The organism is Nonomuraea sp. NPDC023979 (assembly GCF_040639085.1).
GTDB lineage: Bacteria > Actinomycetota > Actinomycetes > Streptosporangiales > Streptosporangiaceae > Nonomuraea > Nonomuraea ceibae.
The window spans coordinates 1-56551 of sequence record NZ_JBEZZG010000044.1 but is presented as its reverse complement, the minus strand read 5'-3'; the positions used below and the strand labels follow the sequence as shown (position 1 = coordinate 56551).

Sequence of the window (56551 nt, the reverse complement as noted above, 5' to 3'; positions counted from 1 at the left end):
GCCGGCGACCAGAGGGCGGCAAGAGGCGGCGCGCATGCTTCCGGCATGAGCACCGTGAAGCTGAGCACCGTGAAGATCCCGGCGGTCGCCCCCCGCCGGCCGGACGAGCGCGAGCCCGACCTCACCTCGATGTACGTCATCCACCGCGCCATGCTCGCCGACCTGCGCCGCCTCGCCGCGGCCTGCGCACGGGGAGGGCGGGACGGCCCGGTACGCGCCTACACGGCGGCGCTCCTGACCGAGGTCGACCACCATCACGCGAACGAGGACGACCTGCTGTGGCCGGTCATCGAGCGCACCGCGGGCCATGCCGTGGACCTGTCCCCGTACACCGACGACCACCAGGCGCTCGGCCCGGTCCTGGACCGGTGCCGGGCGGCGCTGGACCGGGACCTCGCGGCGCTCGGACACGCCCTGACCGAGCTGCTGGAGCTGCTCGACGACCACATCGCGGAGGAGGAGTCGGAGCTGTTCCCGATCATCTTCCGGTTCGTCCCGTACGAGGCGTACGCGTGGGTGGAGAAGCAGGTCGGCAAGCGGGCCACGCCGCGTCAGCTGATGTTCACGGTGCCGTGGCTGCTGCGGTACGCCACGCCGGAGGAGGGCGCGCGGCTGCTCACGGCGGCGAGTCCGCCGCTGCGCCTGCTCGTCCCCGCCCTCAGGCTCCGGTACGCGCACCGCGAGATGCGGACGTTCGGCTGAGTCAGGCGAGCGCCGCGCGGGCCGCCTCGCGCCAGGCGGCGACGCCGGCCCGTTCCGCCACCTCCAGGGCCTGCCGGTAATGGGGCTCGGCAGGGCGTCCCAGGTAGGCGGCGAGGTCGCCGAGCACCTGGGCGGTGGGCCAGACGGCCAGGTAGCCGGTGCCGCCGACCGGCTGCCCGTCGTACGGCAGCAGCTCCTCGTACGCGCAGGCCGCCCGCGCCCGGTCGTCCAGCGCCACCCCGAGCAGGCCGCGCACGGCGGTGAGCAGGTGCCAGAAGTAGTCGCGCCGCAGCGGCCTGGCCGGGACGGGCACCAGCGCCCGCGCCTCGGCGACCCGCCCGGCATGGCAGAGCGCCAGCGCGTACAGCTCGGCCGTCTGGTCCCGCCACGGCTCGTAGGCGGCGAGCGGCTCCAGCCGTGGCAGCAGCGGCGTCAGGTCGCCGCGCAGCAGCCGCATCCCGTACAGGCCGAGCGCGAGCAGCCCGGTCTCGTGCTGCCACATGCCGAGCCGCCCGGCCAGCTCGGCGGCGGCGCGGTAGCGGGCCTCGGCCGCCACGTCGTCACCGGCCAGCACCGCGCGGAGCCCGTCGTAGAAGCCGGTGACGACCAGGGTCAGCGGCAGGTCGTACCGGGTGGCGAGGTCGCGGGCGGCCGAGGCGTGCGCGTCGGCGGCGGCGAAGTCGGCCTCGCCCGTGGCCGCCTGCATGAGCATGAGCCGGGCCAGCGCCTCGACGGTCACGTCCGAGCCGGACAGGGCGAGCAGTTCGGTCCCGATCGCCTTGCGCTCGGCCAGGCCGTCGTAGCGGAACGACTGGTGGAAGCGGCCGTTGAGCGCGAGCACCAGCAGCGGGCGGTCGCCCAGGCGGCGGGCCATCGCGACGGCCTCGCGGGAGGCCAGGTAGCCGCGTTCGGTCGGCTCGCCTTCGAGCTCGAAGCCCAGCGTGGTGAGCAGCCGGCAGCGGGTGCGGCTGTCGCCCGGCGGCAGCGTGGCCAGCGCCGCCTCCACGGCGTCGATGAGCGCGGTGTCGAGGCCGCCGTACTCGCGGTTGCTCCAGAACGTCGGCACGTCGAACGAGACGATCACCCGGGCGAGCAGGGCCGGGTCGCCGAGCGGGAGCGCGTCGCGGACGGCCCGCTCGCGGTGCGCGCGGGCGGCGACGAGCCTGCCGGAGTTGGCCAGCGACGAGACGAGGCCGAGCGTGAGCTCCAGGCGTTCGCGGGGGTCGCCGGTGAAGGCGTCCAGCGCCTGCTGCCACAGCGCGGCCGCCTCCTGGTGCGCGAAGCGGCGTCCGGCCTGCTCGGCGGCCAGCCGGGAGTAGCGCACGGCCTTGGCCGAGTCCGCGCCGCCCGCCGTGTAGTGGTGGGCGAGCGCGGCCACGTCGCCCGGGTCGTGCTCCTCGATGGCCCGCGCCACCCGCTGGTGCATCCTGGCCCGCCTGATCCGGGACAGGTCGTCGTACAGCGTGTCGCGGATGAGCGCGTGCGCGAACCGCAGGCGGCCCGCCCGGGGCTCGGTGAGCAGGCCCGTGACCAGCCCGGCCTCGACGGCGTCGAGCACGCTCTCCTCGTCCGCGCCGCTGACGGCGGCCAGCACGTCCACGTCGCTCTCCCGGCCGATGACCGCGCCGTGCCGCAGGATCGTCGCCGCCTGCGCGGGCAGCCGGGCGACGCGGCGGCGCAGCACCTCCCGCACCCCCGCCGGGATCGCCGCCGGGCCCTCGGCGTCGAGCAGGCGCGCGGTCTCGCGGACGAAGAACGGGTTCCCGCCGGTCCGCTCCGCGATCTCCGCCACCGTGCCGGGCGGGGCCGGGCGGCCCGTGGTGGCGCGGATCAGCTCGGCCACCTCACCGGCGGCCAGGCCGCCGAGCTCGATCCTGGCGGGCCCGTGCGCGGCCAGCGCCGCCAGCGCGTCCGCCAGCGGCTCGCTGGGCTCGGTGTGCCGGTACGAGCCGACCACCAGCACCGGCAGCCCGGCGGTCTCCTCCACCACGTGTACGAGGATCGCCAGGGTCTCGGCGTCGGCCCGGTGCAGGTCGTCCAGGACGAGCAGCAGCGGCTCCCCCACGCCCGACACGAACGCGCTCACCGCCCGGCGCAACCGGAACCTCGCCGTGGCCACGTCGCCCCGCACCGGCGCGTCGAGCAGCAGCGGCGCCAGCGGCGCGGCGTCGGCGGGCGGGAAGCGGGCGGCCAGCTCGCGCAGCAGCTCCGCCCACGCCCACCCGGCGGGCGCCCCCTCGTGCTCCGGGCACCGCCCCCACGCGGCCACCCACCCGGCGCCCGCCAGCCTCGCGCGCACCTGCTCCATGAACGCCGTCTTCCCCGCCCCCGGCTCCCCGCTCACCAACACCACCCCGCCCCGAGCCTCCCCGCCCCCGGGAAACCCGCCAGCAGCCGGAACCCCCGGAGCGGGCGAAACCCCCGGGGCAGCCGAAGCGCCGCCCGAAACGGCCGGCGTGGGCGGCGTGGGCGGCGCGGACGGCGCGGGCGGCGCCGCCGGCGCTCCCGCCGCACTGGGAACCGCCGCCGGAGCGGCCGGAACCTCCGAAGACCCCAGAGCGGCCGGAGCCCCCGGAGCGCCGCCGGGCGCGGGCGGAACCCCCGGGGTCGCCGGAGAACCCGAAGGTCCCGCAACACCGCCGGTCGGCGGGGTCCCTGGGGTGGGCGGGTAACTCGGGTGGGTGGTGAGGGTGAGGACGGTGGTCAGCTCGGCGTGGCGGCCTATGTACGGGCCGGCGGGGGCCGTGGGGGCGGAGGGCCGGGCGGGAGATGGGGCAGGGTCGCTGAGGTGGGGGGCTTGGGCGAGGATGTCCTGTTCGAGGCGCCGCAGTTCGGGCCCGGGGTCGACGCCGAGTTCGTCGGCCAGGACAGCGCGGGCGCGGCGGATCGCGCCGAGGGCGTCGCCCTGGCGGCCGCACCGGTAGAGGGCCCGGGCCAGCAGCGCCCAGGCGCCTTCGCGCAGCGGGTGTTCGCCGGCCAGCCGTTCCAGGTCGGGGATGACGCGGGCCGCCCCGCCGAGCCGCAGGACGGCGCCGGCGTGCCGTTCCCTGGCGGTCAGCCGCAGCTCCTCCAGCCGGGCGGCCTCCGCATCGGCCCAGTGGGAGCCCGCGAACTCCTGGTAGGCGGGCCCGTGCCACAGCGCGAGCGCCTCGGCGAGCGGTTCTGGCCCGGCCTCCGGGTCGCCGACGAGGGCTTCGAACCGCCAGGCGTCGACCGCTTCGGCGGGGAGCCGCAGCGCGTAGCCGGGCGGCTGCGTGACGAGCACCTGGGCCGGGGAGCGGGGCGGGCGGCCGGGTTCGAGGGCCCGGCGCAGGTTGGACACGTACGACTGGACGGCGGCGAGCGCCTTGGGCGGCGCCTCCTCGGCGTAGAGGTCGTCGATGAGCCGTTCGACCGGCACCACCTGGCCGCCCGCCGCGAGCAGGCGGCCGAGCACCGAGCGCTGCCGGGGCCTGCCCAGCGCGACCGGCTCGCCGCCGAGGCGGGCGGCGAGCGGTCCCAGGACCTGGAATGTCAGCACCGGTCCTACTTTTCCAGGTTGCCGGGGAGCCTGGAAGCCGGGCGGGTTCGGGCGCATACTCCCGTTGGGGAGGGCAGACCACAACCCGGCGTCTCCCGCCGGTTCCGCTGGGGCTATCGCGGCACGGGACCTGCCGCGATAGCCCCTACCGTGGTGCGCATGAACCCTCTCCTCACCAGCAGGGCGCTCAACCGGGCCACCCTCGACCGCCAGCTTCTCCTGTCCCGCGCCGAGCTGCCGGTGACGGACGTCGTGGAGCGGGTGGGCGGTTTGCAGGCGCAGACGCCGCACACCTGGTACACCGGCCTGTGGAACCGGATCGAGGGGTTCCGGGCGGCGGAGGCGTCGGCGTTGCTGGAGTCGCGCGCGCTGGTCCGGCTGGCGTTGCAGCGTTCGACGATCCACCTGGTGACGGCCCGCGACTGCCTGGCGATGCGGCCGCTGCTCCAGGTGGTGACCGAGCGGATGACCAGGTCGACGTTCGTCAGGAAGCTCGGCGACGTGGACCTGGCCGAGCTGGCCGCGTACGGGCGGGAGCTGGTGGAGGCGGAGCCGATGACGTTCGCGGCGCTGGGCAGGGCGCTGGCGGAGCGGTGGCCGGGTGAGGATCCGCACGCGCTGAGCCAGGTGGTGCGCTGGCTGGTGCCGCTGGTGCAGGTGCCGCCGCGCGGCCTGTGGGGCAGGAGCGGCCCGATCGCGCACACGAGCGCGGAGTCGTGGCTCGGCTTCGAGGCGCCGGCGATGACGCCCGCCGAGCTGGTCACTCGCTATCTGCGGGCGTTCGGCCCGGCGACGGTGATGGACGCGCAGACGTGGTCGGGCCTGACGCGGCTGGGCGAGGTGGTGGAGTCGATGGATCTCGTACGGTTCCGCGACGAGCGGGGCCGGACCCTGTACGACCTGCCGGACGCCGAACGCCCGTCGCCGGAGACGCCGGCGCCGGTGCGGTTGATGTACGACTTCGACAACCTGTTCCTGTCGCATGCCGACCGGTCCCGGGTCATCACGGAGGCGGGGTTCGCCGCGCTGGGCGATTTCATGGGCACGAACGTGATGCCCCGGGTCATCCTGGTCGACGGCGTCACCGCCGGGGACTGGACGGTGACCAGGGCCGGGAAGGTGTCCACGCTGGGTGTCCACCAGTGGACGCCGATCAAGGACCTGGACGCGGTGGCCGAGGAGGGGTTGCGGCTGCTGGAGTTCCTGGCCCCCGGCGACAAGCATGAAATTTCAGTCTTTGATGGCCCCTCCAAGTCCTGACACCAGCTTCCGCTGCACCCCCACGAAGAAGATCAGCACCGGGATCGTCATCAGCGTCGAGGCCGCCATGATCCCGCCCCAGTCGTTCTCGTCCGGCTTGAAGAAGACGAGCAGCGCGGCGGGCAGGGTCTGGCTGTCCTTGGCCGAGATGATGAACGTCCTGGCGAAGATGAAGTCGTTCCAGGCGGTGATGAAGGAGAACACGCTGGTCGCCACCAGCCCGGGCGCGACCAGCGGGAACAGCACCCGCCACAGGATCGTGGCGCGCCCGGCCCCGTCGATCATCGCCGCCTCCTCCAGCGCCTCCGGCACGGCGGCGACGAACCCGCGCATCATCCAGATCGCGAACGGCAGCGAGAACGCCAGGTGCACCAGCACCAGCGAGCCCAGCGTGTTGAGCAGCCCCAGGTCCCGCACGACGAAGAACAGCGGGATCGTCAGCGCCTCGACGGGCACCATCTGGGCGATCAGGAACATGATCAGCACCGTGGTCCGGAACCGGAAGTGGAACCGGGTCACGGCCACGGCCGCCAGGAACGCCACGAGCGCCGACAGCACGACGACCGAGAGCGCGACGATGGCGCTGTTGACGAAGTAGCGGCCGAACCCCTCCCCGGTGATCACCCGGGTGAAGTGCTCGAGGGTCGGGTTGAGCGTCCACGGCTTGACGTCGAGCGACTGGATCTCCCCGGCGGGCTTGAGCGCCGAGACGACCATCCAGTAGAGCGGGAACGCCGTCAGGAACGCCACGACCAGCGCCACGGTGTTGGCCACGTGTCGCATCTACAGCCTCTCCCCCGTGCGATAGAGCGCGCGGATGTAGAACAGAGTGATCACCAGCAGGATCAGCGTCATGATCACGCCGATCGCCGAGCCGAGCCCGTACTCCGACGACCCGAAGGCGGTCTGGTAGGCGTAGACGTTGAGCACCGAGTTCTGCCCGGCGATGCCGCCGCCGTTCGTCATCACGTAGATCTGGGTGAAGATCTTGAAGTCCCAGATGATCGACTGGATGACCACGATGGTGATGAGGGGCCGCAGCATCGGCACCATCACCCGCCAGAACGCGTGCCACGCCGACGCCCCGTCGAGCGAGGCCGCCTCCAGCACCGAGCCGGGGATGGCCTGGATGCCCGCGTAGAGGGTCAGCATGACCAGCGGGAAGGAGTGCCACACGACGGTGGCGCCGACGACGCCGAACGTCACCCACTTGTCGTAGAACCAGTTGAACCCCTCGATGCCGAGCGTCTGGTTGACCAGCCCGAGGTCGGCGTCGAACAGGAACATCCACACCGTGGACCCGGTCATCGCCGGGGCCGCCCACGCCCCGAGCGCCGCCAGCGACAGCGCCGCCCGGGGGATCGGCGAGACGCGGGTGAGCAGCACGGCGAGCGCCGCGCCCACCGCCAGCGTGGCGACGACGAGCGCCGCGGCGAACCCCACGGTCTGCAGCAGCACCTGCCAGAACCGAGGGTCGCCGAGCACGTCCGCGTAGTTCCCGGCCCCGACGAACGTGGTCGGCTGCCCGCCGCTGACCTGGGCCTGGCGGTAGTCGAACACCGACAGCAGCCCCAGCATGTAGACGGGGTAGCCGAACAGCGGGACGAGCACCGCCGCGGCGGGCAGCAGGTAGAGCCAGGGCCGTGCGCGCCTCACGAGCGGCCGAACGCTGCCTTGACCGCGGTGGCGGCCTCGGTGGTCGCCTCGTCCACGCTGGACTGGCCTGTCGCGACCTTCTGCAGCATCGTCGGGATGACCTTGCCGTTGTCGATCTTCACCCAGGCCGGGTCGATGGGCACGAACTTCGTCCCCGCCGCGACCGTGTCCAGGAACGGCTTGAGGAACGGCTCCTTGCCCGCCACCTCGGTACGGGCCGAGGTCAGCGTCGGCAGGTTGCCCATCGCCTCGTACATCTTGACCTGGTACGCCTTGCCGCCCAGCAGCTTGACGAAGTCGACGGCCAGCGAGCGGTGCTTGGCGTTCTTGAGCACGCCGAGGTTGTTGCCGCCGGCGAACGCGGGCGCGAGCGAGCCCTTGTCGAAGCCGGGCAGCGGCACGACCGCGTACTTGCCGGCGGCGGCGCCCGCGTCGACGGCCGAGCGGTTGAAGTTGCCGAGGATGCCCATCGCGGCCTTGCCGCTGGCGAACAGCTCGACGGTCTTGCCGCCGGTGAGCGAGGCGCACGCCTGCGGCGGGCAGACGTCGTCGGACAGCAGGTCGGTGTACGCCTTGACGCCCTTGCGCGCTTCGGGGCCGTCGAGGCTGGTGATGTCGCCGCCCGCGGCCCACACGAACGGGAGGGCGCCGAAGGTGTACTCACCGCCGACCGCGATGCCGTACAGGTCGGGCTTCTTCTTGCGGATGGTGCGGGCGGCGGCCGTGAGCTCCTCGATGGAGGTGGGCGGCTGGAGGCCGAGCTCGCTGAAGACGTCGGTGCGGTAGTAGAGGGAGCGGATGCCGATGAACCACGGCAGCCCGTACTGCTTGCCGTCGACCGACGCCGACTGGAGCAGCTCGGCGGTCATGTCCTGGCCCTGCAGGTCGGCGGTCAGGTCGGTGAAGCCGCCGGCGGCGGCGTACTCGGCCAGGTCGGTGTTGCCGTACTCGGCCACGTCGGGCGCGCTGGCGGGGTCGTTGAAGGCGCCCTTGAACTTCTCGTGCCGGGCGGGCGTGGTGGGGATGTAGGTGATCTCGACCTGGACGCCGTCATGGGCGGCGGTGAACTCCTTGACCGCCTCCTGGACGACCTTGTCCTTGGGGGCGCGGTTCGGCTCGTCGAACAGCCACACGCGCAGGGTTCCGGTCTTCTCGTCGCCGCCGCCGGTCGCCGGCGCCGTGGACGGCGCGCAGGCCGTCAGCACCACGAGGGCGGCAGCACAGTAAAGAAACCTCACTATTACCTCCTCGCCGTGACAGTAGGAAGGCGGCGGGTAGCTGGGAAGTGACTGTCGGAGTTGTTCTGCATTGCACAACACTGTGTTGCAAAACCGAAACCTGTCGTAGGCTGGCGCGTGTGCCCGAACGCAACCAGTCCGCCTCGCTCAGACGCGCCCTGGTGGTGCTGGAGCACGTGCGTGACCACAGCGGGCTCACGCTGACCCAGCTCGCCGAGGCCGTCGGCCTGCCCAAGAGCACCGTGCTGCGGCTGGCCGCGCCGCTCGTCGACGCCCGCCTGCTGGAGCGCGACAGGAAGACCGGCGCCTACCGGCTCGGCCACGGCTCACTCCGGCTCGGCCAGTCCTATCTGTCGTCGCTCGACCTGCGCGCCGTCGCCGCCGAGGAGTCCCACCGGCTCATGAGCGAGGTGCGCGAGACCGTCCACCTGGTCGTCTACGACCCGCCGCACGTCGTCTACATCGACAAGGTGGAGAACCAGGCCAACGTCCGCATGGCCTCCCGCATCGGCAGCCGCGGCCCGCTCCACTCCACCGCCGTCGGCAAGGCGATCCTGGCCTGGCAGCCCGAGGAGACCGTCGAGGAGGTCGTCGCCGCCGGCCTGCCCGGGGCCACCCCGCACACGATCACCGACCCGGCCCGGCTGCGCGCCGAGCTGGCGAACGTGCGCAGGCGCGGTTACTCCGTCGACGATCGGGAGAACGAACCAGAGGTGCGCTGCGTCGGCGCGCCGATCTTCAACCACCACGACGCCGTCACCGCCGCCATCTCCGTCTCCGGCCTCACCTCGCGGATCACCGCCGCGCGGGTGCGCGAGCTGGGGCCGCTGGTGGCGGGGGCGGCGGCGCGCATCTCGAGAAAGCTGGGCTCCACGCGATGACCGGACTGGTGACCTTCGGCGAGACCATGGCGCTGTTCGCGGCCCGCCGCACGGGGCCGCTGCGCTTCGCCCGGGACTTCGACCTGGGACTGGGCGGGGCCGAGTCCAACGTGGCGATCGGCGTGGCGCGGCTGGGCCATCCCGCCTGCTGGATCGGGCGCGTCGGCGCCGACGAGTTCGGCGACCTGATCCGCTCGACGCTGGCCGGCGAGGGCGTCGACGTGCGCGCCGTCCCCGATCCCGGCGCGCCGACCGGCCTCATGATCAAGGGCAGGCGCACCGCCGACCACATCGACGTCAGCTACTACCGGACCGGGAGCGCCGGGTCCCGCCTCTCCCCCGACGACCTCGACCCGTCGCTCGTCCGGGCCGCCCGGGTGCTGCACGTCTCCGCGATCACCCCCGCCCTGTCCGCGACCGCCCGCGAGGCCGTACGCCATGCCGTCAAGCTGGCGCGGGACGCCGGGGTGACGGTGTCGCTGGACGTCAACTACCGCCGCGCGCTGTGGACCCCGCAGGAGGCAGGCGCCTGGCTGCGCGAGACCGTCGGCGACGTGGACGTGCTGTTCGCCACCGAGGCCGAGGGCCGCCTCGTCACCGGCCCCGACACGGCGGGCGGCCCCGAGGAGCTCGCCTGGGCGCTGGCCGCGCTCGGCCCCGCGCACGTGCTCGTCAAGCTCGGCGCACGCGGGGCGCTGGAGCTGTCCGGCGGCGTGCTGCGCCGGGCCGAGCCGTACCGGGTCACCGAGGTCGACCCGGTCGGCGCCGGCGACGGGTTCGCCGCCGGATGGCTGGCCGGGCTGCTCGACGACGCCCCGCCCGACCGGCGGCTCGACATGGCGTGCGCCGCCGGCGCGTTCGCCGTCACCTCGCAGGGCGACTGGGAGAGCCTGCCCCGCCGCGACGACCTGCGCCTGCTGACCGGGCAGGGCGACGGCGTCAGCAGATAGCCCCTACAGCAGACCGGCCGCCGCCAGGTGCTTGCCGATCCGGCCGGTCTCGTCCTCGTTCAGCGGCACCTGCGGGACCGCCGTGGCCGGGTGGTCGATGATGCCGCGCAGGTGCAGGGCCGCCTTGAACGCGCCCAGCCCCGCCGAGCTGCCGCCCATCCGCGAGCCGCCCACCTGGACGATCTCGAACAGCCTGACCAGGCGCTCCTGCTCCCGCCTGGCCGCCTCCCAGTCGCCCTGCCCGGCCGCGCGGACCAGGTTCACGTAGCCGTGCGGGTCCACGTTGCCCAGGCCCGGCACCACGCCGTCGGCGCCCATCCACAGCGCGCTGTCCACGGTCAGCTCCGACCCGGTGAGCACGCTGAACGGCGGCCGCCTGCCGAGGATCAGCCGCCGCAGCCCGCCGTCGTCGCCGCTGGAGTCCTTCACCCCGGCCAGCGACCCGTCGGCGGCCAGCTCCAGCAGCAGCTCGGCGCTCAGCTTGGTGTGCACCGACACGGGCAGGTCGTAGGCGTACACCGGCAGCCCGCCGCGTGCCGCGAGCGTGCGGAAGTGCGTGGCGATCTCCACCGGATGGGTGCGCGTGTAGAACGGCGCCGTCGCCACCAGCCCGGACGCCCCGGCCGCCGCCGCGACGGCGGCGTGCTCCAGCACCCGGGGCGTGGTCATGTCGATCACCCCGGCCAGCACCGGCACCTGGCCGCCCACGTGCCCGATCACCGTGTCGAGCACCACCCGGCGCTGCGCGTCGGTCAGGTAGGCCACCTCGGAGGACGACCCCAGCACGAACAGCGCGTCCACGCCGCCCTCCAGCAGATGGTCCACCAGCCGCGTCAGCGACCGGGCGTCCACCTCACCCCCAGGGGTCAACGGTGTGCAAACCGGGGGAATCACTCCGGTGAGGGGGGTCATACACGCTCCTGAATCAGTTCGAGGTCGGTGGCGCCGGCCGCCACCGGGTGGTGGCAGTGGTAGAGGTGGTCGGCGTCGGTGACGGCGGGCGGCCAGGCGGCCGCGCACGCGTCGTCGGCCCGCCAGCAGCGGGTCCGGAACGGGCAGCCGCTCGGCGGCCTGGTCGCCGACGGCACCGCGCCGACCAGGGGGATCGGGTTGATCGGTGAGATCAGGCCCGGCGTGGCCGAGAACAGGGCCCGGGTGTACGGGTGCCGCGCGCCGAGCGGGAGCGCCTCGGCGGGCGTCTGCTCGACGATGCGGCCCAGGTACATGGTGACGACGCGGTCGCTCATCCGGCGGACCGTCTGGATGTCGTGCGAGACGAACACCAGGGCCAGCCCCAGCCGCTCCTTCAGGTCGAGCAGCAGGTTGAGGATCTGCGCCCGCACCGACACGTCGAGCGCGCTGGTCGGCTCGTCGGCGACGATCAGCTCCGGCTCCAGGGCGAGCGCGCGGGCGACGGCCACCCGCTGCCGCTGCCCGCCGGAGAGCTGGCTGGGCAGCGCGTCGGCGGCGCCTGAGGGCAGCCCGACGAGCTGCAGCAGCTCGCGCACGCGGGCGTCACGCTGGGCCGGAGTGCCGCGCCGGTGCACGTTGAGCGGGTCGCGCAGCACCTGGCGGACCGGCAGCCGCCGGTTCAGCGCGGTGGACGGGTCCTGGAAGACCATGCCGACGCCGGTGCCGATGAGCGAGCGGCGTTCGGACTCCTTCAGCCCCCACAGGTCGCGGCCCCGGAACGACACCGTCCCGGAGGTCGGCCGTTGCAGCCCGACCAGCACCTTGGCCAGCGTGGACTTGCCGCAGCCGGACTCGCCCACGACGCCGACGGTCTCGCCCGCGCCGACCACGAGGTCCGCGCCGGTGAGGGCGTGGACCCGGTCGCGCGAGAACAGGCCGCCCGAGCGCGCCTTGTGCACGACGTGCACGTCCTTCAGCTCAAGCATGCTGCTCGCTCCCCTGCTGGCTTCCGGTGAGGACCACGGCCGGGTGATGGCAGGCCACCGTGTGCCTGCGGTCGTCGCCCGTCAGCACGGGCGCGTCCGTACGGCACACCTCGGAGGCCATCGGGCACCGGTCGGCGAACCGGCAGCCCGCCGGGAAGTCGGCGGGCGAGGGCACCACGCCGCGGATCTGCGTGAGCCGTTCGGCCCCCGACTCCAGCGACAGCACCGAGCCGAGGAGTCCGCGGGCGTAGTGGTGGGCCGGCGCTCCGACGAGTTCGGCGGTGACGCCGGTCTCCACGATCTGGCCGCCGTACATGACGACCACCCGGTCGGTGACGTCGGCGACCAGCGCCAGGTCGTGGGAGACGAGGATGAGCGCGAACCCGAGCTCCTCGCGCAGCTTCAGCAGCAGCTCGATGACCTGCGCCTGGACGGTCACGTCGAGCGCGGTGGTGGGCTCGTCGGCGACGATCAGCTTGGGCTCGCGCGACAGCGCCATCGCGATCAGCACCCGCTGCCGCTGCCCGCCGGACAGCTCGTGCGGGTAGGACGTCAGCGTGCGGCGCGCGTCCAGGCCGACGAGTTCCAGCAGCTCGGCGGGGGTGCGCCGGCCGCCGCGCCGGCAGACCTGCTTGAGCTGGGCCTTGATGGTCATGGCCGGGTTCAGCGAGGAGAGCGCGTCCTGGTAGATCATCGCCATGTCGTGGCCGAGCAGCTTCCTGCGCGCCTTGCGCGGCATCGTCAGCAGGTGCTGCCCGTCGAAGACGATCTCGCCGCTGACGCGGGCGTTCGCCGGTTGCAGGCCCATGACGGTCAGCGCCGTCAGCGACTTGCCGCAGCCCGACTCGCCGACCAGGCCCAGGACCTCGCCGGGCCGTACGTCGAAGGAGATGCCGTCGACGATGTCCACCCCGGCGTCGAAGCCGATGCGCAGGTCGGTGACCGACAGGATCGGCGGGCCGGCCGGCAGCGGGCGGGCCCGTTCGGCGAGCCGGCGCGCGGCCTCGGCCAGGCCGGGCAGTTCGACGATCTCGCCGGAGCCGGGCCGGGCTTGCTCGAAGGCGTCGTCGTCCTTGCGGACGGCGCTCTTGCGGGCGGCCGGGGCGGCCCAGGCGTCGGAGATGCCTTCGGACAGGATGTTCAGCGCCAGCACGGTGATCAGGATGAGCAGGCCGGGGAAGACCGTGGCCCACCAGCCGCCGAGCAGCACCAGGTTCTTGCCGTCGGCGATGACGCTGCCCCACGACGGGTCGGGTGGGCGCACGCCGGCGCCGATGAACGACAGCGACGCCTCGAACACGATCGCGTCGGCCACCATCACCGTGCAGAAGACCAGTACCGGGGCGGCGCAGTTGATCGCCACGTGCTTGATGATGATGTGCGGGGTGCGCGCGCCGATGATGCGTTCGGCGGCGACGTAGTCCTCGCCGTACTGGGCCAGCACGTTGGCGCGCACGACCCGGGCCACGGACGGCATGTAGAGGAACGCCATGGCCATGACCAGCACCGGGATGCTGCCGCCGAACACCGCCACCAGCACCGCGGCCAGCGCGATGCCGGGGAAGGCCATGATGACGTCGAGCAGCCGCATGATGGTCTCGTCGACGGCCCGGCGGGAGGTGGCCGCGACCGCGCCGATCACGGCCCCGGCGACCAGCGCCAGGCCGGTCGCGCCCAGGCCGATGATCAGCGACCAGCGGGCCCCGTACAGCAGTCTGGACAGGATGTCGCGGTTGGCGCTGTCGAGCCCCATCCAGTGCTCGGCCGACGGGCCGCCGCCGGTGGTGGCCTGGAAGTACGGCGAGTACGGGGCGAGGAGCGGCGCGAACAGCGCCGCCAGCACGACGACGACCACGATGCCGACGGCCAGCCACGACAGCGGCGGCAGCCTCCTGAATCCCACGCCCGGCCTCGACAGGCGTTCCGCCAGTCCTCGTCTCATGCGGCACTCCTGAGCCGGGGGTTGACCAGCAGGTAGAGGACGTCGACCACGAGGTTGACGACCATGAAGCCGACCGCGATGGTCAGCACCACGCCCTGCACCACGGCGGGGTCGCCGTCACGCACCGCGTTGATCATGAGCTGGCCCATGCCGGGCAGCCCGTAGATCGTCTCGATGACGACGGTGCCGCCGATCAGGTAGCCGATGCGCAGGCCGAGCACGGTCAGCGGGTTGATGAGCGCGTTGCGCAGCACGTTGCGGCCGACGACGACGATCGGCGGCAGGCCGCTGCCGATCGCGGTGCGGACGTAGTCGCGGTCCAGCTCCTCCACCATCGAGGTGCGGATGATGCGGATGAGCTGGGCGGCGATCGGCAGCGACAGTGACAGGGCGGGCAGCGTCATCGAGCGCAGCCAGCCGCCGAAGGAGTCGGCCGGGTTGATGTAGCCGCCTGTCGGGAACAGGCCCTCGCCCACCGCCAGCCACTGGATCATGAGCAGCGCCAGCCAGAACGACGGGGCCGCCACGCCGACCAGCGACACCATGCGGATCACCTGGTCCGGCCAGCGGTCGCGGAACAGCGCGCCGGCGACGCCGAACACCAGCGACAGCACGATCCCGACCGCCAGGCCCAGGAACGTGAGCTGGAGCGTCAGCGGCAGCGCCGTGGCGATCGACTCGATCACCGGCTTCTTGGTGAGCACGCTGGTGCCCATGTCCCCTTGCAGCAGGTCGCCGACGAATCGGACGTATCGCAGCGGCAGCGGGTCCAGCAGGCCGTTCTCCAGCTGGAACTGGCGGATCTGCTCGGCGGTCGGGTTCGCGCCCTGGAAGTAGGCGTACTCCGGCTTGCTGTTGGAGAAGCGCATCACGATGAACACGAACGCGACGACGCCGAGCACCAGCGGGACCAGGATCAGCACCCGCCGCGCGAGCATTCTGGCGATCAGGATCATGGCGGCTCAGGTGCGCTTGGCCTGGAGCAGGTTGATGCCGGGGTATGCCTGCGCCCGGACGCCGGAGACCTTCTTGGGGTCCCAGGCGGTCATCAGCTCGGTGTGGACGACGGGGTAGAGGACGGCCTGCTCGGCGATGACGTCCAGATATTTCTGGACCTTGGCGGCCTTGGCTGCCTTGTCCGGCTCCTTGGTGGCCTCGTCCATCATCGCGAACAGGGCCTTGGCGTCCTTGCTGCCGTCGAAGTGGGCGTACTTCATCCACAGCCCGCCCTCGACGAAGTTGTAACGCAGGATCAGGTCGGCGTCCATGCCGAACTGGTTGGGGTTCGAGGCCGCCGCGACCACCTGGTAGTCCTGGAACTGGTCCATCTTGGTGAACAGCGCCGCCGTGTCCTGCGGCTCCAGCGTCGTCTTGACGCCGATCGCCTCCCACGAGGCGGCGATGGTCGGCAGGCAGTCGGCGATCCAGCTCACGTTGACGGCCATGAGGTTGACCGTCAGGTTGCTGACCCCGGCCTCCTTCAGCAGCGCCTTGGCCTTGTCCGGGTCGTAGTCGTAGACGACCGCGGCCCGCTTGTGGTCGGGGTGGCCCTCGTTGAGGAAGGAGCTGGAGGCGGTGCCGTGGCCCTTGAGCGCCACGTCGATCATCTTCTTCTTGTCGATCGCGTAGTGCAGCGCCTGCCGTACGCGCACGTCGTCGAACGGCTTGGTGCCCGTGTTGAACATCAGGAACATGTGGTTCATGCCCGCGCCGCCCTCGACCGTCAGCCCCTGCTGCTTGAGCTGGTCGACGTTGGCGTACGGGATGTTGTCGGCGATCTGCGCCTCCGCCGAGCCGCCGGAGATCTTCGCGACCCGGGCGGCCGCGTCGACGATCGTCAGCCAGTTCATCTGCTTGACCGTCGCGGGACGGGGCCCGTTGTAGCCGTCGAACGCCTCGAACGAGGTGTTGGACTTGGGGTTGTGCGCGGTCATCTTGTACGGGCCCGAGCCGACGGCCTTGCCGCTCTTGGCCTGGTCCCACGCTCCCGGCTGGGAGAAGACGTGCTTCGGCATGATCTTGGCGATGGTGAGCCGGGGCGCCGCGTCCGGGAAGGCGAACTTGAAGACGAGCTCCACCGTGCGGTCGTCGACCTTCTTGACCTCCTCCAGCCAGGAGCGGAAGAAGTTGCCGACGAGCACGTTGGCCTCGGGGTCGAGCACCCGCTCGAAGGTGAACACCACGTCGTCGGCGGTGACCGGCTGCCCGTCGTGCCACTTGGCGCCCTCGCGCAGCGTGAACTTCCACGTGGTGGCGTTCAGGTCGTCGGGCAGCGCCGTGGCCAGCGCCGGGTACGGCTCGCGGGTGATGGGGTCGGTGTCGAGCAGGCCCTCGTAGATGTGGGTGATGCCGGCCATGGCGAAGGCCGAGGCGGTCTGCGTCGGGTCCCAGCTCTGGTCGTTGCCGTAGCCGATGACGGCGGTGATCAGGTCTTTGTTGGATCCCGCGCCGACCGAGCCGGTCGAAGCCGGGCCTCCGCTGCAGGCGGCCAGAGTGGACGCGATGATCGCGGCCGCCCCTGTCGCTCCGCTGTAACGCAAGAAGTCGCGGCGGCTGAACTCAGGGCTCACGGATGCCTCCCGGGGGGTAGCCCAACGTAGAACGTGGGACATCCCATGTCCTATCTTTTGCGTAAGGTGGACGCTAGATGCGAGGCCTGGTTGCGGTCAACAGGAGGTTTCCGGAATGTTACGCACCAGTCCGCAGAGAAGGGATCTTTCATGACCACTGCCCCGCGCTCACGGCTCAGCCGTGCCGTCGAGGCCCAGGAGGGCGTCAAGGAGCTCATCCTCAAGCGCGGGCTCAAGGCGGGCGACCCCCTGCCCACCGAATCCGAGCTGATGGAAGAACTGCGCATCAGCCGCAACTCGGTCAGGGAAGCGCTGAAGGCCCTGCAAGCCGTCGGCATCGTCGACATCCGCCACGGCTTCGGCATGTTCGTCGGCCGCATGTCGCTCGCCGGGTTAGTCGACGAGCTGACCTTCCACAGCCGCATCACGCTCCAGAACGGCCGCAACGCCCTGGCCAACCTCATCGAGATCCGCGAGATCCTCGAAGTCGGCCTGGTCCAGCGGCTCATCGACCTGGGCGACGCCGCCGACCTCACCGCCGTCGCCGACGTCATGGCCCGCATGGAGGCCGAGGCGCTGGTGGACGACATCTCCCCCGAGACCGACCGGCTCTTCCACGACCTGCTCTACCGGCCGCTCGGCAACCCCGTCGTCAGCCAGCTCCTCGGCGCGTTCTGGGATGTCTACCACCAGTTGCGCGACCATCTCGGCGCCCCGGACGAGTCCCCCGCCGACGTCGCCCGCCGCCACCGCGACATCTACGTGGCGGTCCAGGCGGCCGACAAGCCGGCGGCGGTCACGGCCGTCATCGCCCACTTCGACGGCGTCCGCAACCGCCTGGCCCGCCTCACCCTCACCTGACCCTCCGCCCCCGGCCTCCCCTCGGCCGGGGGTGTCGTCACCAGCGGCGGTAGACCTCTTCGGCCCATCCGTACAGGCCGGAGATCTCCACGACCTCGCCGTCGTCGGCCACCACCGTGCCCCGGTAGTGGCCGAACGCCTGGGCCTCCCGGGTGCGCATGTAGAGGGCGCGCTTGATGTCGGCCTCGCGGACGTGCTCGGGGACGAACTCCAGGTCCACCCGGTCACCGGTGATGCGCCACGGCGCGTTCCAGTCGGTGGTGTCGTAGCGCCAGACCAGCTCCTCGCTGATCTTGTGCACCCGGCCGTCGAGGATGAGCGCGTTCTCGACGCTGCCGGTGCCGTCGGTCCACTTGCCGCCGAGCTGCACGGCCACGTCCCGGCCGCCGGGGCGGCCCGAGGCGGCGCCCCAGTTCCACAGGATCTCGCCGGGCCAGCGGCCCCGGCCGAGGTCGAGCGTGGCCAGCGCGTCGCCGGCGCCGAACGCGTACGTCCTGCCGTTGACGCGCACGGTGCCCTCGGCGGGGCGGCCCACGTCCTTGACCGTGTACTGGAAGCGGCGGGTGCTCCACGGCACCACCAGCGACAGGCTCTCGCGGCCCGGCACCCGGTGCACGAGCAGGTCGGCCTCCATCTCGGCGGACTTCAGCCGCAGCCGGGTGCCGTCGGCGGTCTCGTCCACGCTGATCCGCACCGGACCCGCGCCGATGCGGACGCTGCCCTCGCCGCTGCGCGCGGAGAACGACACGCCCCGGGCCGGGACGAGCAGGCCCTTGCTGGTCACCTGCTCGCCGGTGCGGCGGTCCAGGAAGAACGCCGACTCGCCCGCCAGGTAGTCGAGGCTGCTGGCGCTGAACGCGAACACCTGGCCGGGACTGGTCACGCACCAGTAGTCCCAGCGCATGGTGCGGCCCCAGCCTCGGATGTTGGCGCGGTGCAGCGGGGTGCGGCTCCAGCCGACGGCGGCGGGGTTGAGCCGCCCGTCGGGCAGGCACAGGTCGACCCGGCTGATGATCTCGCGCTCGGCGACCGCGCGCGGGCTCGTGTTCATCGTGCTCTCCGTCATCGCCCCAGCCCGATGCTGAGGTACTTGTACTCCAGGTAGTCGGCCACCCCGTGGTGCCCGCCCTCGCGGCCGTAGCCGCTGCTCTTCACGCCGCCGAACGGCGCCTGCGGCGGCGCGAGCGGCCCGCCGTTGACGGTGACCATGCCGAACTGCAACTCCTCGGCCACCCGGACGGTCCTGCTCAGGTCGTTGGTCCACACATAGGCGGTCAGCCCGTACGGGGTCGCGTTCGCGCGTTCGACGACCGTGTCGCAGTCGTCGAACTCCAGCACCGGGGCGACCGGCCCGAACGTCTCCTCGCGGCAGACGAGCATGTCCTCGGTGACGCCGCCGAGCACGGTCGCCGGGTAGAACGTTCCAGCGCCGCCGGGGCGGATCCCGCCGGTCAGCGCCTTCGCGCCGTGGGCCAGGGCGTCCTCGACGTGCCTGGCGACCTTGGCGACGGCCCGTTCGTCGATGAGCGGGCCCAGCTCGGCGGCCTCGGCCTGCCGGACGAGCTCGGCGGTGAAGGCGGCGCTCAGCGAGGAGTGCACGAAGATCCGGTTGGGCGAGGTGCACGCCTGGCCGGCGTTGAGGAACTTGCTGCGGGCCACGGCCCGCGCGGCGGCCACCGGGTCGGCGTCGGGGAAGACGAGCACGGGCGCGTGCCCGCCCAGCTCGACGCTGAGCCGTTTGACGTCGTGGGCGCTCTGCCTGATCAGCTCCCTGCCGACCTCGGTGGAGCCGGTGAACGACACCTTGCGCACGCGCGGGTCGGCCATCACGGCGGCCCCGAACACGGCCGGGCGCGACGTGGTGACCAGGTTGAACACGCCCGGCGGCAGCCCGGCGGCGACGAACGCCTCGGCGACGGCGACGGCCGACAGCGGGGTCAGCTCCGCGGGCTTGAGCACGACCGTGCAGCCCGCGGCGAGCGCCGGGCCGAGCTTGCGGGTGATCATCGAGACGGGGAAGTTCCACGGCGTGATGCCGGCGACCACGCCCACGGGCTCGGGCAGCAGCCAGATCCGGTTGTCGGCGTGCGCGCCCGGCACGGTCTCGCCGTAGAGGCGGCGGGTCTCCTCGGCGGCCCACAGCAGGTGGTCGGCGCCGGACAGCACCTCGCCGGTCGACTCGGCGAGCGGTTTGCCCTGCTCGGCCGTCATGACGGCGCCGATCGCGCCGGCGCGGGCCGCCAGCTCCCGGGCGGCGGCGCGCATGAGGTCGGCCCGCTCGTGCGCGGGCATGGCCCGCCAGCCCGGCAGCGCGGCGCAGGCGGCGTCGATCGCCTGCCCGGTCAGCTCCGGGCCGCAGTCGGCGACCTCGGCCAGCGGCTCGCCGGTGGCGGGCGCGTACACGGTGAACGTGCCGCCGGCCTCCCGCCAGTCGGCCCCGATGAGCGCCCGTCGTGTGTCAGCCATGTGTCTCCTGGATTCCTTCGATCAGCGCCTTCATGGCGGCCATCTCGTGCGCGTGCTGCAGCTCGCTGGCCAGCGAGATGTCGCCGGCCACCAGGGCGTTCCTTATGGCGACGTGCTCGGCGTGCGATTCGGGCAGCCGCCACGGGACCAGGCGGAAGCCGCGCTGGGCGGTCTCCGTCCTGGCCCACAGGCCCTGCAGCATGCGGTGGGTGAGCTTGCTGTTCTCGGTGTCGCACAGCAGCGAGTGGAAGCGCCGGTTGAGCCGGGCGAACGCGGCCACGTCACCGGCGCCGACGGCGATCTCGCACTCGGCGAGCACCGCGTCGACCTCGGCCAGCCGCTCGCCGGCCAGCGGGCGGCCGTCCAGCTCCAGCGCGAGCGCGGTGAGCGCGGCCCGCACGCTGTAGAGCTCGCGCACGTTCTCGACGGTGAACGCGGCGACGACGGCGCCCACGTGCGGGCGTTCGACCAGCCACTCCTCCGAGCAGAGCTGCTTGATGGCCTCGCGCACGGGCGTCTCGCTGATGCCGACCGCCTCGGCCACCACCCGGGTGGTGATCTTCGTGCCGGGAGGCGCCTCACCGGTCATGATCAGGTGCTTGATGTGCTCGGCGGCCAGATCCGCCTTGGTGCGGAACGGGGAACGCGATTCGGCCATGGTGGGGAGCCCTTCAGACCCGCTGGACGGTGAGCGGCTCGATCGCCGCATGATCAAGCTCTACACCGAGTCCGGGTCCTTCCGGAACGGCTACGAGACCGGAGGAATCGGGCAGCAGCGGTTCGGTCAGCATGGCGTGGAACACCTCCGGGACGATCACCGGCGGATCGTAGGGGTACTCCAGCCAGTCGCAGTTCGGCAGCGAGGCGCAGAGCTGCAGGTTGCCGGCCACGCCGAGGCCGGTGGCCCAGGCGTGCGGGATCACCTTGCGCTGCCGGGCGGCGGCCATCGCGCCGAAGTCGCGCAGCGCGCCGATCTCCTCGCTCTCGTTCGCGTCCGGCTGGAAGATGTCGAAGCAGCCGTCCTCCAGCATGCGCACGAGCTGGCCGATGCCGCGGTTGTGCTCGCAGCCCGCGATCGGGATCGGCGAGGCGGCGGTCAGCTCGCACAGCGTGCGGTAGTCGTGCCGGGGCAGCGGCTCCTCCAGCCAGGCGACGCCGAGACCGGCCAGCTCCCTGGCCGTGGTGAGCGCCCGGTCGTAGTCCCAGATCAGCCGGGTGCCGTCGGGGGCGTAACGCCAGCGGGCGGCGGCCTGGTTGGCGTCGACCATGAGGGCCACGCCGGGGCCGACGGCCTCGCGCACGGCGGCGACCTGGGCCACGTCCTCGGCGATGGTCCTGGCGTGGACGCGCAGCTTGATGCCCTGGAACCCTGCGGCGACGGCCTTGAGGCTGTCCTCGACCCGCTGCTCGGGGGTGCGGACCTCGCCGAAGCTCGCGTAGGCGCGGACGGCTCCCGCGTGCCCGCCCCACAGCTTGTACAGCGGCTGCCCGCAGGCCTTGCCGACGGCGTCCCACACGGCGACGCCGACGACCCACGGCCTCGGGAAGACGTACTCGGCCACGTACCGCAGCCGGTTGGCGACGTGCGTGGTGGCGAAGGCGTCCAGGCCCACGAGCTGCGGCCGGATCCAGCCGCGGATCGCCTCCAGCAGCATCGGCCCGGTGCCGTGGCCCATGTCGCCGCCGGACACGCCGACGATGCCCTCGTCGGTCTCGACCTCGACGATGACGGCCGACATGGCCCGGTGCGCGCCCTCCGGCGCCCACGACGGCACGAACGGCCGGGGGTAGGGCAGCTCGATGACGCGAGCGCGCACGTCTGTGATCCTCATCGGCCCATCACCCCTTGGTCGCGCCGTCCGCGAGACCCTTGATCAGGTACTTCTGCACGAGCAGCGCGAACACCACGACGGGCAGCACGGTCAGCACGCCGACCGCGGCCAGCGGCCCCCACATCCCGCCCTTCTCGGTGTCGGCCGCGATGCCGGCGATCGCCACCGGGATGGTGACCGCCCTGTCGTTGGTGAGGATGAGCGCGAACAGCAGCTCCTCCCAGGCCAGGATGATGCAGAAGATCAGCGTCGAGACCAGCCCGGTGATGCTCGTCGGCACGATGACGCGGAAGAACGCGCCGAACCGGGAGCACCCGTCGATCATCGCGGCCTCCTCCAGCTCCTTGGGCAGGCCGCGGAAGAACGCCCGCATCAGCCACACCACGTACGGCACGAGGAAGGTCACGTACGCGAGGATGACGGTGATGTACTGGTCGGTGAGCCCGAGCTTCCGGGCGACCAGGAACAGCGGCACGACCAGCGCGATCGGCGGCACCGCGCGGGAGGCGAGGATGAGCCCGCCGACGACGCCGGCGCCGCGCATCCTCATCCGCGACAGCGCGTAGCCGGCCATCGAGCCGGCGATCATGGAGATGGCCGAGGCGCCCACCGCGATGATGATCGTGTTGACGATCCGGGGCAGGATGCGCGCCTGGTGGAAGTAGCTGACGTAGTTGTCGAGCGTGAACTCGCCGAGCCACCGGGGCGGCACCGTGAAGATGTCCTTGGGCAGCTTGAACGAGATGCTCACCATGTAGAGGACGGGGAACAGGAAGGCCAGCGTCACCAGGATCGCCCCGGCGATGGCCGCGTACCTTCTCACCATCGGTTCTCCAGACGCCGGCTCACGCGGAACAGGACAAAGGTGATGAGCATCGTGACGACGAGCACGATCGTGGCCATCGAGGACGCCGAGCCGAACTCCAGGCTCCTGAACCCCTTCTCGTAGATGTAGAGGTTGACCACGTTCGTCGCGTTCCCTGGCCCGCCCTTGGTGGCGGCCAGCGCGATGTCGAACATCTTGACCGCGCCCAGCCAGCGCACCACGAACGCCGCCGCCATCACCGGCACGAGCAGCGGCAGCGTCACGTGCCGCAGCGTGGCCCACCGGCCGGCGCCGTCGGACTTGGCCGCCTCGTACACGTCGCCGGGCAGCGCCATGATCCCGGCGGAGGCGATCAGCACCACGAACGGCGTCCACCGCCACGTGTCGATGATGATCACGCTGGCCATCGCGAGCACCGGGTCGCCGATCCACTCGACGGGCCCGATGCCGACCAGCCCGAGCGTGTAGTTGACCACGCCCCAGAGCGGGTCGAGCAGCATCCGCCAGACGCCGCCCGCGACGACCGGCGCCACCACCATCGGGATGAGGAACAGCGCCCGCAGCACCCCGCGCCCCCGCCAGGGCACGTTCAGCAGGAACGCGATCGCGAACCCGAGCACCATCTGCAGCGGCAGCGCGATCACCAGGTAGACGGCCGTGACCCGCAGCGACTCCAGGAAGCCGGGGTCGTTCAGCACCGCCTCGTAGTTGCGCCAGCCGACCCAGCCCGTCGGCTGGAAGGTGGCCAGGTCGAAGTCGGACATGCTCACCCAGAGCGTGTAGAAGATCGGGTAGAGCAGCATGCCCGCCAGCAGGACCAGGGCCGGGGTGAGGAAGAGCCAGGCGGTGCCCGGCTCTCCCAGCCTCACGCGTCTCACTGGCCGTAGCCCTTGGTCTTCAGCAGCTCGGTGATCTCCTTCGCGGCCTGGTCGATCGCCTGCTGGGAGGTCGCCTGGCCGGACATGGCCCGGCTGGTCTGCAGCGCCAGGATCTGCTGGACGGCGTCGGACTCGGGCAGCCTGGGCCGCCACATCTGGCCCTTGCTCGCGACCTCGTAGCCGTCCTTGAGCGCCTGGTAGACCGGCCCGGCCCAGTCGGCGGGCGGGGTGCCGTCGAGGGTGGAGTTACGCGCCGGGAAGGTGCCGAACTCCTTGCCGACGAACTGCTCGCCCTGCTTGGAGGTCACCCACTGCAGCCACGTCCAGGCGGCGGCCGGGTGCTCGGACTTCTTGGAGATGCCCGCCGACCAGATGCCGCGGTGCGCGCCGGGCCCGGCGGTGCCCGCGGGCATCGTGGTGATGCCGACCTCCTCGGGGGTCAGCGTGGTGGTCTCCTTGTCGACGGCCGTGCCCTTGAAGACGCTGCCCCACATGAACATGGTGGCCGTCTTGCCCTGCCGGAACGCCTCCAGCGGCTCGTTGAACTGGTAGGTGGAGGCCCCGGGAGGCGCGTACTTGAGCAGGTCGACCTGCGTCTGCAGCGCCTTGACCCCGGCCTCGCCGGCGAAGGCGACCTGCATCTTGTCGTCGAGCAGCTTGCCGCCGTCGGAGTTAAGCACGGTCTGCCACACGGTGGGGGTCAGCGGGTCCTTGGTGAAGTACGTGCCCACGGCCCACGAGTCGGTCTTGCCGTCGCCGTCGGTGTCCTGGACGAGCTTCTGGGCGTCCGCGAAGTACTGCTCCCAGGTGGTCTCGGCGGTCGGCTCGGCGACCCCGGCCTTCTTGTAGAGCGACTTGTTGTAGAACATCAGCAGCAGGTTGGAGCGGACGGGCACCGCGTACTGCTTGCCCTCCCACTCCCCCGCGGCGAGCGGCGTCGCGTGGAAGTCGGCCCAGTCGTACTCGGGGTCGTTCCACTTGGCCAGCTCCTGGCCCTTGAGGTCGTAGAGGGCGCCGGTCTTGGCGAGCTGCGGGATCCACGGGTCGTCGGCGAGCACCGCGTCGTAGGTGGCGGTGGTGCCGGTCAGCTCCAGCATGGTCTTGGCGAGCTGGTCGTTGTACGGGATGCCGTCGATGGTGACCTTGATGTTCGGATACTTCTTGTTGAACTCCGGCACGAGCTTGTCCTGCCACTGCTTGGCGAACGCGTCGTTGGCGATCACGCGGATCGACACGGGCTGCTGCGCGGTGCCGAGCCCGCCGCCGTCTGCCGGGACCTCCTCGGCCGACGAGCCGCAGGCCGCGACGGCCAGACCGAGCACGGCTACGGCCGCGACCAGGCGGGTGCTTTTCAAGACTTCTCCTCCGGGGAAATGGGGGTTTACGCGGTGGGGTCGATCGCGAGCTTGACGACATCCCTGCCGTCGAGGGCGTAGCCGCCGCCGAGGGCTTCGAGCGCCTCGCGGACCCTGCCGAGCGGCAGGCGGTGGCTCACCACCTGCTCGTACGGCCTGCCGCCGCGTTCGAGGATGGTCAGCGCCTCGTGGTAGCGGCGCTGCATGTCGGGGCCGGCGCCGTACACGCCGGCGATCGTGATGTCCCGCTTCAGCAGGTCGCTGTACGGGTTGAAGGGGATGGCGCCGCGGTCGGTGAAGTTGCCGAGTTCGGCGAGCACGCCGCCGTCGGCGACCAGGCCAAGCGCTTCGCGGAACGCCTCGGGCGAGCCCGCGGTGCCGATGACGGCGTCGGCGCCGTCGCGGCCCAGCGCGTCGAAGATCTCCTGGCGGCGCTTCTCGGGGCCGTCGCCGAGCCCGACCACGGCGTCGGCGCCGAGGCGGGCGGCCAGTTCGAGCCGGGCGCCCGGCGCGCCGACGGCGACGATCCGGGCGGCCCCGGCGGTGCGGGCGGCGGCCACGGCCATCAGGCCGATCGCGCCGGCGCCCTGGACGACGACGGTGGAGCCGATCCGGATCGCGGAACGTTCCACGCCGTGCAGCGCCACGGACAGGGGCTCCTGCAGCACCGCCACCTCGGGGGGCAGGCCGGTCCGGTAGAACACGGTGCCCGCGTTGGAGGCGTACAGGTGGGTGGCGAAGCCGCCGGTGAGGTGCGGCGGGCGGTCGGCGGGCGAGGCGAAGCCGTAGGAGGGGCGGCGGTCGGGGCAGTTGCCGGGCCGGCGCCGCACCTGGCAGTCGTAGCACCGGCCGCAGCTCAGGGACGGGAAGACGCCGACGCGGTCGCCGACGGACACCGGCCGGCCGGCGTGGTCGGTGGTGACGCCCTCGCCGAGGGCGGCGAGGGTGCCGACGATCTCGTGGCCGAGCAGCGCGGGGAAGCGCACGCTGGCCAGCCGGCCCCGGTAGATGTGCGCGTCGGTGCCGCACATGCCGCAGAGCTCGACCTTGAGGACGAACTCCCCGGTGCCGGGGCGGGGCAGCGGGTAGTCGCGTACGTCCACCGGTCCCGCGACGTCGGTGACGATCGCCGCGCGTGCCGTCGCGTCCATCCACCGCCTCCACATTCTGCTTTCTATAGAATGCAGCAGACGTTAGTTTGTGGTGTTTTGGCCGGTCAAGGCTTGTTATCGGAATGTTTTCTGGCCCACTACGCTGGAGGACATGGCGGAGATCGCAGTCCCCGACGGGGCGTGGACGTTCGACGGAGAGACGGTCCGGATCGTCCCGGGCAGCGGCCGCGAGGTGCACGAGCTGCGCAAGGCGCTCGGCGAGATCGTCGTCCCGCTGGAGGCCGTCGCCGGGGCGACATTCGAGCCGTCACGCAAGGGCGGCCACCTGCGGCTGCGGCTGCGCCGGGGCGCCGACCCGCTGACCGACGTGGTCGCCGGCTCGCTGACCGCCCCCGCCGACCCTTACCGCCTGGCCGTCCCCAAGGGCCGCACCGGCGCCGCCGAATACTACGCCGACGAGATCCGCGACGCGCTCGCCGCGTGGCAGACGCCCAGCGGGCCGACGGACGACTACCTGCTGCCCGGCCCCGACGTGCCGATCAGCGCGTCCGCCGGTGACGGCACCGTCGCCTTCGACGGCGAGCGCGTGCGCATCGAGTGGACCGCCTTCGCCAGCACCGCCAAGGACGAGGCCGGCCCGCAGGAGTTCCCGCTGACCGACCTGGTGGCCGTGGAGTGGAAGCCGCAGTCCGGCCTCGGCTACGGCACCCTTCGCTTCCGCGCCAAGGGCGACGGGCCCGACAAGCAGCCGCAGAAGGACCCGCGCTGCATCTCGTGGGGCGTGCAGCGCTTCGGCGGCACGACCGCGCTGGTCGCCGCCGCCGTGCACGCCCGCATCCCGCGCGGCGTCGCCGAGCTGCCCCCCGCCCCGGCCCCGGCGGGCGAGGTGGACGTGGTCCTGCGCCACCTCGCCGAGCTCGGCGAGCTGCACCGCTCCGGCGTGCTCAACGACGAGGAGTTCGCCTCGGCTAAGCAGGCCCTGCTGCGCCGCCTGGAGTGAACCGCTCGTCCGGCACGCAGTGCGTCATCTTCAGCCCGGTCACGTCACGCGGCCCGTTCCTGCCCAGCTTGGCCAGCCGGTCCCGGTCCTCGTCGGTCAGCTCCTGCTTGGGCAGCGGCTCCAGCCCGGCCACGTCGTCCGGCGTGATGCCCAGGCCCTCGCCCACGCGCAGCCCCAGGTCGTCCTCCACCAGCAGGAAGTGCCACACCATGCGCTCCTGGATGCGCCGGTCGCACTGCTTGAGCTGGGTGACGAAGTTGTGCACCAGGTCGTCGCGCTCCCACTCCTCCATCAGCAGATAACGCTGCCCGGCCTGCACGTAGTCGTTCGTGCGCGGGATGCGCCTGCGGGTGAGACGGCCGGTGATGACCGGGCCCTCGATGTCCTCCGTCGGGTACTCGGCCTCGCGCAGCCCGCCCACCAGCGACGGCTCGTAGTTGATGTGCGGCGACTCGCCGCCGGTGTCGACGAAGTACGTCATCTGCCCGTCACGCTGGTTGGTGCGGATGCTCGCGTTCTTCGCCTGGTTGACCGGGAGCTGCAGGTAGTTGGGGCCCACCCGGTAGCGCTGGGTGTCGCTGTAGGAGAACGTCCGCCCGACCAGCATCTTGTCGTCGGAGAAGTCCAGCCCGTCGACCAGCACGCCGGTGCCGAACGAGATCTGCTCGTTCTCGGCGAAGTTGTTGTCCACGTTGCGGTTGAGCACCATCCGGCCCACCGGCCGTGCCGGGAACTCGTTCTCCGGCCACACCTTGGTGTCGTCCAGCGGGTCGAAGTCCAGCTCGGGGTGCTCGTCGTCGCTCATCACCTGCACGAGCAGCTCCCACTCCGGGTGGTCGCCGCGCTCGATCGCCTCGTGCAGGTCCTTGGTCGCGTGCCCCAGCTCGGTCGCCTGGATGATCGCCGCATCGGCGGCCGTCATGCTGCGCACGCCCTGCTTGGGCATCCAGTGATACTTGACCAGGAACGACTCGCCCTGCTTGTTGGTCCATTTGTACGTGTTCACGCCGAAGCCCTGCATGTGCCGGTAGTCGGCCGGGATGCCGCGCGGGCTGAACAGGTTGACCAGCATGTGCATGCACTCGGGCGTCTGCGACATGAAGTCGAAGATCCGGTTCGGCTCCTGGCGGAACGTCACCGGGTCCGGCTTGAGCGCGTGGATCACATCGGGAAACTTGATCGCGTCCCGGATGAAGAACACCGCCAGGTTGTTGCCCACCAGGTCCCAGTTGCCGTCCTCGGTGTAGAACTTGACGGCGAACCCGCGCGGGTCGCGGGCCGTCTCCGCCGAGTCACGGCCGCCGATCACCGTGGAGAAGCGCACCGCGAGATCCGTGCGCTTGCCCGGCTCCTGGAACAGCTTGGCCCTGGTGTAGCGGCTGACCGGCTCGTCGCCGATCTTCCCGTACGCCTCGAAGAACCCGTAGGCGGTGGTCCCGCGCGCGTGCACCACCCGCTCCGGGATGCGCTCGCGGTCGAAGTGGCTGATCTTCTCCAGGAACTGGTAGTTCTCCAGCGTTGCGGGCCCTCGCGCGCCCACCGTCCGCTGGTTCTGGTTGTCGTAGACAGGATGGCCCTGCCGGTTCGTCAGCACTTCGCGACGGTCACCAACGTCACTCATGTCACCGTTTCCTCTCCTCGGATGACCCCTTTCCCGCCCTGCCCTCAAGCCGCCGTGCGACACCGGCAAAGACTTCGCCCCTCCGGTCAGCCGGCCTTGCCCGCCAGGTCGAACACCTGCAGCGTCGCCCCCGCGCCGTCGACGCGCCAGAAGCGGGCGCCGCTCGGACCGCCCTGCCAGACGCGGATCACCTCGGCCCGGCCGTCGCGGTCGTGGTCGCCCACCGACCACGTCCTGATCGAGCCGCGCTCCCAGTCCTTGAGCCGCTTGCCCGCCGGGCCGCGCTCGGGGCCCCGATGGCTGAACGACAGGCCGGGGCGGCGCACGCCCTCCGGGGAGCCGGTGAGGATCTCGGCCCCGCCGACGACCCGCGCGTGCATGCCGATGACCTCGCCGGAGACCAGGTCGTCGGCGCCGTCGCCGGTCAGGTCGCCGGCGTGCAGGCTGCCCCGGACGCCGCCGAGCACCTGCGGCTCGCGGTCCGCGCCGCCGTAGAAGACGCGGGCGATGCTCTCGACCGACGGGTCCTCCGTCTCCATGCCGGGCTCGTTGTTGCGTGCTCCGCTGTCGCCGATCGCCACGTCGCGGCGGCCGTCGCCGTCGAAGTCGCCGAACACCGCCGAGCTGCCCGTGGCCACCTCGCGGAAGTCCTCGCCGGTCAGCAGCCAGGCGTGGGCCTGCTCGCCGTCGTCGGGCCCGTACACGACCAGGTCCGGCCCGTACGGATCGGTGACCATCCTGCCGGGCCACTCGCCCTCGGGGAGCGGGCGGCCGCTCCGGCGGGCGGGCTCGCCGGACCTGGTGAACGGGCCGTGCAGGCGGACGAGCCTGCCGCCGCTGCCGTCGGGACGCGACGTGGTCGCCAGCAGGTCGGCGGCGGCGTCGCCGTCGAGGTCGGCCACGCCGGAGTGACTTCCGTACGGCAGGACGGCGGCCGGGCCCCGGCCGCCCCAGAAGATCATCAGGGACCGGTCGGGGATGACGACGTCCGCGCAGCCGTCGCCGTCGAGGTCGGCGAACTGCGGGGGCACCTCGCCGGACATGGCGCCGTCACCGGCGACGTACGCGGTGGCCGGGTCGAGGCCGCGCGCCGACCCGTGCACCACCACGAGCTGGGCCCGCTCCCGCCAGTCGGCGCCCGTCCGGACGAACGCCAGATCGGCGTAGCCGTCACCGTTCACGTCACCGGGTTCGGCCTTGCCGGAGCACCGGGGCCGCGACGGGGGCGCGGCGGCCGGGGTCACCGAGACTGGCACAGGCTCCGGCGCGGGCTCCGGCGTGGGCGGGGGTGTCGGCGCGGCGGGGCCCGGCCCTGCGGCGGCGCACCCGGCGAGCATCGACGACACGAGTAAGACTCCGAGCTTTCTCGCCATGGCCGCCCACTATGCCGCATCCGGCCGAGCAGCGTCCTGACACGAATTGTAAGTGTACGATTACTCTTTGTGTCCGATGTCGTTACTCCGTGAAGGGGAGAACCATGCGTTCGCACTCCGCTCTGGCCGCCGCCGCCGGCGCCCTCATGCTGGTCCTGGCGGTTCCCGGCTCCGCCTGGGCCGCCACGGGCCAGTTCCGCTACTCGTACCAGACCGCCGACGGCTACGACGCCGTCGGCTTCATCAACAACCCGCCGAGCCGGACGTGCATCGACATCCAGGGCGCCGGCTCCGACGGCACGTCAGCCGCCTACGCGCCCAAGAACCTGACCGACGCGACGGCCACCGTCTTCCTGGAGCGCGGCTGCGCGGGCGACGTCTACTACAGCCTGCGCCCCGGCGCGGGCGCCTCGGACCGCCTCCTGGTGCGCTCCGTCGTCTTCTCCTGACCCCGGCACGAAAGAACCCGGCTCGGCGACCCGAGCCGGGGTTCCGCTCGACAGACAAGGCCGCCTTCTCGCGCACCAAGATATTTCACGTCGTAAAAGATGTTCGACGGAAAGAACAGGCATGGGGTGCCACCGGCCGGCCGGGCACACGGTGGAGTGGTCATCGACTCGCCTCGTAGACGATCTCGACGCGCCGGTTGAGCGCCCGGTTCTCGGCGCTGGGCCGGTTGCCGACCATGTTGGGCACCCGCGGCCTGGTCTCGCCGTGGCCGGAGGCCCTCAACGTGACGGACCTCCCGGAGAGCAACCCGGCGAGGACGCCGCGCACGGCTTCGGCGCGACGCTGGGACAGGCGGCGGTTGTAGGCCTTCGAGCCCTGGTCGTCGGTATGCCCGGCGATCTCGATGACGCCGTCGGGCGCGTCGGTCCTGATGCTTTCCGCGATCCTCGCCAGCCGGGTCCTGGCTGCCCCGGTCACCTCCCACTTGTCGAAGGCGAAAAGCACGTCGCTGGTCAGGGTGACGGTGACGGTCCTGTCGTCGCGGGTCTCGCTCTCCGAGGCGTCCAGGGACTCCACGGTGAGCCGGACGTTCTCGACGAGGTGCCTGATGTCCTCAACGGGAAAGACGTCGTCTGCCCGGGTCCCGGCTGAGGCCGGGGTGTACGTGGTGAGCAGCAGCATCGACGCCGTTCCGAGGCTCAGAGCCAGCCGTCGGCGCGCCGCCCGGGCCTCAGTCACCGAAGTGGCCGTGACCGGCTCACGCGATCGGGACATCGCTCATGATTCCGAAGCCCGGGACCTCGACGTGCACCTTGGTGACGTCCGGGGGCGGAGCGGCGAACGTCGCGTAGAAGGGAAGGCTCTCGCCCTCGTCGATGACCACGCTGCCGCTGGTCGTGGAGCACAGACAGGCGAAGTGGCCGGTGCGTCCGGGCCGGTACCGCTTGGCGTTGCCGGCGTCCACCAGGGAGAGTCCGCCCACCGTGTAGTCGGTCGGTCCTTTGCCCAGGTCGTTGCCGATGCGCCAGGAGGGCCCGTCCTCGTTGCTGATCGTGAGGCTGAGCGTGGCCATCTTCCCCTCCCGCTGGAGCTGGGTGATGGTCACGGTCATGTCGCGTCCCTCACGCTCGAACCGCTGAGACGCGATCGGGGCAAGGGCTGACGGAGATACGGCCGGTGTGGTGGTGGTCGTCGTCTCGGGTGACGGCGACGAACTCGGCCGGGCCGCGGAGGTCCCGGTGGAGTTCGCCGCACGAGCGCCGTCCTGGCGCTCTCCACCGCCGCCGGGCCCGCCCACCGCACCGCAGGCCGTCAGGGCTATCACGAGAGCCGGAACCCCTGTCAGAGCTGCGACATGCCTTGTCATCGGGAGACTCCTCATCGCCTTTCACTTCATGCGCGTCCGGGAGATGCCATCGTCGTGGTCCGCCGCGACGCCGGCCATGGGGTTATCCCTAGATGTCGCCGCCTGGATGGCGGCTTTCGCCGACTTTGCGGTGGTAGTTGATGTCATGGGTGCCGATCGGCGTGATCTCTGCGAAGGAGGGTTCATGACATTCAGGACCAGGTACGGCATCGTGGCGCTGGCCGTTCTCGCCAGCGTCGTGTACGTCGCCGGCACCGGCTGGCTGGACGACCCGCACGCCGCGCCGCTCTGGGACCTGGCCGGGGTGGCGGGACCCTTATGGGCGGCATGGGTCTACATCGTCATGGGGCTGATCGTCTGGTCGCAGCGGCACGTGAGCTCGCTGGGGCGGCGGACGGTCGCGATCGGGTTCACCTGGTTCACGGCTGGATTGCGCTCCTTCGACCACCCTGTCCTGGCGGGGATCGGCGACCTGGCGCCCGGGGTGCTGTTCGTGGTCTTCGCCTACGCGGTCTTCGCCTCGTCGCCCGGCTTCCCCTTCACCGCGGCGGGGCTGCTCATCAGCCTCCTCGGCTGGCTGGCCGGCGGAGTGACGGCGATGGAGCTGTTCCTGCCCGTGCCCGGTCTCGGGCTGCTCCTGGCGGCGCTGGTGACCTGGCCGATCGAGGTCATGGTCCGGGTGATCTGCGCGGGCAACACGCGCGTACGCGGGCTGCTCGCGGAGAACGAGCACCTGCACGGCGAGGTGAAGGACGCCAGGGGCAAGGTGGTCGAGGCGATGGACGCCGGGCGCCGCAGCATCGAACGCGACCTGCACGACGGCGCGCAACAGCGCCTGGTGAACGTCGGCATGTCACTCACGCTCGCACGCACACGCCTGGCCGAACCGCCGGAAGCCGGGGCGGCGCTCAACCGGGCGATGATGGAGCTGGAGGCGGCCCTGGAGGAGCTGCGCGAGCTGGCCCGTGGCGTCTACCCGGCGATCCTGGCGGACGCCGGCCTCGGGCCCGCGCTGGAGTCGCTGGCCGAACGCGCGGCCCTGCCCGTCGTTCTGGAGGACCTGCCCGCACGCCGGCTGCCCTCCCGTGTCGAGGAGACCGCCTACTTCCTCACCTCCGAGGCCATCGCCAACGCCGCCAAACACGCCGGGGCCTCGCAGGTCGTCGTACGGCTTCGGGACGAGGGCAGCCGGCTGATCCTGATCGTGAGCGACGACGGCGCCGGGAACGCGGACCCGTCGGGCAGCGGCCTGCGCGGGCTCGCCGACCGGGCCGCCGCCGTCGGCGGCCACGTGCGCGTGCACAGCCCCGCGGGTGCGGGCACCCGTGTGACAGCGAGCCTGCCCGTCCCTGACCCCGCGACACAGGGTTATCCCTCTGTTCACCACCCCGCACGCGAGCGAGCATGATCTCACCGAACCCGCCGGCGGTCGTGGGCAAGCCATCTCCCCTGGGTCCGACGCGTGCGCGTGACCGCCGTCGCCGTTCCACATCTGGAGGTTTCATGAGGATGAAGAGCGTTCTGACCGCGGCCGCCGCGTTCGCGGCCCTGAGCGTGCTCACGCAGGCCGCGGCTGCCGACGCCACCCCGCCGGACCCCGCTCCGGGCGGGCCGCAGCGGCCGTACGAGCCCGACGTCGAAGCCACGGACAACATCGACTCGCTGTCGGTGACGGCGACTCGCGGGGCCGGTCGGAGCGTGACGATCGCCTTCGACCGGCGCAGCCGCGCCGCGACGGGCGACGTCCCGGCCGGGCCACGGCGGTTCGTCTTCCTGTTCGACCGTTCGGTGAGCTTCAACCCCGAGGCGTTCCCCACGTGCGCTCGCGCCGTGATCGAGCGGCAGGGGGTGCGGGCGTGCCCGGCCGGGTCGCGGATCGGAGGCGGCCGTGGCGAGTTCCCGAGCGGCGAGCCGCAGGAGGTACACGCCTTCAACACGCGGATCGGGCGGTCAGCCGGGGTGCTGGTGGTGCTGCCGGCTTCGGGGGTGATCCTGGAGCAGACGCTGGAACGGGTCACGTCCCCGTACCGGAAGGACTACCGATGGGCGCTGGACGAGATCGTGCCGCCCACGGCCGTCCCACCCCAGGACCGCGTGGGCACCACCCGTTTCCAGCTCTCGTTCGGCGCCACCCGCCGGCACCACGGGCGCACCGTCGGCTTCGCCGAGACCACCGCGAGAACGGGCGGCGAGCTCCGCTTCGGCCTGTGGACCGAGTTCGTCACGGGACAGGTCCTCCTGCCCACCGCCAGGACGCCGCTGAAGGCGGGCCAGAACGGCTGATCAGCGCCGTAGATACGCGAGGACCGCGAGGACCCTGCGGTTGTCGTCGTCCGTGAGCGCCAGGTGCAGCCGGTCGAAGATGTTGCGCACGTGCGCCTCGACCGTCTTGACGGTCACGCTCATCGCCTTGGCGATGGCCGCGTTCGTACGCCCCTCTGCCATCAGGCCCAGCACCTGGCGCTCCCGGCCGGTCAGCTCGTCGAGCGGATCTCGCGTCCGCCGGCGCCGCAGCAGCCGGTCGACCACCGACGGATCGAGGACCAGGCCGCCCGCCCCGACGCGCCGGACGCCGCTCTCCAGGTCGTCCAGCCGGTTGACCCGGTGCTTGAGCAGGTAGCCCGCGCCGCCGATGCCGCCGTCCTCCCCGAAGAGCTGACCGGCGTGGTGCGTCTCGACGTACTGCGACAGGACCAGCACGCCCAGCCCGGGATAGGCGTCACGCAGCTCCCGCGCCACGTCGAGACCTTCGGCCGTGTACGTCGGCGGCATGCGGACGTCGACCACGACCACGTCGGGCGGGTCCTGACGGACGAGGCTGATCAGCCACCCCGGGTCACCCGCCTGGCCCGTGACCTGGAACCCGCGTTCGGTGAGGAGCCGGGCGAGCCCTTCGCGGAACAGCAGACAGTCGTCGGCGACCATCACCCGCATCCGTTACCGGCCTTTCGCGCGCTGCTCGATCATGCTCAACCCTACGGCCGGGCCGCGCGCCCCGCGCGGACCGGGCGGGGCGATCAACGGGCGCCCGGGGTGACCAGGCCCGACTCGTAGGCGTGGACGACCAGTTGGGCGCGGTCCCTTGCGCCCAGCCTGGACATCGTCCTGCTGACGCGGGTCTCGCGGTGGCGTGGCTGATGGTCAGGTGGGTGGCGATCTCCTCGTTGGACAGGCCGGTCGCCACCAGCGTCAGGACCTCGCGTTCCCTGTCGGTCAGCCGGTCCAGACCGGGCCCGGCACCGGGCGGCCGACGACAGCGCGGTCCCCCGTCGGCGGTCGGCGGTCGGCGGTCGGCGGTCGGCGGTCGAGCCTCCCGGAGAGGCCGTGGCCGCGCGCGTCTTCCTGGCGGTTCACCAGCGACTTCCACCATCCCGTGCACCTCCACCTGGCCCGCTTCCAGGTGCTGACGCGCAACGGCGGACCGCCCCTGCCGACCGACGCCGGCTGGAAGGACACCGTGGACGTGCGCCCCTACGAGGTCGGCGTCTGACCGGATCGGCTCACGCCACCCAAAGCGTCTCCGGCCGACAGGCTGCGCTACCGGTGGAGGTAGCGCTGGCGGGATGGATCATGCCGCGCTCGCGCTGACAGGCTCGATCCGGTCGGCGGGCTCGGCGGAGCCCGCATGGAGATCAGGGGGATCAGATGCGCGACCTCACCCGGGACATCGACAGTTTGCCTTTCCTCGACGTGTACTCGGCTGACTACGTCTCGGACCCGCTCGGCATGATCGAGGCGCTCGGGCCGGGGGTTCCCGTCGCCCGGAGCCCGCGCGGGGTGGAGTTCCTCAGCTACGACCTGGCGCGGGCGCTGCTGCGTGACGAGCGGTTCACGGTGGGCTTCGCCGAGCTGCTCACCGCCTGCGGGCTGAACCGGGGCAATGTCGCGTACCGCTACAGCGTCGCGAACACGGCGGCGCTCGAAGGCGAGGCCCACCGGCGCCAGCGCCGGCTGCTGGGGCCGCTGCTCGGCCCGGTGGTGATCGAGCGCTCCCGGGGCGTGGCGCGCCTGATCGCGGCCGGGCTGCTCGACAGCCTGGCGGGCGACGAGTTCGACTTCGCCAAGGCCGTCGCGCCCCACGTGCCGGCCGCGTACTTCTGCCACCTCATCGGCGCGCCCGCCGAGGACCACGAGCTGGTCGCGGCCTGCTCGGACATGCTGCTCAAGGCGTTCCGCGCCGATCCCCGCCATCGTGACGAGATCGAACGCGGCGCCCGCACGCTGGTCGGCTACGCCCGCGCCCACATCGAACGCCGGCGCGCCGAGCCGGGCGACGACGTGCTCTCCCAGCTCCTCGTGGCGGAGCGGCGGGGCGAGACGACCACGGAGGAGATCCTCGAAATCCTCTTCACGCTGCTGACAGCCAGCACCGACAACACGAGCGCGGCCCTCTCGCACACCGTCATGGCGCTCGCCGCGCATCCGGACCAGTGGCGCCTGCTGCGCGAGGACCCCACACTCATCCCGAGCGCGGTCCAGGAGAGCCTGCGGGCGCGTCCGAACGTCTGGTCGGACCCGAGGCTCGGCAGCGCGGACCAGGAGTTCGCCGGGCTGGCGATCCCCTCGGGCACGTGGCTGTTCGCCTCGGTGATCGCCGCCAACCACGATCCGTCGGTCTTCACCGACCCGAAGCGGTTCCGGATCAGCCGTACGCATCCGAGACCCGTGCTGAACTTCGGCTCCGGGCGTCACGCGTGCCTGGGACGCCTGATCGCGCTCATCGAGATCGAGGAGACCGTGCGGCTGCTCGTCGAGCGGTTCGCGAAGATCGAGGTCACCGGGCCGGTCGTCCGGGACGGGCAGCCGCACGGCGACTTCGTCCGCGCCCTGCCCGTCCGCCTCACACCGGCCCGCCCCGGCTCGCGCTAGAGACGGCCGCCGCGGTCAGCCGAGGTAGGCGGCGCGGACGCGCGGGTCGGCCAGCAGGTCCGTGCCCGGCCCGGACATGGTGGTCCGGCCGAGGTCGATGACGTAGCCGTGGTCGGCCAGCATGAGAGCGGCCAGGGCGTTCTGCTCGACCATGAGGATCGTCGTCCCCTGGTTCCGGAGCAGGGCGATGGTGTCGAGGATGCGCCGGATCATGATGGGCGACAATCCCATGGTGGGCTCGTCGAACATGAGCAGCGCCGGCCGGGCCATCATGGCGCGGCCGATGGCCAGCATCTGCTGCTCGCCTCCGGAGAAGAGCCCCGCCCGTTGCGTACGGCGTTCCCCCAGGACGGGGAAGAGGTCGTAGACGCGGGCCATGTCCTTCGCGACGTGGCGGTCCCGGCGCAGGTGGCCGCCCAGGCGCAGGTTCTCCTCGACGGTCATGCCGGCGAACAGGCGACGCCCCTCGGGGCAGTGCGCGACGCCGGCGGCGAGGACGGCGTGCGCCGGCAGGTGGTGGATGGGGCGGCCCCGGAGGCGGATCTCGCCGCGGTGCGGGCGGAGCAGGCCCGACACGGCCTTGAGCACGGTGCTCTTGCCCGCGCCGTTGGCGCCGACGAGGCAGACGATCTGCCCCTCCTGGACGGTGAAGCCGACGTCCTTGACGGCCTCGATCGCGCCGTACGCGACCGCGAGTCCGTTCACTTCGAGCATCAGGCCGCTCCTAGGTAGGCGTCGATGACGCGCGGGTCGGCGCGTACGGTCTCCGGCGGCCCGCTGGTCAGCAGGCGTCCGCGCACGAGCACGTGGACGTGGTCGCAGAGGGAGAAGATGAACCTGGTGTCGTGCTCGATCACGACCACGGAGATCCCGCGCCGGCGGATGGCGTCGATCAGGCGGCTGACGGCGGCCGTCTCGGTGGCGTTCATGCCGGCGGTCGGCTCGTCGAGCATGAGCACCGACGGGTCGCCCGCCAGCGCCCTGGCGATCTCCAGACGCCGCTGGTCCCCGTACGCCAGGCTGCGGGCGGGGGCCTGGCCGGCCGGGTCGAGCCCGACGAAGGCCAGTTCGGCGCGGGCGCGTTCGACGGCCTCTCTCTCGCTCCTGCGGAACCCGGGGCCGTGCAGGAGCGCGTTCAGCAGGCTCTGCCTGATCCGGGTGTGCCGGCCGACAAGCACGTTGTCGAGGATGGACATCTCGGAGAACAGGCGGATGTTCTGGAAGGTGCGCGCGATGCCGCCGCGGGCCGCCTCGGCGGCGTCGGCCACGAGCGGCCGCCCGTTCAGCACCACCTGCCCGGACGTGGGTGCGTACAGGCCCGTCAGGCAGTTGAAGAGGGTGGTCTTGCCGGCGCCGTTGGGGCCGATCAGCCCGACCACGCCGCCGTCGGGCACGGTGAGCGAGACGCCGTCCAGCGCGAGGAGGCCGCCGAAGGACATGAACAGGCGCTCTGCGACGAGAGTCATGAGGACACCAACCCCTTGGGCCGGAAACGCATGATGAGGATGAGGGCGAGCCCGAAGAGCATCAGCCGGTAGTCGCTGAACTCGCGCAGCTTCTCCGGCAGCACGAACAGCAGCGAGGCGCCCACGAGCGCGCCGGGCACCGTGCCCATGCCGCCGAGGATCACCGCGGCCAGCAAGGTGACCGATTCGCTGAAGTCGAAGCTCTCGTAGCCGACCGTGCCGAGCTTGTGCGCGAAGACCGCGCCCGCCAGGCCCGCCAGCGTGGCGCCCACCAGGAAGGCCAGGATCTTGGCCCGGCCGGTGCGCACGCCCATCGCCCTGGCGACGTCCTCGTCCTCTCTGATCGCCAGCCAGGCCCGGCCGGTGCGGCTGTGCTTGAGGTTGGCCAGGACCGCCATCGTGCCGGCGACCAGGAGCACGGTCAGCGCGTAGTAGAGGAAGCCGGCGGGCAGTCCGCCGACCGGCTGGTCGAAGCCCTGCCCGAAGAGGGTGATCGGCGGGATCCCCGGGATGGAGTTGGCGCCGCCGGTCAGCCCGCCGATGTCGTTCTGCGCGGCCCGGAAGAAGATCTCGCCGAACGCGAGCGTCACGATCGCCAGGTAGTCGCCCCGCACGCGCAGGGTGGGCGCGCCCACCACGACGCCGAGCAGGCCCGCCACCACCGCGCCCGCGAGCGCCGCGACCGGGAAGGAGACCACGTGGGCCAGGTTCGCGGCGGTGAAGGCGCCGATGCCGAGGAAGGCCACGTAGCCGAGGTCGAGCAGCCCTGCCAGGCCCACGACGATGTTGAGCCCGATCGCGGTGGCCGCGTAGATGCCGATGGTGGAGGCCACCGTCATCCAGTAGCCGGTTCCGGCCTCGGTGAGCGGCAGGAGCATGGCGCAGGCCAGCAGGACGGTGAGGCTGAAGGCCCGGTGCCGTTCGGCCAGGGCCGAGAGCCAGGAGAGCACCCCGTACGCGGACAGGATGCCGAACAGGCCGACGGCGAATCCGAGGAACGACAGGAACTCGGCCCCTCCGTGCGGGTTGGTCGCCCGGCTCTGCCCGCCCGCCGTCAGCATCGCCGACACCGCCCACAGCAGGGCGGCGAAGGCCGCCACCAGGATCGGCCAGGCCAGCGCGCGGGACGGAAGCTTCCACGTGGGGGCGGGTTCCCTCCGGCCCAGCCAGATCAGCAGGGCGCCGCCGGCCAGCGTCACCGGACCGCCGAACGACAGGACGCCGAGCGCGGCCAGGAACGCGGTGTGGACGAGCGCGATGACGGCCGCGCCCGCGCCCGCGGCCCGGCTCGCGCGGGGCAGCATCGCGGCCAGCCCCAGGAGCAGCAGGTGCAGGCGGAAGCCGGTGACCAGGTACGGGGCGTCGAAGAACTGCAGCGTGGCCAGGCCGGGATAGGCGCCGCCGGGGATGACGGCCGACGCCCACGGCGACAGCGCCCCGAGCAGCACCAGCGCGGCGCCCGGCGCGGAACGCCAGGCGGAGCGCGGCTCGCGCCGGGACGGCGCTTCGGTGACCGGGCGGTCCCGGACGAAGGAGGACGTCATGCCCGCACCCTCTCCGGCCGGCCGAGGAAGCCCTGCGGGCGGAACATCAGGACCAGGATCAGCAGTGCGAAGACCCACACGTAGTCGTACTGGGCGCCGCCCCAGGCGTACTGGCCGGCCAGTGACTTCACCAGGCCGATGGAGAGCGCGCCGAGCATGGCCCCGCGGATGCTGCCGATGCCGCCGAGCACGGCCGCGGTGAAGGCGAAGATGCCGTTCTGGAAGCCGATGGCGGTGTCGATCTGCGTGTAGTGGATGCCGTACAGGACGGCGCCCACTCCCGCGAGCGCCGCGCCGAGGACGAACGTCGCCAGGATCACCCGGTCCGGGTCGATCCCCATGAGCCGGGCGGTCTCGGGGTCCTGGGCCGTGGCGCGCATGGCGCGTCCCAGGCGGGAGCGCTCCACGTACAGGTGCAGCGCGGCGGCCAGCAGGGGGGCGACGGCGAGGGCCAGCACGCCGGTCCACAGGACCGTCACCGGCCCGAGCACCAGGTGCCCGTCGGGGAAGGCGCGCGGGAAGGCCAGCGGCGCGGTGGCGCCGGGGTAGAAGACCCGCACCACCTCCTGCAGCAGGATGGACACCCCGAGCGCGGTGATCAGCGGCGCCAGCTTGTGCGCGCCGCGCAGCGGCCGGTACGCCAGCCTCTCCACCGCGACCGCGACCGCCACGGAGACGGCCACCGCCGTCACGCACATGACCGGCAGCGCCGTGTCCCAGGGCGTGTCCGCGGGCAGCAGACGCAGGGAGACGAAGTGCGCGCCGAACGCGCCCACCATGAACACCTCGCCGTGAGCGAAGTTGATCAACTGGACGATGCCGTAGACCATCGTGTAGCCGAGCGCGATCAAGCCGATCAGCGCACCCAGCACCAGACCGTTGACGATCTGCTGCGCCAGAGTGGACACGGCTTACTTCGCCTCGAACTGGTCACTCAGCACGTCCTTCCACGCACCGGACGTGACCTTGTACACGGTGAACATCTTGTTGACGCTGTCGCCGTACTGGTCGAATCCGATCGTGCCGTTGGCGCCCGAGTCGGTCCGGTACTCCTGGACCTGCTTGATCAGCTCGGCGCGCTGTTCGAGCCCGCCGTTCCAGCCGCCGCTCGCGGTCACCTTGCCGGCCGAGGCGACGATGACGTTGGCCGCGTCGAAGGCGAAGGCGCCGAAACCGCCGTACCCGTCGGAGAAGCCCTTCTTCTTGTACGCGTCCACGAACGCCTTGCCGCTGTCCAGCTTGTCGATCGGCGCGCCGACAGAGGTGGCGACGTCGCCGTCCTTGCCGCCGAGCGCGATGAACTGGGGGTCGAACAGGCCGTCGGTGCCCGACACGGGCACGTTCAGCCCCAGGTCCCTGGCCTGCTTGCTGAGCGGGCCGGCCACGTGATACTCCGAACCGACGAAGATCGCCTCCGGGTTCAGCGTCTTGACCTTGGTCAGCACGCTGGAGAAGTCGCTGTCGTTCTCGTTGACCTTCTCGCGGATGACGATCTGCGCGCCGAGGCGTTCGGCCTCCTTGGCGAACTCCGTCGCGCTGCTCTCACCCACGGCCTTGCCGTCGGTGATGATCGCCAGCTTCTTCTTCCCCTCCTTCTGCACCATGTAGCGGGCGTTGAAGGGGCCCTGGAGGTCGTCGGTGCCGACGACGCGGAAGTAGTTGCCGTACTGCCGTTTCGGCGCGGTGGCGAAGTCGGCTCCCCTGGACAGCACCGGGTCGGTGTTGCCCGGCGAGATGAGCAGCAGCTTGGCGGCGGCGATCTTCGGCTGGATCGCCCGCGCCACGCCCGAGTTGTACGAGCCGACGACTCCCACGACGTTGGGGTCGTCGGCGAAACGCTGGGCCGCCGCGGCGCCCTTGTCCGGGTTTGCCTCGTCGTCCTGCGCATCCATCGCGAGCTGGTATCCCTTGACCGCGCACGCCGCGTTGGCCTGGTCGACGGCAAGCTGGACCGAGTTGCGGATGCCGAGCCCGATCGCCGACAGCTTGCCCGACATCGGCGCGATCACGCCCACGACGAGCGTGCCCTTGCTCGTGTCGCACCCCCCGGCGCTCCCGGCCGTCTCGGTCTTGCCCGCCGCGCACGCGCTGGTTCCCGTGGCCGTGACGACGGCCAGCAGCGCGGACAGCACGCCGGTGGTCTTGCTCTTCAACGCAGACTCCCTCGTTCCCCTGCATCCCGACACCCCGTCGGACCGGAGGGACGCTAGAGTCCTCGGCTGTCCACGCGACAGACCCATTCACTGCCCGAAAACTGTCCGGTGAGGGACGGCCCCGGCTCAGCCGAGAGCGGACCAGTCGCGGATGGGCCTCGGCCCTGTCAGCACCGAGTCCTCGTAGGCGACGTCGGTGACGCGGATCTTCATGTACCGGGTGCCCGAGAACACCCAGTAGTCGTTCGCCTCGCCCGGCACCGGCAGCATCTCGTCGATGCCCTGCCTGAACGCCGGGACCTTGTGGAACGTGCCGGGCCAGCCGTCGAGCCGCGCCGGGCCGCGGGTGATCTGGCCGCCGGGGCCCTCGCCGTCCAGCCTGGTCCGGACGTACCTGTCTCCGGAGAACACCCAGTACTGCTCCGGGTCGTCCGGGGTGCGCACCACCGCGTCGATGCCGTCGTCGGCGAGGTCGCCGAACACGTCCGCCCAGTCGCTGAGGGGTCGCGGCCCCGCCACCAGCGTGTCGTCGTACGCCTGGCCGGGGCCCGCCAGGCGGATGCGGACGTACTCGCGGCCGGAGAAGACCCAGTACTCATCGGAGGAGCCCGGGACCCGCAGCGTCGCGTCGATCCGATCCCGGAACGCGGGCAGGTCCTCGAAGGTGTCGTCCCACGTCCGGAGCGGCGTGGCGGCTCGCAGGATCTCGCCTATCGGGTAACCCCGGGTGGAGAGGCGGGCCCGGACGTAGCGGTCGCCGGAGAACAGCCAATAGCCGCTCGGGGCGTTCAGCTCGGGGTCGTCGGGGACGGGCATCACCGCGTGGACGCGCCGCAGGGGCTCGGCGGCCGTGGCGCTGGGGGTGGCGGGCTGGGTGGCTGGCTGACTGGCCGGCGGGGTGGCGGGGCTCGTCGTCGCCGCCGCGGCGGCGGGGGTGTCGTCCGGGGCGCGGTTCGTGAGCGCGACCGCGGCCACGGCGGCCGTGAGCACGACGGCGGCCGTGATCGCCACCAGGCCGGGCAGCCGGCGGCGCGGCACGGCGCGGGATCGGCGCGGGTGGGTCGGCAGGTCGGGCACGGTCGGCGTCGTCGAGGCGAAGGGCCGCAGCATCGCGCTCGCCTCCGCGATGGACGGGCGGTGGGCCGGGTCCTTGCGGAGCAGGGCTTCGAGCAGCGGGGTCAGCGGCCCGGCGGCGGGCGGGAGGTCCGCCGCCTCCTGGGCGATGGCGTGCAGCACCCCGGCTGGCTCCGGCCGGGCGAACGGGGACCGTCCCGACACCAGCACGCACAGGGTGACGCCGAGCGAGAACAGGTCGCTGGGCGGCCCTCCGGGCTGTCCGCGGAGCCGCTCGGGCGCGATGTACTCGAGCGTCCCCACCACCGCGTCGGTCTCGGTGAGCGAGTCGGTCCCGGTCAGCGCCGCGATGCCGAAGTCGCACAGGACCACCCTGCCGTCGCGGCGCAGCAGGACGTTGGCCGGTTTGACGTCCCGGTGCAGCGCGCCGGCGGCGTGCACGGTCTCCAGCGCGGACAGCAGCTGCAGGCCGATGGTCGCGGCGTCGGCCGGGGTCATCGGGCCGGCGGCGGCGAGGTGGTCCTTCAGCGAGGGGCCGTCCACGTACTCCATCACCAGCCACAACCGCTCGTCGTGGATCAGGAGGTCGTGCACGCCGAGGACGTTCGGGTGCGAGATCCGGGCGATGACCTGGGCTTCCCGGTGGGCCCTGGTGAGCTGGGCGGCGCGCGTCTGGCCGGTCGTCCGGAGGTGCATCTCCTTCACCGCCACCGTACGGCCCAGGAGTTGATCGGTCGCCCGCCACACGGTGCCCGTGCCGCCGCTGCCGAGCTGGTCCAGCAGTACGTACCGTTCAGAAAGCACGCGTGGTCCCCCGAGGTCGAAGATCGCCGTATGCCCCCATCTTCGGCCATTCCCGGGCGTCAGGCGGCTCGGATTGCCCAGGCGAATGGCTGCTGACTGCCACAATTCATAATGAATTCCTGCTGAGTCAACTAGTCCGGATATAGCCTGCTATACCGTTGCATGCCCGCCTGCTCCACCTCCGCGGAGCGTCCGGTCCTCAGTCGTGGGAGTGTGGATGACGGTCGACGATCGCGGGGATCGTCGGCGCCCGGGCGGACGCTGGGACGTGCAGGCCCGTGGCCGCGCCACGGTCGACGCGCTCGAACGCCTCGTCGGCGGCATGGGCACGGGGATCGTCGCCATGATCGCGCTGCTGCTGCTGACCGCCACCGCGCTGCTGTGCCTGGTCGGCGTGGGGCTGCTGCTGGTGCCCGCCGCACTGCGCGAGCTGCGGGAGGTCGCCGACCGCGAACGACGGCGGCTCTCGCGCTGGGGCCCGGAACTCACCGGCCCGGGCACGACCCCCTCCCGGCTGCGCGACGCGGCCACCGACCGCACGGTCCGCCGCGAGCTGGGCTGGCTGGTGATCCACGCCGGGTTCGGGGGGCTCCTGGGACTGCTCGCCCTCACGCTGCCACTCCAGGCCCTCAAGGTCGCCGCCCTCTCGCTGTGGTGGTTGCTGCTGTCTCCGGAGCAGCCCGCGGTCGAATCCTGGGGATGGTGGACCATCAGGGACGTGCCCAGCGCTCTCGGCGTCGCCCTGCTGATCCCGGTGTGGATCGTCCTCACCATGATCGCCGCGCCCGGCCTGGCACGCTTACAGGCATGGCCCGGGCGGCGGCTGCTGCGCCACGCCCCGGATTCCGCCACGGATCTGACCTCGCGGGTGGCGGAGCTGACCGCGACGCGCGCCGCGGCCCTCGACGCGCACGCCACCGAGCTGCGGCGGATCGAACGGTCGCTGCACGACGGGACGCAGAACCGGCTCGTCGCCGTCAACGTGCTGCTCGGGGCGGCCCGTCGCGCGCTGGAACGTGATCCGTCCACGGCCGGAGAGCCCCTGGTGCGGGCCCAGGACGCCGTCAGGCAGTCGCTCGACGAGCTCCGTGGGGTCGTGCGGAGCATCCTGCCGCCCGTCCTGATCGACCAGAGCCTCGCCGACGCGCTGACCGGCCTGGCCGCGACCAGCCCCGTGCCGTGCACCGTGGCCGTGGACCTCCCGGCCAAGGCCGCCGCCTCCGTCGAGGCCACCGTGTACTTCCTGGTGGCCGAGGCGCTCACCAACACCGCCAAGCACGGCCGTGCGCGGCACGTCGCCGTCGAGGCCCGCCGCGTGGGCGACCGGCTCCAGGTCCGGATCACCGACGACGGCCGAGGCGGGGCGGACGAGCGGCACGGTTCCGGGCTTCGCGGCATCCGCGGCCGGGTCGAGGCGCACGACGGGACGTTCACCCTGGACAGCCCGCCCGGCGGGCCCACCGTGCTGGCCGTGACCCTGCCCTGCGGGCCGTGATCCCCGCCGTTCCGGAGCCGGTACGGCCTGCTGTACCCGCAGGAGGCAGTGCGCGGGATCGCCCGCGCGCACCGGCGGCCCGTACCTTCGGTCCGTAGCGGTTGATCGAGGGGGAGCAAGGCGTATGCGCCTGGCGAGCGATTATGAACCGGAGCAACTGGGGCGACAGGTACACCTCGCGCGGGAGCAGGCCTTCGTCGGCCGGGGCGCGGAGCTGGCGGCCTTCCACGCGGCCCTGCACGGCAGCCACAGTGTCCTGTACGTGCACGGTCCCGGCGGCATCGGAAAGTCCGCGCTGCTGCGGCGGTTCGTCCAGGACGCCGCCGCCGCGAACCGCCCGGTGGTGCACATCGACGGCCGTGGGCTCGTGGCGTCGCCCGAGGCGTTCGAGGCCGAGGCCGCGCCGGTGCTGCGCGACCCGCGCGCGGTCCTGCTGGTCGACGCCTTCGAGCAGCTTCAGGAGCTGGAGGAGTGGCTGCGGGAGGAGTTCCTGTCGCGGGTGCGGATGGGGGCGCTGGTCGTGCTGGCCGGCCGGCACGCCCCGGACGTGCGCTGGCACGCCGACCCCGGGTGGGCCCGGGCCTTGCGGGTCATGCCGCTGCGTGACCTGCCGCCCGCCGAGGCGCGGGCGCTGCTCGACTCCTGCGGGGTGCCCGAGGAGTCGCGCGAGCGGGTGCTGACCTTCGCGGGCGGCCATCCGCTGGCGCTGCTGCTGGCCGCGGCGTCGGGGGGCGCGGAACCGGAGCACGAGCTCGTGACCGCGCTGCTGGACCAGCTCGTGGGCGAGGTGCCCTCGGCCGCGCACCGGCAGGCGCTGGAGGTCAGCGCGCACGCGTACGTGACGACCGAGGATCTGCTGCGCGCGGTGCTGCCGCACGACGCCGAGGAGCTGTTCCGGTGGCTGCGCCGGTTGCCGTTCATGGAGTCGGGCGCCTCCGGGCTGTACCCGCACGCCCTGGTGCGCGAGATCCTGGAGGCCGACTTCCGCTGGCGGGACCGGCAGGGACACGCCGCCATGCACGAACGCGTCCGGGCCCACCTGGCCGGAAAGGTCCGGACGGCGGCCGATCCCGACGTGCCCGGCGCCGTGGCGGCCCTGCTCCACCTCCACCGCGGCGACCAGCCGGCGAGCGTACGCGACGCGCACTCGACGGCCGAGTTCCGCGAGGAGCCTCTGAACCCGGCGGACGTCGAGGCCCTGGTCGAGATGGCGGCCGAGACGGAAGGGGAGGAGGCCGCGGGCTGCGCCGCCTTCTGGGCCGGGCGCCGCCCGGAGGCGTTCCGCGTCTACCGCCGGGCCGCGACGGGCGAGCCCGTCGCCTGGTTCGCCTGGCTGCGGCTGCCGGGACCGGACCAGGAGGAACTCGCGGCCGACCCGGTCGTGGCCGCGGCGTGGGCGCACGCGCGGGCCACGGCGCCCCTGCGCGCGGGCGAGCACCTGGCCGTCGCCAGGATGTGGCTGCCACGGGGACGGCCGGGCGGCAGGGCGTTGACGGCGATGATGCGCTGGCGGGCCGTCGGGGAGTGCCTGCGGTCGGAGCAGATGGCCTGGTCCTACTGGGCGCTGCCGGAGCACGAGGCGCACGAACACCTGTGGCGCTGCGGCATCGGCAGGATCGACGTCCGGCCTCGCGTCGGGGACGCGGCCTATGACCTGTTCGCCCACGACTGGCGGGCGGTGCCGCCCCAGGCGTGGCTGGAGCGCTTCGGCCGGACGACGGCCCCGGAGGCGGGCGGCGGGGCGGGGCGGCTGGCGGTGCTGTCACGGGCCGAGTTCGGCGAGGCCGTCCGGCAGGCGTTACGCCACTTCTCGCGGCCCGGCGCGCTGGCCGCCTCGCCGCTGACGCGTACCCGGCTGGTCACCGAGCGGGCCGGGCGGGCCGGGCGTGATCCGGCGACGGCCCTGCACGACCTGCTCCGCGAGGCGATCGACGCCCTGCGCGACGACCCGCGCTCGGTCAAGCTGCACCGGGCGCTCGCCGTCACGTACGTGAGCGGCCCGCCCACCCAGCAGCTCGCCGCCACCCGGCTGGGCCTGCCCTTCACCACCTACCGCCGCCATCTGACGGCCGGCGTGGAGCGGATCGGCTCCGACCTCTGGCACGCCGAGCTGTACGGCGTCGCCGGTCCCCGTCACCGGCTGTGAGCCTGACCCTCTCTTATGACAAAAGCCCTGACATGGTGACATGTCGGCTATAACCTGCGTACCTCCGGTGCTGATCAGCGAACGGCCCTGTGCCTGGCCGAGGAGGTACGTTCCCATGACGGTCGCTGAGGGCTGCCGGGCCGCGCGGCTGCCGCGGGCGCGATGGCGGACGCGATGGGCCTGGCGCTGGGACGTGTTCGGCCGGGGCCGTGCCACCCTGGACGCGCTCGAACACCTCGTCGGCGGCATAGGCACGGGAATCCTGGCGCTGGCCGCGCTCCTCACGGTGATCGTCACCGCCCTGGCCTGCCTGGCCGGCGTCGGGCTGCCGCTGATGCCGGCCGCGCTGCGCGGGTTGCGCGCGGTCGCCGACCGGGAGCGGGCCCGGCTCTCGCGCTGGCACCCGGACGAGATCATCGCCCCGCCCCCGCCCCCGGCGGGGCTGCGCGCCGCCCTCGCCGACCCGCCCGTGCGGCGCGAGCTGGCCTGGGCGGTCGTGCACGCGTCCACCGGCATCCTCGTGGGCGTGCTCGCCCTCACCTTCCCGGTCCACGCGGTCCAGGACGCGACCTTCGCGCTGTGGTGGTGGGTGCTGCCTGCGGGGGACGCCACGGCCGCGACCTACGGGATGTGGGAGGTCAGCGACCTGCCCAGCGCCCTCGCCGTCGCCGTGCTGGCCCCGATCGAGATCGCGCTCACCCTGCTCCTCGCGCCCCGCATGTCCCGGCTGCAGGCGTGGTCCGGCCTGCGTCTCCTGCGGCCCGGCCCCGGCGTCGACCTGAGCCTGCGCGTGGCGCAGCTCACCGCGACCCGCGCCGCCGTCCTCGACGCGCACCTCGCCGAACTGCGCCGGATCGAGCGGTCGCTGCACGACGGGACGCAGAGCCGCCTCGTCGCCGTCGACGCGCTGATCGCGGACGCGCTGCGGGGGCTGGAGAGCGACACGGCCGGCGACACAGCCACCGCCATGACCTCGATCGAACGGGCACAGACCACCGCCGAGCAGGCGCTCGCCGAGCTCCGGGGCGTCGTGCGGAGCATCCTGCCGCCCGTCCTGACCGACAAGAGCCTCGCCGACGCGCTCACCGGGCTGGCGGCGGCCTGCCCGGTGCCCTGCGTCGTCGACGCCGGCCCGCCGGTCAGGGCCGCCGCCTCCGTCGAGGCCACCGCCTACTTCGTGGTGGCCGAGGCGCTCGCCAACGTCGCCAGGCACAGCCGGGCCCGGTACGCCGTCGTCAGCGTCCGCCACCGGGACGACCGGCTGTGCCTGCGGGTGGTGGACGACGGACGCGGCGGGGCGGACGAGAGCGGCCCCGGGCTCACCGGCATCCGCCGCCGGGTCGAGGCGCACGACGGGTCGTTCCTGCTGAACAGCCCGGACGGCGGGCCCACCATCCTCAACGTGACCCTGCCAGGACCGCTTCAGCGTTCGTCGCGCGAGCTCGACGCGGCTATGGCGGGCCCACCGCGTACGCCCGGACGACGATCTGGGTGAGGGCGGCGCCGCCGGCCGCCTCGACCCGGACGCGCAGCGACACGTAGCCCGGTGTGCCCGGGTTGCGGACGGCGGCCTGCCAGGACGGACCCGCGCCGGAGGCGCGCACGGGCCGCCAGGTCGCGCCGTCGTCGGCGGACGTCTCCAGGCGGACGCTCACCGGCCGGACCCCGCCCTCCAGCCGCATCGGCAGCCGGGTCAGCGATCCGGCGGGGGCGCGGTTGACCGCGTCGAGCCCGGCCGGGCCGAAGCGCATCGCCATCACCGGCAGCGGCCGTTCTTCCCCGGTGCGCGCGGAGGGCACCGTCCAGACGGCGTCCACGGCGGTGGACAGCGTCGCGGCCGGCCGGCGCGCGGACGCGCTGATCGTGTACGTGGCGGCTCCGGCCGGCAGCTTCGCCCGCATCTCGCAGGACTCCGGGGAGTCGATCCAGCAGCCGGCCAGGTCGGCGGTGGCGAGCACCTGCCCGTCCCTGGCGACGGTCGCCGTGCCCGTCGCCGCCTCGTCGCTCCCGGCCCGTCCGGCGGCGCCGTCGGCGAACAGGGCGGCCGGGCGGAACACCAGTTGGTCGCCGGTGCGCCGGGCGTGGATCCCTGCGAGCGACGGGCCCGTCGCCGCGGCGTTCCACAGCTCTCTGGTGGAGCCTCGGCGTGCGGTCCTCTCCTCGCCCGTGATCAGCGCGGTGCCGATCAGGAGCGCGCCGCTCCAGGAGAGGCCGGGTGTCCGGTACTGGGTCAGCGTGCCGGGCAGGTCCAGGTCCTTGGGGGGCGCCAGGGGCATGCCGCTTGCGCTGCCGAGACGCACCGTCGTCAGCGGAGTCGCCGTGCCCGCCGTGCCCGCCGTGCCCGAGGCCCGGTAGGTCGAGGTCACCTTCGCCAGCTCCCGCCGTTCGGCCGCGTAGCCGGGATCGTCCGGGAGCCCGCCGACGTGACGCCGGGCGAGGTCGTAGAGGGAGCCGGTGGCCTCGTTCACCCACTGGTTCCTGATCAGGAACTTCAGGCCGGGCTCGCGGGCCGGGACGACGAACAGCCGGTCCGGGTACCTCGTGAACGAGAGCCAGGCCGTGGCCCATTTCCCGGACTCCAGCTGGAAGTCGAAGCCGTTGTCCTGGACCGCGCCCGGGTCGTCGATCGAGAACAGGAACTGCTTGCCGGCCCGCGCGTCCAGCGTCACCTCCTGGTCGGTCTCGCCCACGGTGACGACGGTGTGGGCGATGGTGGTGCCCTCGCGCTCGGAGGTGTCCGACAGCAGGCTCCACCGCCCCTTGGGCAGCCTGATCCCGGCGCGGCCGTCGGCGAAGGACAGCTCGTGCTGTACGCCGGTCTCCGGGTCGAAGGCGTGGACCAGCGGGTCGACGGGCGTGCCGGACCTGCCCAGGGCCGTGACGGTCACCAGGTGGGTCTCCGGTTCCACGTACGCGCCGACCGGCGTCCGGATCACCTGGTCGCCCGACCGGGCGGTGACGACGCCCGGGTGGTCGCCGGTCGGCCTGCCGCTCGCGTCGATCGTCAGCGTGACCGTCGCCTGCCCGTGCGCGGGCACCTCGGCGCGGTCCGCGGAGAGGCCGAGCAGCTCGCCCTCGGCGGTCAGGCCGAGCGTGACCGGGGTGTCGCCGGTGTTGGTGTAGGTGATGGTCCTGGTCGCCACCCTCTCGGCCGTGCCGAAGGGGAAGAGCGCGTGCAGGCTGCCCGGTTCGGCCACCACGGGCTGGGCGAGCGCGCGGGCCACGTCGACCAGGCCGGCGCCCTGCCGGTACGGCGTCTCGTCCGCCGCGGGCGCCGCGCTGCCCATGAGGGCCGCCTTCAGCCGAGGGCCGGTCCAGCCGGGGTGGCGCTGGGCGAGGATCGCGGCGGCCCCGGCCACGTGCGGCGCGGCCATCGAGGTGCCGTCCATCGCGACGTGGGCGCCGCCCGCCTGCGCCGCCACGATCCCGACGCCCGGCGCCGTGACGTCCGGCTTGATCGCGTGGTCGCCGAGGCGGGGCCCGGCGCTGGAGAAGGGGGCCAGGCGGCCGTCCCGGTCCACGGCGCCGACCGTCAGGGCGGCGTCGGCGCTGCCGGGGCTGCTCACCGGGTTGCGGCCGGAGTTGCCTGCGGCGACCACGAACAGCGCGCCTGTCCGCTCCGACAGCACGTCCACGGCCTGTTCCACGGGGTCCAGCCCGGGTGTGTCGGGACCGCCCAGGCTCATGTTGACGACCTTGGCCTCGACCTCGACGGCGGCCCACTCCATGGCGGCCAGCAGGGCCGATTCGGTGAACGTGCGGCTGCCCAGCTTGGCCACGGCGATCTCCGCGTCCGGGGCCACGCCCCGGTACTTCTCCCCCGCCCCCGCGATGATCGACGTCACATGGGTGCCGTGGCCAATGTTGTCGCGGATGTCGGGTTCGTCGCTGAAGTTGCGTGACTGCTTGACCGCGTTCTTCAGGTCGGCGTGATCGGGGTCGTACCCGGAGTCGAGCACGGCGACCTTGACGCCCTTGCCGGTGAAGCCCTGGCTCCACGCGGTGGGCGCGCCGATCTGCTCGGCGCTGCGGTCGAGGGTGAAGGCACGGCGGCCGTCCAGCCACAGCTTGGCCGTCCCGGCGGCCAGTGACGGACCGCCCCCGCCCGCGAGGTCCCGCCAGGTCCGGGCGGCGCTCGCCTTGGGCAGTCGCGTCGTGGTCAGGCCGGCGGCCGCGAGGCGCCGGGCCGGCCCGGCGTCCCGCAGCCGGCCTGCCGCCTCGCTCGCCGACTGGACGATGAGCGGGATGTCCTTCCTGGTGGCGTCGCCGTAGCCCCACTGGAGTAACTGGGTGACGTCGAACAGCCGCCGGTCGAGCACGCCCTTGGCGATCAGCGGGCGGGCGTCGGACGGGATCACGTGCAGGTGGCCCCCACGCACCTGCCCGGAGAAGCTGACCTCGCGGTCGTCCGCGGGCGTCACCCGGTATCCCCGGCCTGTCACTGTGACGCGGTCGCCGGTGATGAGCGTGACCTCGTCCGCGGCGGGAGCCGGGGGCTCGGCGCTCGCCCGCGCGGGCGGCGACGGCGTCACGACCGTGGCCGCCACCAGCAGCAGCGTAACCGCCGGCGCCTTCACGAGCCGCTTCCGTCGCCGTCGGAGCAGCCGTGCTTGCGGTCGATCGTCCGCTTGAGCTCCTCGTCCATCGGCTCCTCGCCGACGACGAGGAACGCCTTGCCGTACTCGGACAGCCCGCCGCCGGTCACGTACAGGGAGTCGGGCGCCGTCGTCGTGACCTCCGCGTCCTCGCCGTCCGAGCCGGGCTTCGTGATCGCGAACTCGGTGATCGTCACGCCGAGCGAGGCCAGGGTCCTGCGCACCTCGCCCACGCGGAGGTTGACGAACGGCTTGCAGTGCAGGAGCTCGCCCCGACTGCCCAGCGAGGTGACGACCTGGTACTCCTCCCCGGGACGGCCTTCGCGGCCCAGCTTGAGCTCGGCGGCGCCGGTGAAGTCCTTGGCGATGGTGAGCCCGATCGGGCAGCTCAGCGTGGGGGCGCATCCCTCCGGGCGGTCGATCGTCCTGATCTTGTCCGCGTGCGGGAACGGGCCCTTGCTCCACCCCGGGGTGTCGAGGTGGATCTCGCCCACGTAGGAAGGGGGGACGGGCACGACCTTGAGCGAGACGTTCAGGCCCGCCTCCTTGAGCTGGGCGGTGTAGACCTCGGGCCGGGCGTACAGGTCCTTGACCTCGATCAGGTAGTGGTCGCCGGCGTCCTTGATGTTCAGCGCGGAGGCGGGGGCGGCGCCCAGCACGGCCGTGAGCGACCAGCCCGCGGCGACCGCCGCCGCGAGCGGCAGCGCCAGGATCGGCCGCCGCCACAGCGGGCGCCGGGTGCGCGGTGCGGGCTCGGCGGTGTCCATGATCCGGGTCAGCATCTCCACGGCCGCCGGGGTGAGCCCGGGACCGGGGTCGGGGGCCAGGCTCTTGACGACCTCGTCGGGGGTCATGCGCTCTCCTTGGCAAGGCGTACGGCGCGCGTGCCGTACGCGCTCAGGTCGATGTCGTGGGCGGCCAGCTCGGCGGCCAGGCGCTTGCGCGCGCGGTGCAGGCGCTGGCGGACGGCCACGCGCGAGCAGCTCAGCACCTTGGCGATCTCGCCGGTGTCCAGCCCTTCCCAGCCCACCAGCGACAGCAGCTCCCTGTCGTCCTCCGACAGGCGGGCGAACGCCGCCCCGGCTCCTGCCGGGATCCGGTCGGCCGCGGCGGCGCCGGCGGCGGCGAGCTCTTCGCGAAGGCGCACTGTCAGGGCCGTGTGGCGCAGGGCGCCGCGCCGATGGTTGGCCAGGACGCGCCGCGCGGTGCCGTACAGCCACAGCCTGGCCTCGTCACCGGCCGGCACGTCCGCCAGCCGTCGCCAGGCCGTGGTGAACGTCTCGGCGATCACGTCGGCGCAGTCGTCCGGATGGTCGGTGCGACGGCGGACGTAACCGGAGACGGCCGCGTAGTGCTCCGTGTAGAGCTCTTCGAAGCGCTGCCGGGGCGCCACGGCTTCCTTCTGGTTCAGGAATGTCACATGAGAGTGAATGTCCGGCAATGTACCGGTGTGACAGGGCGGGCTTCGGACAGCAAGAAGCCCCAGCTCAGCGAACTGAACTGGGGCTCTGTCGGGGTGCGCCGCCAGGGACTCGAACCCCGGACCCGCTGATTAAGAGTCGCTAGCCTTGGTGTTAGGTCACGCCTGAATGCCCCTGATCGTGACACTCTGGCAGCTTCTACCGGGATGCTAAATGCCCCAGAATGCCGCCGCGTACTAACGCATGCCACGTGCCGAAGAGCAACCAACGAGCAACCGCGCGGGCTTCAGGAAGATCAACTTCTCCCACAACTCGGCGTGGGTGAACCCGCATCGGATCGTGCACGGTGAGGTCGAGCAGGCGGTCAGCACCGTCCAGACGGCTTCTTGTTGAAACTCCGGCGAGAACTGCCTACGACGGGGACTGTACTGTCTTTTCATGGAACGGATCGGCGAGGGTAGGCCGGTACTTCGGCACCCGGACGAGCCGCTCGGGCTCAGCGATACGTGCATACCGTTTGAGGTATGCAACGCCAGGCCGAGACGGGGAGCGCATTCCAGCAAGCCGACGCCCTGGTCGAGCAAGTGTGTAGATCGTCTGCGTGCTGATGTCCAGGTCATGTGCGTATCGCATTCTCAGTTCGTCCATTGCAAGGTCCCAGAAGGATTTGTAGCGGTTAGCGCCGGGCAGCCATGGCGCGAGATACCAGGCTTCCCACTCGCCTTCAGTGGTACTGACGTGAGGGGTGGACACCAGCATCACCGCCGCGGCGTCGACCGGATGACGCCGGGCGATCTGCCGCGCACCGCGCACGAGCGCGGCGGCCTCGTCGAGGGCCAGTGCGGGGGTGGTGCCGACCTTGCCGACCTCGGGCGTCTCCACGAACGTAGCGGGGCTGTGGCTGATCACCCGGCGGCGCACCGCATACCCGTACAGCGTTTCAGCGTGGAGATGTGTCGTTTGACGGTGGCGGCGGCCAGCGGGCCGCCGCCCCGGCCGAGCACCGCCGCGTGGCCGCTGCCGGTGCCCAGCTGCTCGGCGTAGGCGACCAGGACGTCCTCGCTGACCTGCCACAGCCCGGCGCCGGGCGCGGCAGCGGCCCACCAGCGTACGAACTTGGCCAGGTCGGCCAGCCGGGCGCGGCGGGTCGCGGCGGTTTTGCCCGCGCGCAGCCACGCGGCCACGGTCGGCCAGCTGGCTCGCTGACCAGGAGTCGGCACGTCGTCGGCGCGTGGCAACGTGTCGATGAGGTCAACGTCGGCGCCGGGCACCTCGCCGCCGTCCCTCGGCCGCCGCCGGGGACGCAGCCCGGCGATGTCACCGACCGAGTCCACCAGCGGCGCGGGCGGCGGCAACGGCGGCTCGGCCGCCTGATCGACCCCGCCGGCCACTCCCCCGCCACCGTGACCGCCCGAGCCGGCAAGCGTCGCGCCCGCTCCGGGACGCCACACCGCGGTGGGCACGAGCACGTCGTCGCGGCTCATACGACTCCTTCGGGATCGAGGCGCTCCGAGGGGGCCTCTCCGGCTGGCCCCTGAGAGTTCTCATTCTTCTGTCAGAAGCTGATGCTTCATGGGAGTCGATCCTGGCATCGGGGGCGGAGGAACGGACGGCCAAGCGCGAGGCGAGCGACCCCGGGTGCGTTGGGCATTTCGGGAGCGTCAGGGGCGCGGAGCGGGCAGCGGCTGCTGATCATGGCGTATCCGGGCAAGGGCGACAAGGAGGTCGTCCACCGGAACCGGAGGTGACTTGGTCCTCCCATGTTGCCGCGCTCATGCGCCTGTGCGCCGGCCAGAGGGTTACTCGTAGCGTGCGCGTCGGGCGATGGGGGTGAATCCCAGTCCGCTGAACAGTGCGGCCGACGCGGGGTTGTTGACGTTGATGTCGAGGAGGACATGCGTGTCTCCGGATGCGCGGAGCCTCTCCAGCGCGGCCAGCGCGAGCATCTGGCCGATCCCCTGACCGCGCCGTGCGGGAAGCGTGCCGATCTGGATCAGGAAACCTTGAGCGCAGGTAACAAAGCCGAGAGGATCTCCATCGTGCCGGCGTGCCACCAGCGAGCAGTGGGGGCGGAAGGCATCGTCGACGGTCCAGTCGATCCATTGCTGCTGTGACCAGCCGGGAAATCCGGGCCGGTCGGCGAAAGACCGCTGGTACGCCTGAAAGAAGAGGTGGCGCGTGTCTTCCTCCCAGGGCTGGACGGTGATGCCGGCGGGGATCGCGGCCGGTGGAAGAGCGTGCAGGTCGAGGCGCATCACGTCTTCGGCGAAGCTCTGGCGCAGGCCACGCGAGACGAACAAGGCATCGGCGTCAGGTGTAAGTGACTCCGTCTCCACGCTGACGCGCGCTCCTCGGCCCCGGGCCAACTGGAGCAGCCGATCCAGCAGTTCCGCCCCCAAGCCTCTACCGCGGTGTTCTGGATCGACCCATCCGGTGATGACAGGGTCCTGGCGCACCAGACGCACGCATCCAGCAGCCAGCAACCGGTCCTCACCGAACACGCCGACGCTGATCATGTCCAGGCCATAGCGTCGCCCCAGAAGATCGCCCCAAGCCTCCTGCTCTCCTCCATCACGCGCCGTGCATCGGCCCGCAAGATCAGCTATCTGAGTGAGATGCTCCGGCGAGAGCGCCAACCACGTCATATTCATACTCCAGTCCGGTAAGCGCCTGCCCCAGCGATGGCGTAGACGTCCCGGGTGGGGACGCGCTCGGTGATAGGCAGGTGAGCAGGCGCTCAACTTGAAGATCAGAGCCAGAACCACTCGATCTTCGCCTTGGTCCGCCGCTCCGCCATGAAGGCGAAAAGGCGGCCCGTCCCGCGGCAGCAAGCGTGGCATCGTCTAGCTGAGCGGGGCGGCGACAGCGTACTGCACCGAAGAGAACGGCGGTAGGACACCGGACCGACCGCCGCTCCCCTCGGCGGGGGCCATACGCCCAGCGGTGAGGCCATCCCCAAGGGAGAGCCTGACGCTCAACGACCCTGAAACCCTGCACCGGCTTGTGTCACGCGGGCGAGGTACCGCGTCCTCGGGACTCCGCTGCGCCATTCGGCGTCTGTCATGCGCAGTACGCGCCGTCCGATCCAGCCGTAGGCGGCCAGGTGCAGCAGGGCGCCGGTGGACTGGACGGCGGGCGTCTGGTCCATGGTCAGGAACGGCACGAGGGTGCCGGCCAGTGCGGCGGCCGGGACCCACCAGGGCACGGACTTGACCTTGGCCAGGGTC

General features: G+C 72.2%; 49 protein-coding genes and 1 pseudogene. 14 read left to right on the top strand and 36 right to left on the bottom strand.

The window, feature by feature from the left end; translation table 11 throughout:
* Nucleotides 1-45 precede the first annotated feature (45 nt).
* Complete coding sequence (locus tag AB0G11_RS43905) at nt 46-702, top strand: hemerythrin domain-containing protein (protein WP_357592829.1); 657 nt, start codon at nt 46-48, stop codon at nt 700-702.
* Between the two features lies 1 nt (nt 703).
* On the opposite strand, the gene AB0G11_RS43900 is transcribed toward AB0G11_RS43905, so the two are convergent.
* Entirely contained in the window at nt 704-4222 is a 3519-nt protein-coding gene (locus AB0G11_RS43900; RefSeq protein ID WP_357592827.1) for a BTAD domain-containing putative transcriptional regulator, read from the bottom strand.
* Between the two features lie 159 nt (nt 4223-4381).
* Here AB0G11_RS43900 and AB0G11_RS43895 point away from each other — a divergent pair, with 159 nt between their 5' ends.
* Nucleotides 4382-5482, top strand: a complete 1101-nt coding sequence (locus AB0G11_RS43895) for a winged helix DNA-binding domain-containing protein (protein ID WP_357592825.1) — start codon at nt 4382-4384, stop codon at nt 5480-5482.
* On the opposite strand, the gene AB0G11_RS43890 is transcribed toward AB0G11_RS43895, so the two are convergent.
* Genes AB0G11_RS43890 through AB0G11_RS43880 form a run of 3 tightly spaced genes read right to left on the bottom strand, consistent with a single transcriptional unit; the run spans nt 5453 to nt 8376 of the window.
* The gene (locus AB0G11_RS43890) at nt 5453-6265 is read right to left on the bottom strand and encodes a carbohydrate ABC transporter permease (RefSeq protein WP_219510542.1); all 813 of its coding nucleotides are present in this window, start codon (nt 6263-6265) and stop codon (nt 5453-5455) included. The genes AB0G11_RS43895 and AB0G11_RS43890 overlap by 30 nt on opposite strands.
* The gene (locus AB0G11_RS43885; RefSeq protein ID WP_219510543.1) at nt 6266-7138 is read right to left on the bottom strand and encodes a sugar ABC transporter permease; all 873 of its coding nucleotides are present in this window, start codon (nt 7136-7138) and stop codon (nt 6266-6268) included.
* Nucleotides 7135-8376: an extracellular solute-binding protein gene (locus AB0G11_RS43880; RefSeq protein ID WP_357592823.1), complete on the bottom strand. Its 1242-nt coding sequence runs from the start codon at nt 8374-8376 to the stop codon at nt 7135-7137. The genes AB0G11_RS43885 and AB0G11_RS43880 overlap by 4 nt, the downstream gene beginning before the upstream one ends.
* A 119-nt stretch (nt 8377-8495) precedes the next feature.
* On the opposite strand from AB0G11_RS43880, the gene AB0G11_RS43875 reads away from it, so the two are divergent.
* A complete protein-coding gene (locus AB0G11_RS43875) occupies nt 8496-9257 on the top strand; it encodes an IclR family transcriptional regulator (protein ID WP_357592821.1) in 762 nt (253 codons plus the stop codon).
* Nucleotides 9254-10207 (top strand): sugar kinase, encoded by a 954-nt coding sequence (locus AB0G11_RS43870; protein ID WP_219510544.1) that lies wholly within the window; start codon nt 9254-9256, stop codon nt 10205-10207. The genes AB0G11_RS43875 and AB0G11_RS43870 overlap by 4 nt, the downstream gene beginning before the upstream one ends.
* A gap of 3 nt (nt 10208-10210) precedes the next feature.
* Here the strand turns inward: AB0G11_RS43870 and AB0G11_RS43865 are convergent, their stop codons facing one another.
* The 5 genes from AB0G11_RS43865 to AB0G11_RS43845 are packed head-to-tail and all read right to left on the bottom strand — an operon-like array spanning nt 10211 to nt 16617.
* Nucleotides 10211-11119, bottom strand: coding sequence for a dihydrodipicolinate synthase family protein (locus tag AB0G11_RS43865; protein WP_219510545.1), 909 nt, complete (start codon nt 11117-11119; stop codon nt 10211-10213).
* Entirely contained in the window at nt 11116-12105 is a 990-nt protein-coding gene (locus tag AB0G11_RS43860; protein WP_357592819.1) for an ABC transporter ATP-binding protein, read from the bottom strand. The genes AB0G11_RS43865 and AB0G11_RS43860 overlap by 4 nt, the downstream gene beginning before the upstream one ends.
* Entirely contained in the window at nt 12098-14047 is a 1950-nt protein-coding gene (locus tag AB0G11_RS43855) for a dipeptide/oligopeptide/nickel ABC transporter permease/ATP-binding protein (RefSeq protein ID WP_219510547.1), read from the bottom strand. Before AB0G11_RS43855 ends, AB0G11_RS43860 begins: the two co-directional genes overlap by 8 nt.
* Nucleotides 14044-15003 carry an ABC transporter permease gene (locus tag AB0G11_RS43850; protein WP_219510548.1) on the bottom strand — a complete coding sequence of 320 codons (960 nt, stop codon included), beginning with the start codon at nt 15001-15003 and terminating at the stop codon, nt 14044-14046. Before AB0G11_RS43850 ends, AB0G11_RS43855 begins: the two co-directional genes overlap by 4 nt.
* 6 nt (nt 15004-15009) lie before the next feature.
* Nucleotides 15010-16617 carry an ABC transporter substrate-binding protein gene (locus tag AB0G11_RS43845; RefSeq protein WP_357592817.1) on the bottom strand — a complete coding sequence of 536 codons (1608 nt, stop codon included), beginning with the start codon at nt 16615-16617 and terminating at the stop codon, nt 15010-15012.
* A gap of 150 nt (nt 16618-16767) precedes the next feature.
* Here AB0G11_RS43845 and AB0G11_RS43840 point away from each other — a divergent pair, with 150 nt between their 5' ends.
* Nucleotides 16768-17478, top strand: a complete 711-nt coding sequence (locus AB0G11_RS43840) for an FCD domain-containing protein (RefSeq protein WP_219510550.1) — start codon at nt 16768-16770, stop codon at nt 17476-17478.
* 37 nt (nt 17479-17515) lie between these two features.
* On the opposite strand, the gene AB0G11_RS43835 is transcribed toward AB0G11_RS43840, so the two are convergent.
* From AB0G11_RS43835 to AB0G11_RS43800, 8 genes are read right to left on the bottom strand one after another with little or no spacing between them, the layout of a single operon-like run.
* A complete protein-coding gene (locus AB0G11_RS43835; protein WP_357592815.1) occupies nt 17516-18529 on the bottom strand; it encodes a DUF2804 domain-containing protein in 1014 nt (337 codons plus the stop codon).
* An 11-nt stretch (nt 18530-18540) separates the two neighbouring features.
* Nucleotides 18541-19944 carry an NAD-dependent succinate-semialdehyde dehydrogenase gene (locus tag AB0G11_RS43830; RefSeq protein ID WP_357592813.1) on the bottom strand — a complete coding sequence of 468 codons (1404 nt, stop codon included), beginning with the start codon at nt 19942-19944 and terminating at the stop codon, nt 18541-18543.
* A complete protein-coding gene (locus AB0G11_RS43825) occupies nt 19937-20602 on the bottom strand; it encodes a GntR family transcriptional regulator (RefSeq protein ID WP_219510553.1) in 666 nt (221 codons plus the stop codon). Before AB0G11_RS43825 ends, AB0G11_RS43830 begins: the two co-directional genes overlap by 8 nt.
* 13 nt (nt 20603-20615) lie before the next feature.
* Entirely contained in the window at nt 20616-21776 is a 1161-nt protein-coding gene (locus tag AB0G11_RS43820; RefSeq protein WP_219510554.1) for a mandelate racemase/muconate lactonizing enzyme family protein, read from the bottom strand.
* Nucleotides 21777-21783: 7 nt separating this feature from the next.
* On the bottom strand, nt 21784-22602 hold the full coding sequence (locus tag AB0G11_RS43815) for a carbohydrate ABC transporter permease (RefSeq protein WP_219510556.1): 819 nt from the start codon (nt 22600-22602) through the stop codon (nt 21784-21786).
* Nucleotides 22596-23471: a sugar ABC transporter permease gene (locus AB0G11_RS43810; RefSeq protein WP_308126029.1), complete on the bottom strand. Its 876-nt coding sequence runs from the start codon at nt 23469-23471 to the stop codon at nt 22596-22598. The genes AB0G11_RS43815 and AB0G11_RS43810 overlap by 7 nt, the downstream gene beginning before the upstream one ends.
* 5 nt (nt 23472-23476) lie before the next feature.
* On the bottom strand, nt 23477-24835 hold the full coding sequence (locus AB0G11_RS43805) for a sugar ABC transporter substrate-binding protein (protein WP_357592811.1): 1359 nt from the start codon (nt 24833-24835) through the stop codon (nt 23477-23479).
* A 26-nt stretch (nt 24836-24861) separates the two neighbouring features.
* Nucleotides 24862-25986 carry an alcohol dehydrogenase catalytic domain-containing protein gene (locus tag AB0G11_RS43800; RefSeq protein WP_357592809.1) on the bottom strand — a complete coding sequence of 375 codons (1125 nt, stop codon included), beginning with the start codon at nt 25984-25986 and terminating at the stop codon, nt 24862-24864.
* A 112-nt stretch (nt 25987-26098) separates the two neighbouring features.
* Here AB0G11_RS43800 and AB0G11_RS43795 point away from each other — a divergent pair, with 112 nt between their 5' ends.
* A complete protein-coding gene (locus AB0G11_RS43795) occupies nt 26099-26947 on the top strand; it encodes a DUF4429 domain-containing protein (RefSeq protein WP_357592807.1) in 849 nt (282 codons plus the stop codon).
* On the opposite strand, the gene AB0G11_RS43790 is transcribed toward AB0G11_RS43795, so the two are convergent.
* Nucleotides 26916-28568 (bottom strand): catalase, encoded by a 1653-nt coding sequence (locus AB0G11_RS43790; RefSeq protein ID WP_219510561.1) that lies wholly within the window; start codon nt 28566-28568, stop codon nt 26916-26918. The two genes, AB0G11_RS43795 and AB0G11_RS43790, sit on opposite strands and share 32 nt — an antisense overlap.
* A gap of 86 nt (nt 28569-28654) precedes the next feature.
* A complete protein-coding gene (locus AB0G11_RS43785; RefSeq protein WP_357592805.1) occupies nt 28655-29941 on the bottom strand; it encodes a VCBS repeat-containing protein in 1287 nt (428 codons plus the stop codon).
* 104 nt (nt 29942-30045) lie between these two features.
* Here AB0G11_RS43785 and AB0G11_RS43780 point away from each other — a divergent pair, with 104 nt between their 5' ends.
* Nucleotides 30046-30390 (top strand): hypothetical protein, encoded by a 345-nt coding sequence (locus tag AB0G11_RS43780; protein ID WP_219510563.1) that lies wholly within the window; start codon nt 30046-30048, stop codon nt 30388-30390.
* Nucleotides 30391-30550: 160 nt separating this feature from the next.
* Here the strand turns inward: AB0G11_RS43780 and AB0G11_RS43775 are convergent, their stop codons facing one another.
* A complete protein-coding gene (locus tag AB0G11_RS43775) occupies nt 30551-31129 on the bottom strand; it encodes an OmpA family protein (RefSeq protein WP_219510564.1) in 579 nt (192 codons plus the stop codon).
* Between the two features lie 19 nt (nt 31130-31148).
* A complete protein-coding gene (locus AB0G11_RS43770; RefSeq protein ID WP_219510565.1) occupies nt 31149-31502 on the bottom strand; it encodes a hypothetical protein in 354 nt (117 codons plus the stop codon).
* 439 nt (nt 31503-31941) lie between these two features.
* Here AB0G11_RS43770 and AB0G11_RS43765 point away from each other — a divergent pair, with 439 nt between their 5' ends.
* Nucleotides 31942-33165 carry a histidine kinase gene (locus AB0G11_RS43765; protein WP_219510566.1) on the top strand — a complete coding sequence of 408 codons (1224 nt, stop codon included), beginning with the start codon at nt 31942-31944 and terminating at the stop codon, nt 33163-33165.
* A gap of 101 nt (nt 33166-33266) precedes the next feature.
* Nucleotides 33267-34040, top strand: coding sequence for a hypothetical protein (locus AB0G11_RS43760; protein ID WP_219510568.1), 774 nt, complete (start codon nt 33267-33269; stop codon nt 34038-34040).
* Here AB0G11_RS43760 and AB0G11_RS43755 read toward each other — a convergent pair whose 3' ends face one another.
* Entirely contained in the window at nt 34041-34691 is a 651-nt protein-coding gene (locus AB0G11_RS43755; protein ID WP_219510569.1) for a response regulator transcription factor, read from the bottom strand. It lies immediately after the preceding gene.
* An 83-nt stretch (nt 34692-34774) separates the two neighbouring features.
* Nucleotides 34775-34989: pseudogene (locus AB0G11_RS43750) on the bottom strand (LuxR C-terminal-related transcriptional regulator); the annotation flags it as partial.
* On the opposite strand from AB0G11_RS43750, the gene AB0G11_RS43745 reads away from it, so the two are divergent.
* Both AB0G11_RS43745 and AB0G11_RS43740 read left to right on the top strand, forming a co-directional pair.
* Nucleotides 34888-35247, top strand: a complete 360-nt coding sequence (locus tag AB0G11_RS43745) for a multicopper oxidase domain-containing protein (protein ID WP_357592847.1) — start codon at nt 34888-34890, stop codon at nt 35245-35247. The pseudogene AB0G11_RS43750 and the gene AB0G11_RS43745 sit on opposite strands and share 102 nt — an antisense overlap.
* 155 nt (nt 35248-35402) lie before the next feature.
* Nucleotides 35403-36626: a cytochrome P450 gene (locus AB0G11_RS43740; RefSeq protein WP_357592803.1), complete on the top strand. Its 1224-nt coding sequence runs from the start codon at nt 35403-35405 to the stop codon at nt 36624-36626.
* 15 nt (nt 36627-36641) lie between these two features.
* Here AB0G11_RS43740 and AB0G11_RS43735 read toward each other — a convergent pair whose 3' ends face one another.
* The 6 genes from AB0G11_RS43735 to AB0G11_RS43710 form a co-directional block, all read right to left on the bottom strand.
* Entirely contained in the window at nt 36642-37340 is a 699-nt protein-coding gene (locus tag AB0G11_RS43735; RefSeq protein WP_357592801.1) for an ABC transporter ATP-binding protein, read from the bottom strand.
* On the bottom strand, nt 37340-38092 hold the full coding sequence (locus AB0G11_RS43730) for an ABC transporter ATP-binding protein (RefSeq protein WP_357592799.1): 753 nt from the start codon (nt 38090-38092) through the stop codon (nt 37340-37342). Before AB0G11_RS43730 ends, AB0G11_RS43735 begins: the two co-directional genes overlap by 1 nt.
* Entirely contained in the window at nt 38089-39636 is a 1548-nt protein-coding gene (locus tag AB0G11_RS43725) for a branched-chain amino acid ABC transporter permease (RefSeq protein ID WP_357592797.1), read from the bottom strand. The genes AB0G11_RS43730 and AB0G11_RS43725 overlap by 4 nt, the downstream gene beginning before the upstream one ends.
* Nucleotides 39633-40544 carry a branched-chain amino acid ABC transporter permease gene (locus tag AB0G11_RS43720; protein ID WP_357592795.1) on the bottom strand — a complete coding sequence of 304 codons (912 nt, stop codon included), beginning with the start codon at nt 40542-40544 and terminating at the stop codon, nt 39633-39635. The genes AB0G11_RS43725 and AB0G11_RS43720 overlap by 4 nt, the downstream gene beginning before the upstream one ends.
* Before the next feature lie 3 nt (nt 40545-40547).
* The gene (locus AB0G11_RS43715; protein WP_357592793.1) at nt 40548-41789 is read right to left on the bottom strand and encodes a branched-chain amino acid ABC transporter substrate-binding protein; all 1242 of its coding nucleotides are present in this window, start codon (nt 41787-41789) and stop codon (nt 40548-40550) included.
* 126 nt (nt 41790-41915) lie between these two features.
* Nucleotides 41916-43667 (bottom strand): serine/threonine-protein kinase, encoded by a 1752-nt coding sequence (locus AB0G11_RS43710; protein ID WP_357592791.1) that lies wholly within the window; start codon nt 43665-43667, stop codon nt 41916-41918.
* Nucleotides 43668-43884: 217 nt separating this feature from the next.
* Between AB0G11_RS43710 and AB0G11_RS43705 the strand changes: the two genes are divergently transcribed.
* The 3 genes from AB0G11_RS43705 (at nt 43885) to AB0G11_RS43695 (ending at nt 48803) form a co-directional block, all read left to right on the top strand.
* Nucleotides 43885-45162: a sensor domain-containing protein gene (locus AB0G11_RS43705; RefSeq protein WP_357592789.1), complete on the top strand. Its 1278-nt coding sequence runs from the start codon at nt 43885-43887 to the stop codon at nt 45160-45162.
* 124 nt (nt 45163-45286) lie between these two features.
* Nucleotides 45287-47308 carry an ATP-binding protein gene (locus AB0G11_RS43700; RefSeq protein WP_357592787.1) on the top strand — a complete coding sequence of 674 codons (2022 nt, stop codon included), beginning with the start codon at nt 45287-45289 and terminating at the stop codon, nt 47306-47308.
* Between the two features lie 115 nt (nt 47309-47423).
* Nucleotides 47424-48803 (top strand): sensor domain-containing protein, encoded by a 1380-nt coding sequence (locus AB0G11_RS43695; RefSeq protein WP_357592785.1) that lies wholly within the window; start codon nt 47424-47426, stop codon nt 48801-48803.
* On the opposite strand, the gene AB0G11_RS43690 is transcribed toward AB0G11_RS43695, so the two are convergent.
* The 7 genes from AB0G11_RS43690 to AB0G11_RS43660 all read right to left on the bottom strand — a co-directional run.
* On the bottom strand, nt 48760-51885 hold the full coding sequence (locus tag AB0G11_RS43690) for a S8 family serine peptidase (protein ID WP_357592783.1): 3126 nt from the start codon (nt 51883-51885) through the stop codon (nt 48760-48762). The genes AB0G11_RS43695 and AB0G11_RS43690 overlap by 44 nt on opposite strands.
* Entirely contained in the window at nt 51882-52757 is an 876-nt protein-coding gene (locus AB0G11_RS43685) for a hypothetical protein (RefSeq protein WP_219506904.1), read from the bottom strand. Before AB0G11_RS43685 ends, AB0G11_RS43690 begins: the two co-directional genes overlap by 4 nt.
* Nucleotides 52754-53323, bottom strand: a complete 570-nt coding sequence (locus AB0G11_RS43680) for an RNA polymerase sigma factor (protein ID WP_357592781.1) — start codon at nt 53321-53323, stop codon at nt 52754-52756. Before AB0G11_RS43680 ends, AB0G11_RS43685 begins: the two co-directional genes overlap by 4 nt.
* Nucleotides 53324-53735: 412 nt before the next feature.
* Complete coding sequence (locus AB0G11_RS43675; protein ID WP_357592779.1) at nt 53736-54206, bottom strand: hypothetical protein; 471 nt, start codon at nt 54204-54206, stop codon at nt 53736-53738.
* Nucleotides 54207-54229: 23 nt separating this feature from the next.
* A complete protein-coding gene (locus tag AB0G11_RS43670; protein WP_357592778.1) occupies nt 54230-54808 on the bottom strand; it encodes a hypothetical protein in 579 nt (192 codons plus the stop codon).
* A 315-nt stretch (nt 54809-55123) separates the two neighbouring features.
* Nucleotides 55124-55840, bottom strand: a complete 717-nt coding sequence (locus AB0G11_RS43665; protein WP_357592776.1) for a GNAT family N-acetyltransferase — start codon at nt 55838-55840, stop codon at nt 55124-55126.
* A 458-nt stretch (nt 55841-56298) separates the two neighbouring features.
* A partial coding sequence (locus AB0G11_RS43660; RefSeq protein WP_357592774.1) for a hypothetical protein occupies nt 56299-56551 on the bottom strand: 253 nt, incomplete at its 5' end.

What these genes read in the sequence shown, in the direction of transcription:
- AB0G11_RS43735 (WP_357592801.1), bottom strand. Translation starts at nt 37,340, where the DNA reads ATGCTCGAAGTGAACGGACTCGCGGTCGCGTACGGCGCGATCGAGGCC.
- AB0G11_RS43670 (WP_357592778.1), bottom strand. Translation starts at nt 54,808, where the DNA reads ATGAGCCGCGACGACGTGCTCGTGCCCACCGCGGTGTGGCGTCCCGGA.
- AB0G11_RS43765 (WP_219510566.1), top strand. Translation starts at nt 31,942, where the DNA reads ATGACATTCAGGACCAGGTACGGCATCGTGGCGCTGGCCGTTCTCGCC.
- AB0G11_RS43870 (WP_219510544.1), top strand. Translation starts at nt 9,254, where the DNA reads ATGACCGGACTGGTGACCTTCGGCGAGACCATGGCGCTGTTCGCGGCC.
- AB0G11_RS43705 (WP_357592789.1), top strand. Translation starts at nt 43,885, where the DNA reads ATGACGGTCGACGATCGCGGGGATCGTCGGCGCCCGGGCGGACGCTGG.
- AB0G11_RS43850 (WP_219510548.1), bottom strand. Translation starts at nt 15,003, where the DNA reads ATGATCCTGATCGCCAGAATGCTCGCGCGGCGGGTGCTGATCCTGGTC.
- AB0G11_RS43800 (WP_357592809.1), bottom strand. Translation starts at nt 25,986, where the DNA reads ATGGACGCGACGGCACGCGCGGCGATCGTCACCGACGTCGCGGGACCG.
- AB0G11_RS43830 (WP_357592813.1), bottom strand. Translation starts at nt 19,944, where the DNA reads ATGGCTGACACACGACGGGCGCTCATCGGGGCCGACTGGCGGGAGGCC.
- AB0G11_RS43855 (WP_219510547.1), bottom strand. Translation starts at nt 14,047, where the DNA reads ATGAGACGAGGACTGGCGGAACGCCTGTCGAGGCCGGGCGTGGGATTC.
- AB0G11_RS43700 (WP_357592787.1), top strand. Translation starts at nt 45,287, where the DNA reads ATGCGCCTGGCGAGCGATTATGAACCGGAGCAACTGGGGCGACAGGTA.
- AB0G11_RS43905 (WP_357592829.1), top strand. Translation starts at nt 46, where the DNA reads ATGAGCACCGTGAAGCTGAGCACCGTGAAGATCCCGGCGGTCGCCCCC.
- AB0G11_RS43895 (WP_357592825.1), top strand. Translation starts at nt 4,382, where the DNA reads ATGAACCCTCTCCTCACCAGCAGGGCGCTCAACCGGGCCACCCTCGAC.
- AB0G11_RS43665 (WP_357592776.1), bottom strand. Translation starts at nt 55,840, where the DNA reads ATGATCAGCGTCGGCGTGTTCGGTGAGGACCGGTTGCTGGCTGCTGGA.
- AB0G11_RS43685 (WP_219506904.1), bottom strand. Translation starts at nt 52,757, where the DNA reads ATGACCCCCGACGAGGTCGTCAAGAGCCTGGCCCCCGACCCCGGTCCC.
- AB0G11_RS43865 (WP_219510545.1), bottom strand. Translation starts at nt 11,119, where the DNA reads ATGACCCCCCTCACCGGAGTGATTCCCCCGGTTTGCACACCGTTGACC.
- AB0G11_RS43795 (WP_357592807.1), top strand. Translation starts at nt 26,099, where the DNA reads ATGGCGGAGATCGCAGTCCCCGACGGGGCGTGGACGTTCGACGGAGAG.
- AB0G11_RS43835 (WP_357592815.1), bottom strand. Translation starts at nt 18,529, where the DNA reads ATGAACACGAGCCCGCGCGCGGTCGCCGAGCGCGAGATCATCAGCCGG.
- AB0G11_RS43860 (WP_357592819.1), bottom strand. Translation starts at nt 12,105, where the DNA reads ATGCTTGAGCTGAAGGACGTGCACGTCGTGCACAAGGCGCGCTCGGGC.
- AB0G11_RS43890 (WP_219510542.1), bottom strand. Translation starts at nt 6,265, where the DNA reads ATGCGACACGTGGCCAACACCGTGGCGCTGGTCGTGGCGTTCCTGACG.
- AB0G11_RS43770 (WP_219510565.1), bottom strand. Translation starts at nt 31,502, where the DNA reads ATGACCGTGACCATCACCCAGCTCCAGCGGGAGGGGAAGATGGCCACG.
- AB0G11_RS43815 (WP_219510556.1), bottom strand. Translation starts at nt 22,602, where the DNA reads ATGGTGAGAAGGTACGCGGCCATCGCCGGGGCGATCCTGGTGACGCTG.
- AB0G11_RS43695 (WP_357592785.1), top strand. Translation starts at nt 47,424, where the DNA reads ATGACGGTCGCTGAGGGCTGCCGGGCCGCGCGGCTGCCGCGGGCGCGA.
- AB0G11_RS43730 (WP_357592799.1), bottom strand. Translation starts at nt 38,092, where the DNA reads ATGACTCTCGTCGCAGAGCGCCTGTTCATGTCCTTCGGCGGCCTCCTC.
- AB0G11_RS43760 (WP_219510568.1), top strand. Translation starts at nt 33,267, where the DNA reads ATGAAGAGCGTTCTGACCGCGGCCGCCGCGTTCGCGGCCCTGAGCGTG.
- AB0G11_RS43820 (WP_219510554.1), bottom strand. Translation starts at nt 21,776, where the DNA reads ATGAGGATCACAGACGTGCGCGCTCGCGTCATCGAGCTGCCCTACCCC.
- AB0G11_RS43725 (WP_357592797.1), bottom strand. Translation starts at nt 39,636, where the DNA reads ATGACGTCCTCCTTCGTCCGGGACCGCCCGGTCACCGAAGCGCCGTCC.
- AB0G11_RS43780 (WP_219510563.1), top strand. Translation starts at nt 30,046, where the DNA reads ATGCGTTCGCACTCCGCTCTGGCCGCCGCCGCCGGCGCCCTCATGCTG.
- AB0G11_RS43840 (WP_219510550.1), top strand. Translation starts at nt 16,768, where the DNA reads ATGACCACTGCCCCGCGCTCACGGCTCAGCCGTGCCGTCGAGGCCCAG.
- AB0G11_RS43740 (WP_357592803.1), top strand. Translation starts at nt 35,403, where the DNA reads ATGCGCGACCTCACCCGGGACATCGACAGTTTGCCTTTCCTCGACGTG.
- AB0G11_RS43755 (WP_219510569.1), bottom strand. Translation starts at nt 34,691, where the DNA reads ATGCGGGTGATGGTCGCCGACGACTGTCTGCTGTTCCGCGAAGGGCTC.
- AB0G11_RS43790 (WP_219510561.1), bottom strand. Translation starts at nt 28,568, where the DNA reads ATGAGTGACGTTGGTGACCGTCGCGAAGTGCTGACGAACCGGCAGGGC.
- AB0G11_RS43825 (WP_219510553.1), bottom strand. Translation starts at nt 20,602, where the DNA reads ATGGCCGAATCGCGTTCCCCGTTCCGCACCAAGGCGGATCTGGCCGCC.
- AB0G11_RS43785 (WP_357592805.1), bottom strand. Translation starts at nt 29,941, where the DNA reads ATGGCGAGAAAGCTCGGAGTCTTACTCGTGTCGTCGATGCTCGCCGGG.